The sequence below is a fragment of the Peribacillus huizhouensis genome (assembly GCF_014138605.1).
Taxonomy (GTDB): Bacteria; Bacillota; Bacilli; order Bacillales; family DSM-1321; genus Peribacillus; species Peribacillus huizhouensis.
Genome location: NZ_JACJHX010000011.1, coordinates 57,672 through 115,342 on the forward strand (window position 1 = coordinate 57,672; position 57,671 = coordinate 115,342).

44 protein-coding genes, 4 tRNA genes, 4 pseudogenes and 1 riboswitch (1 of these 53 only partly in view) are annotated in these 57,671 nt (G+C 36.0%); of the genes and pseudogenes, 14 read left to right on the forward strand and 38 right to left on the reverse strand.

Annotation, left to right across the window (positions count from 1 at the left end; all coding sequences use genetic code 11):
- Both pulA and HNP81_RS16020 read right to left on the reverse strand, forming a co-directional pair.
- Nucleotides 1-22, reverse strand: a pseudogene (gene pulA, locus HNP81_RS16015) (type I pullulanase) (its annotated part extends 2,186 nt beyond the left edge of the window); the annotation flags it as partial.
- 506 nt (nucleotides 23-528) lie between these two features.
- The gene (locus HNP81_RS16020) at nucleotides 529-1,914 is read right to left on the reverse strand and encodes an MATE family efflux transporter (protein ID WP_246399390.1); all 1,386 of its coding nucleotides are present in this window, start codon (nucleotides 1,912-1,914) and stop codon (nucleotides 529-531) included.
- A 459-nt stretch (nucleotides 1,915-2,373) separates the two neighbouring features.
- Between HNP81_RS16020 and HNP81_RS16025 the strand changes: the two genes are divergently transcribed.
- Entirely contained in the window at nucleotides 2,374-3,081 is a 708-nt protein-coding gene (locus HNP81_RS16025; protein WP_028393847.1) for a pseudouridine synthase, read from the forward strand.
- A 143-nt stretch (nucleotides 3,082-3,224) separates the two neighbouring features.
- Here the strand turns inward: HNP81_RS16025 and HNP81_RS16030 are convergent, their stop codons facing one another.
- The 3 genes from HNP81_RS16030 to sigV form a co-directional block, all read right to left on the reverse strand.
- Complete coding sequence (locus tag HNP81_RS16030; protein WP_182503268.1) at nucleotides 3,225-4,529, reverse strand: sensor histidine kinase; 1,305 nt, start codon at nucleotides 4,527-4,529, stop codon at nucleotides 3,225-3,227.
- 364 nt (nucleotides 4,530-4,893) lie between these two features.
- Nucleotides 4,894-5,763 carry an anti-sigma-V factor RsiV gene (rsiV, locus tag HNP81_RS16035; RefSeq protein ID WP_182503269.1) on the reverse strand — a complete coding sequence of 290 codons (870 nt, stop codon included), beginning with the start codon at nucleotides 5,761-5,763 and terminating at the stop codon, nucleotides 4,894-4,896.
- 23 nt (nucleotides 5,764-5,786) lie between these two features.
- On the reverse strand, nucleotides 5,787-6,266 hold the full coding sequence (sigV, locus tag HNP81_RS16040; RefSeq protein WP_028393844.1) for an RNA polymerase sigma factor SigV: 480 nt from the start codon (nucleotides 6,264-6,266) through the stop codon (nucleotides 5,787-5,789).
- A gap of 213 nt (nucleotides 6,267-6,479) precedes the next feature.
- On the opposite strand from sigV, the gene HNP81_RS16045 reads away from it, so the two are divergent.
- A complete protein-coding gene (locus HNP81_RS16045; RefSeq protein WP_034302560.1) occupies nucleotides 6,480-7,910 on the forward strand; it encodes a polysaccharide deacetylase family protein in 1,431 nt (476 codons plus the stop codon).
- Between the two features lie 320 nt (nucleotides 7,911-8,230).
- A complete protein-coding gene (locus HNP81_RS16050; RefSeq protein WP_182503270.1) occupies nucleotides 8,231-9,913 on the forward strand; it encodes an MFS transporter in 1,683 nt (560 codons plus the stop codon).
- Nucleotides 9,914-9,990: 77 nt separating this feature from the next.
- Here HNP81_RS16050 and HNP81_RS16055 read toward each other — a convergent pair whose 3' ends face one another.
- Nucleotides 9,991-11,403 (reverse strand): MFS transporter, encoded by a 1,413-nt coding sequence (locus tag HNP81_RS16055; RefSeq protein WP_182503271.1) that lies wholly within the window; start codon nucleotides 11,401-11,403, stop codon nucleotides 9,991-9,993.
- A 607-nt stretch (nucleotides 11,404-12,010) separates the two neighbouring features.
- The gene (locus HNP81_RS16060; RefSeq protein WP_182503272.1) at nucleotides 12,011-13,060 is read right to left on the reverse strand and encodes an NAD(P)/FAD-dependent oxidoreductase; all 1,050 of its coding nucleotides are present in this window, start codon (nucleotides 13,058-13,060) and stop codon (nucleotides 12,011-12,013) included.
- A 187-nt stretch (nucleotides 13,061-13,247) separates the two neighbouring features.
- Here HNP81_RS16060 and HNP81_RS16065 point away from each other — a divergent pair, with 187 nt between their 5' ends.
- The 4 genes from HNP81_RS16065 to HNP81_RS16080 all read left to right on the forward strand — a co-directional run bounded on the left by HNP81_RS16065 (nucleotide 13,248) and on the right by HNP81_RS16080 (nucleotide 17,079).
- Complete coding sequence (locus HNP81_RS16065) at nucleotides 13,248-14,093, forward strand: ABC transporter ATP-binding protein (protein WP_182503273.1); 846 nt, start codon at nucleotides 13,248-13,250, stop codon at nucleotides 14,091-14,093.
- Entirely contained in the window at nucleotides 14,044-14,970 is a 927-nt protein-coding gene (locus HNP81_RS16070; protein ID WP_182503274.1) for an iron-hydroxamate ABC transporter substrate-binding protein, read from the forward strand. Before HNP81_RS16065 ends, HNP81_RS16070 begins: the two co-directional genes overlap by 50 nt.
- 94 nt (nucleotides 14,971-15,064) lie before the next feature.
- Complete coding sequence (locus tag HNP81_RS16075) at nucleotides 15,065-16,075, forward strand: FecCD family ABC transporter permease (protein ID WP_182503275.1); 1,011 nt, start codon at nucleotides 15,065-15,067, stop codon at nucleotides 16,073-16,075.
- Nucleotides 16,072-17,079 carry a FecCD family ABC transporter permease gene (locus tag HNP81_RS16080; protein WP_182503276.1) on the forward strand — a complete coding sequence of 336 codons (1,008 nt, stop codon included), beginning with the start codon at nucleotides 16,072-16,074 and terminating at the stop codon, nucleotides 17,077-17,079. The genes HNP81_RS16075 and HNP81_RS16080 overlap by 4 nt, the downstream gene beginning before the upstream one ends.
- Before the next feature lie 287 nt (nucleotides 17,080-17,366).
- On the opposite strand, the gene phnX is transcribed toward HNP81_RS16080, so the two are convergent.
- Genes phnX through HNP81_RS16105 form a run of 5 tightly spaced genes read right to left on the reverse strand, consistent with a single transcriptional unit; the run spans nucleotide 17,367 to nucleotide 22,681 of the window.
- Nucleotides 17,367-18,182: a phosphonoacetaldehyde hydrolase gene (gene phnX, locus HNP81_RS16085; protein WP_182503277.1), complete on the reverse strand. Its 816-nt coding sequence runs from the start codon at nucleotides 18,180-18,182 to the stop codon at nucleotides 17,367-17,369.
- Nucleotides 18,179-19,273 (reverse strand): 2-aminoethylphosphonate--pyruvate transaminase, encoded by a 1,095-nt coding sequence (gene phnW, locus HNP81_RS16090; protein WP_182503278.1) that lies wholly within the window; start codon nucleotides 19,271-19,273, stop codon nucleotides 18,179-18,181. Before phnW ends, phnX begins: the two co-directional genes overlap by 4 nt.
- Nucleotides 19,274-19,294: 21 nt before the next feature.
- Nucleotides 19,295-20,287 carry an extracellular solute-binding protein gene (locus HNP81_RS16095; protein ID WP_182503279.1) on the reverse strand — a complete coding sequence of 331 codons (993 nt, stop codon included), beginning with the start codon at nucleotides 20,285-20,287 and terminating at the stop codon, nucleotides 19,295-19,297.
- A gap of 26 nt (nucleotides 20,288-20,313) precedes the next feature.
- Entirely contained in the window at nucleotides 20,314-21,936 is a 1,623-nt protein-coding gene (locus tag HNP81_RS16100) for an ABC transporter permease subunit (protein ID WP_182503280.1), read from the reverse strand.
- On the reverse strand, nucleotides 21,929-22,681 hold the full coding sequence (locus tag HNP81_RS16105) for an ABC transporter ATP-binding protein (RefSeq protein WP_182503281.1): 753 nt from the start codon (nucleotides 22,679-22,681) through the stop codon (nucleotides 21,929-21,931). Before HNP81_RS16105 ends, HNP81_RS16100 begins: the two co-directional genes overlap by 8 nt.
- A 249-nt stretch (nucleotides 22,682-22,930) precedes the next feature.
- Here HNP81_RS16105 and HNP81_RS16110 point away from each other — a divergent pair, with 249 nt between their 5' ends.
- Nucleotides 22,931-23,695: a DeoR/GlpR family DNA-binding transcription regulator gene (locus HNP81_RS16110; RefSeq protein ID WP_182503282.1), complete on the forward strand. Its 765-nt coding sequence runs from the start codon at nucleotides 22,931-22,933 to the stop codon at nucleotides 23,693-23,695.
- 419 nt (nucleotides 23,696-24,114) lie between these two features.
- Here HNP81_RS16110 and queF read toward each other — a convergent pair whose 3' ends face one another.
- Nucleotides 24,115-24,615 (reverse strand): preQ(1) synthase, encoded by a 501-nt coding sequence (gene queF / locus HNP81_RS16115; protein WP_028393829.1) that lies wholly within the window; start codon nucleotides 24,613-24,615, stop codon nucleotides 24,115-24,117.
- Between the two features lie 125 nt (nucleotides 24,616-24,740).
- Nucleotides 24,741-24,787, reverse strand: a riboswitch (PreQ1 riboswitch).
- 404 nt (nucleotides 24,788-25,191) lie between these two features.
- Between queF and HNP81_RS16120 the strand changes: the two genes are divergently transcribed.
- Nucleotides 25,192-26,595 (forward strand): purine-cytosine permease family protein, encoded by a 1,404-nt coding sequence (locus tag HNP81_RS16120; protein WP_182503283.1) that lies wholly within the window; start codon nucleotides 25,192-25,194, stop codon nucleotides 26,593-26,595.
- A gap of 497 nt (nucleotides 26,596-27,092) precedes the next feature.
- Here the strand turns inward: HNP81_RS16120 and HNP81_RS16125 are convergent, their stop codons facing one another.
- Entirely contained in the window at nucleotides 27,093-27,977 is an 885-nt protein-coding gene (locus HNP81_RS16125) for a LysR family transcriptional regulator (protein ID WP_028393827.1), read from the reverse strand.
- A 120-nt stretch (nucleotides 27,978-28,097) separates the two neighbouring features.
- Here HNP81_RS16125 and HNP81_RS16130 point away from each other — a divergent pair, with 120 nt between their 5' ends.
- Nucleotides 28,098-29,288 (forward strand): coenzyme F420-0:L-glutamate ligase, encoded by a 1,191-nt coding sequence (locus HNP81_RS16130; RefSeq protein ID WP_182503284.1) that lies wholly within the window; start codon nucleotides 28,098-28,100, stop codon nucleotides 29,286-29,288.
- A gap of 59 nt (nucleotides 29,289-29,347) precedes the next feature.
- Here the strand turns inward: HNP81_RS16130 and HNP81_RS16135 are convergent, their stop codons facing one another.
- The 7 genes and pseudogenes from HNP81_RS16135 to HNP81_RS16160 form a co-directional block, all read right to left on the reverse strand.
- Nucleotides 29,348-30,598, reverse strand: coding sequence for a nickel pincer cofactor-dependent isomerase, group 22 (locus tag HNP81_RS16135; protein ID WP_182503285.1), 1,251 nt, complete (start codon nucleotides 30,596-30,598; stop codon nucleotides 29,348-29,350).
- A 201-nt stretch (nucleotides 30,599-30,799) separates the two neighbouring features.
- A pseudogene (locus HNP81_RS24710) lies at nucleotides 30,800-31,144 on the reverse strand (4-hydroxythreonine-4-phosphate dehydrogenase PdxA); the annotation flags it as partial.
- Nucleotides 31,145-31,429: 285 nt separating this feature from the next.
- Nucleotides 31,430-33,202 (reverse strand): sigma-54-dependent Fis family transcriptional regulator, encoded by a 1,773-nt coding sequence (locus tag HNP81_RS16145; protein ID WP_028393823.1) that lies wholly within the window; start codon nucleotides 33,200-33,202, stop codon nucleotides 31,430-31,432.
- Between the two features lie 272 nt (nucleotides 33,203-33,474).
- Nucleotides 33,475-34,284, reverse strand: coding sequence for an ATP-dependent sacrificial sulfur transferase LarE (gene larE, locus HNP81_RS16150; RefSeq protein WP_028393822.1), 810 nt, complete (start codon nucleotides 34,282-34,284; stop codon nucleotides 33,475-33,477).
- A gap of 381 nt (nucleotides 34,285-34,665) precedes the next feature.
- Nucleotides 34,666-36,012, reverse strand: coding sequence for a gluconate:H+ symporter (locus HNP81_RS16155; protein ID WP_028393821.1), 1,347 nt, complete (start codon nucleotides 36,010-36,012; stop codon nucleotides 34,666-34,668).
- A gap of 247 nt (nucleotides 36,013-36,259) precedes the next feature.
- Nucleotides 36,260-36,369, reverse strand: a pseudogene (locus HNP81_RS24885) (4-hydroxythreonine-4-phosphate dehydrogenase PdxA); the annotation flags it as partial.
- Between the two features lie 624 nt (nucleotides 36,370-36,993).
- Nucleotides 36,994-37,956: a helix-turn-helix transcriptional regulator gene (locus tag HNP81_RS16160; protein ID WP_182503286.1), complete on the reverse strand. Its 963-nt coding sequence runs from the start codon at nucleotides 37,954-37,956 to the stop codon at nucleotides 36,994-36,996.
- A gap of 109 nt (nucleotides 37,957-38,065) precedes the next feature.
- Here HNP81_RS16160 and HNP81_RS16165 point away from each other — a divergent pair, with 109 nt between their 5' ends.
- The 3 genes from HNP81_RS16165 (at nucleotide 38,066) to HNP81_RS16175 (ending at nucleotide 40,562) form a co-directional block, all read left to right on the forward strand.
- On the forward strand, nucleotides 38,066-38,545 hold the full coding sequence (locus tag HNP81_RS16165) for a GyrI-like domain-containing protein (RefSeq protein ID WP_028393819.1): 480 nt from the start codon (nucleotides 38,066-38,068) through the stop codon (nucleotides 38,543-38,545).
- Nucleotides 38,546-38,567: 22 nt separating this feature from the next.
- The gene (locus HNP81_RS16170; RefSeq protein WP_182503287.1) at nucleotides 38,568-39,035 is read left to right on the forward strand and encodes a DUF8821 family protein; all 468 of its coding nucleotides are present in this window, start codon (nucleotides 38,568-38,570) and stop codon (nucleotides 39,033-39,035) included.
- Nucleotides 39,036-40,028: 993 nt separating this feature from the next.
- A complete protein-coding gene (locus HNP81_RS16175; protein ID WP_182503288.1) occupies nucleotides 40,029-40,562 on the forward strand; it encodes an ECF transporter S component in 534 nt (177 codons plus the stop codon).
- A gap of 281 nt (nucleotides 40,563-40,843) precedes the next feature.
- Here HNP81_RS16175 and HNP81_RS16180 read toward each other — a convergent pair whose 3' ends face one another.
- The 3 genes and pseudogenes from HNP81_RS16180 to HNP81_RS16190 all read right to left on the reverse strand — a co-directional run.
- Complete coding sequence (locus HNP81_RS16180) at nucleotides 40,844-41,263, reverse strand: MarR family winged helix-turn-helix transcriptional regulator (RefSeq protein WP_028393816.1); 420 nt, start codon at nucleotides 41,261-41,263, stop codon at nucleotides 40,844-40,846.
- Between the two features lie 76 nt (nucleotides 41,264-41,339).
- Nucleotides 41,340-42,074 carry an SDR family NAD(P)-dependent oxidoreductase gene (locus HNP81_RS16185; RefSeq protein ID WP_028393815.1) on the reverse strand — a complete coding sequence of 245 codons (735 nt, stop codon included), beginning with the start codon at nucleotides 42,072-42,074 and terminating at the stop codon, nucleotides 41,340-41,342.
- Nucleotides 42,075-42,087: 13 nt separating this feature from the next.
- Nucleotides 42,088-42,180 (reverse strand): annotated as a pseudogene (locus tag HNP81_RS16190) (SDR family oxidoreductase); the annotation flags it as partial.
- Nucleotides 42,181-42,930: 750 nt separating this feature from the next.
- Between HNP81_RS16190 and HNP81_RS16195 the strand changes: the two are divergent.
- Nucleotides 42,931-44,397: a S8 family serine peptidase gene (locus tag HNP81_RS16195; RefSeq protein WP_182503289.1), complete on the forward strand. Its 1,467-nt coding sequence runs from the start codon at nucleotides 42,931-42,933 to the stop codon at nucleotides 44,395-44,397.
- Nucleotides 44,398-44,933: 536 nt separating this feature from the next.
- Here HNP81_RS16195 and HNP81_RS16200 read toward each other — a convergent pair.
- The 14 genes from HNP81_RS16200 to HNP81_RS16265 form a co-directional block, all read right to left on the reverse strand.
- On the reverse strand, nucleotides 44,934-46,181 hold the full coding sequence (locus HNP81_RS16200) for a TerD family protein (protein ID WP_182503290.1): 1,248 nt from the start codon (nucleotides 46,179-46,181) through the stop codon (nucleotides 44,934-44,936).
- A 301-nt stretch (nucleotides 46,182-46,482) separates the two neighbouring features.
- Complete coding sequence (gene rlmH, locus HNP81_RS16205; RefSeq protein ID WP_028393812.1) at nucleotides 46,483-46,962, reverse strand: 23S rRNA (pseudouridine(1915)-N(3))-methyltransferase RlmH; 480 nt, start codon at nucleotides 46,960-46,962, stop codon at nucleotides 46,483-46,485.
- A gap of 92 nt (nucleotides 46,963-47,054) precedes the next feature.
- Entirely contained in the window at nucleotides 47,055-47,210 is a 156-nt protein-coding gene (locus tag HNP81_RS16210; RefSeq protein ID WP_182503291.1) for a CxxH/CxxC protein, read from the reverse strand.
- Nucleotides 47,211-47,545: 335 nt separating this feature from the next.
- Nucleotides 47,546-48,751: a S1C family serine protease gene (locus HNP81_RS16215; protein ID WP_281384517.1), complete on the reverse strand. Its 1,206-nt coding sequence runs from the start codon at nucleotides 48,749-48,751 to the stop codon at nucleotides 47,546-47,548.
- 204 nt (nucleotides 48,752-48,955) lie between these two features.
- Complete coding sequence (locus HNP81_RS16220; protein ID WP_028393810.1) at nucleotides 48,956-49,750, reverse strand: MBL fold metallo-hydrolase; 795 nt, start codon at nucleotides 49,748-49,750, stop codon at nucleotides 48,956-48,958.
- Nucleotides 49,751-49,755: 5 nt separating this feature from the next.
- Nucleotides 49,756-50,562, reverse strand: a complete 807-nt coding sequence (locus HNP81_RS16225; RefSeq protein WP_182503292.1) for a two-component system regulatory protein YycI — start codon at nucleotides 50,560-50,562, stop codon at nucleotides 49,756-49,758.
- Nucleotides 50,562-51,881 carry a YycH family regulatory protein gene (locus HNP81_RS16230; RefSeq protein WP_182503293.1) on the reverse strand — a complete coding sequence of 440 codons (1,320 nt, stop codon included), beginning with the start codon at nucleotides 51,879-51,881 and terminating at the stop codon, nucleotides 50,562-50,564. Before HNP81_RS16230 ends, HNP81_RS16225 begins: the two co-directional genes overlap by 1 nt.
- The gene (gene walK / locus HNP81_RS16235) at nucleotides 51,878-53,710 is read right to left on the reverse strand and encodes a cell wall metabolism sensor histidine kinase WalK (RefSeq protein ID WP_028393807.1); all 1,833 of its coding nucleotides are present in this window, start codon (nucleotides 53,708-53,710) and stop codon (nucleotides 51,878-51,880) included. Before walK ends, HNP81_RS16230 begins: the two co-directional genes overlap by 4 nt.
- 4 nt (nucleotides 53,711-53,714) lie before the next feature.
- Entirely contained in the window at nucleotides 53,715-54,422 is a 708-nt protein-coding gene (gene yycF, locus HNP81_RS16240) for a response regulator YycF (RefSeq protein ID WP_182503294.1), read from the reverse strand.
- A gap of 375 nt (nucleotides 54,423-54,797) precedes the next feature.
- A complete protein-coding gene (locus tag HNP81_RS16245) occupies nucleotides 54,798-56,084 on the reverse strand; it encodes a peptidoglycan DD-metalloendopeptidase family protein (RefSeq protein ID WP_182503295.1) in 1,287 nt (428 codons plus the stop codon).
- Between the two features lie 604 nt (nucleotides 56,085-56,688).
- Nucleotides 56,689-56,761: transfer RNA gene (locus HNP81_RS16250), tRNA-Phe, on the reverse strand.
- A gap of 213 nt (nucleotides 56,762-56,974) precedes the next feature.
- Nucleotides 56,975-57,050, reverse strand: a tRNA-Asp gene (locus HNP81_RS16255).
- Between the two features lie 73 nt (nucleotides 57,051-57,123).
- Nucleotides 57,124-57,195: transfer RNA gene (locus tag HNP81_RS16260), tRNA-Glu, on the reverse strand.
- 11 nt (nucleotides 57,196-57,206) lie between these two features.
- Nucleotides 57,207-57,282, reverse strand: a tRNA-Lys gene (locus tag HNP81_RS16265).
- Between the last annotated feature and the right edge of the window lie 389 nt (nucleotides 57,283-57,671).

Sequence of the window (57,671 nt, forward strand, 5' to 3'; positions counted from 1 at the left end):
TCCAAATTTCCTCCGGTCCTTCTACCTTTCATTTCGTAATAATGCATTCATTGAATTCCCTAAGTCAATCGTTACATTGACGAAATTCAATACCTTTCCAAATTCAAGTTCATCTTATCCATCAGCCTACCCAAAGATTCCGCTTTTTCTTGGTTTACAGTTTCTTGATTTTAGACCGTTGTGTTTTGGTAGCAAACGTTTGCACAGAATTGCTAGAAAAACCAAAGTGTAATCTGTCCATCGTTGACATTTGCACTTTTATTACCCTAATATTGCCCCTTTCCTATTTTTTAAATATTCTATATTTTAATTATAATCAAAATATTCAAATTTGCATATGGTGATTTTTAAATAACTAACTTTAGTAGTAGTACGTTTATAAGATCGTTGCTGCTCTAAAAATGGGCCAAAAAGCAAAGAGTCTGACTCCGCAACGACTAAATTCAGTATAAGATACGTGTAAGAACACGACATCCTGATTTAGAGTGCGAGGTCAGACCCTTATGAGACGCCCTCATTGCTTCATTCTCATGGAGAAACAACTGGTTCTACCTTTATGTCATCTTGCTTTACGAGCGCATGCTTCTCCCATTTCCGGCTCTTCCATCTGAAAAACATAATGCATGCTCGTGTCCACTCGTCAGCAGCAATGGCAAGCCAAATTCCTGGTAAACCAAGACCGAGGTGGAAGACAAAGAAATATCCTAGCGGAAGACTCATTCCAACCATTGAAAATGCGCCAATCAAGACGGGATATTTAGCATCCCCTGATGCACGTAATGAATTAATTAGAACAATGTTTATCGTACGACCCGTTTCAAGCAGGATACTTAAAAGCAAGACACTTGCACCCATTCGAATAATTTCAGGATCATCAGAGAATAGGCCCATCAATGGTTTTCGAAGTAGAATAACAAGCATAACCATAGATAAAGTAACGACTAATGCCCACTTCACGCTTTTCCACACCCGGAAGTACGCGTCATCTTTCCGATTTCCACCGACATAACGACCGACTATAATTGACGTTCCCATTCCAATAGCCATAGCAAACAAGTAAATGAACATAGAGATATTTGTAGCATATTGTCTTGCAGCTAGAGAACTAGCACCAAGATACGTTGCATAATATAAGAACACGATTTGACACGTTTGATACATGATCTGCTCAAAGGCAGATGGCAAACCGATTTGTAGTATTTTACGAATGTACTCCCACGATAAAGAGAAATAATACTTAAGTTTCACGCGAACTTCCATCACTTGATACAGAAGCCAAAAGAATACAAGCAACGCAAGGAATCGGCTAATGACTGAAGAAATAGCCGCACCTTGAACACCTAACTCAGGAAACCCAAACTTCCCGAAAATGAGTGCATAATTTCCTATTATATGAATCACGTTCATTCCAAGGGAAACAAACATTGCTTCCTTCGTAAAACCATGAACCCGAATTATGGCAGCTAATGAATTAATAATTGCTTGTAGGAAAATAGCTCCTCCAACAATCTTCAAATAACTATGAGCATAAAAGAGGATATCCCCCGATAAGTTCAAACCTTGCATCAATCTCTCACTATAAAAAACAAAAACAATACTTATCAAGATACCAACTATTAAATTAAGGACAACTGCAATTGCAGATATTTTAGCAGCTTCCAAAATTTTTCTTGAACCGATATACTGAGCAATAACGATGGCAGCACCATTACCAATCACTTCTAAAATAAGGATAGCGATATGGAGATATTGATTGGCAGCACCTACACCAGAAACTGCATCATCAGAAATTGCACTCAACATAAACGTATCGACAATCCCCATTAACATGAATAGAAATATCTCTAAAAAAATAGGCCATGTAAGCGAGAATAGATTAAGATCTTTCTGTATCTTCGATGATTGTTTTACCAAAAATTCACCTTCTTACTCTCTATACTTTATTAAACAAATAGTATCGTATCACAGTTGAATTGCAGTTACACGAACTTTTTGAAGTGTTAACAAAACATTATGATTATTATCAGGATAGAGGGTGTCCCCAAAGAAGGGGCAGACTCCGCAACGGCTAAATACAGTATAAGATAAATAGATGAAACACGATATACTGAATTAGAGTGCGAGGTCAGACCATTATGCCCACATCCTCAACCTTTATAATAATTTTTATGGTGATTTTTTCATACTAAAAAGTGAATTTTCAATCAGTGGGGTTACTGCCCCATTAATACGGGATAAACTAAGATCTTTCATCCTATATGTATAGATCGGAAATGGGAAGGAAATTGAAGATTATTACGTACTACCTTGTGCAAATACATGCATTTGCGTTATCTTAGAATCACAAATCTAAATATAAAGGTGTGCGTACTTTTGCGAATTAACAAGTATATTAGCGAGTCTGGGATTACATCAAGACGAGGTGCCGATAAGTGGATTGCTGAAGGCAAAGTAACAATTAATGGCGTCACCGCTGAGTTAGGCAGCCAGGCTCAGCCAGGAGACGATGTGCGAGTGGATGGAAAACCGGTTATTATCGAACAACAAGGAATATACCTTGTCCTCAATAAGCCAGTTGGTATTACAAGCACTACTGAAAAACATATCAAAGGAAATATTGTAGACTTCGTAAACCACCCATTGCGCATTTTTCATATAGGTCGACTTGATAAAGATTCCGAAGGATTAATCTTACTCACGAATGATGGCGATATCGTAAATGAAATTCTACGCTCTGAAAATAAACATGAGAAAGAATATATTGTACAAGTAGACAAACCAATTACAGACTCATTCTTAAGGAATATGGCTTCAGGCGTAGAAATCTTAGATACTAAGACACTTCCATGTAAGGTCACTCAACTTGGTAAAAACCGTTTCAAAATTATTCTAACACAAGGTTTAAATCGACAAATTCGTCGTATGTGTTCTGTACTCGATTATCAAGTAGTAAGTTTGCAGCGGATTCGAATCATGAATATTAAGCTAGGCGAACTTGCAGTTGGCCAGTGGCGTGATCTTACTAAGACTGAAAAAGAGCAATTATTCTCCGAGCTTAACTACACGCCTCGAAAACGATAATTCTATAAAAAGAAAGGTGTCCTCAAACAAAGGGTCTGGCTCCGCAACAAATACATACCGTATAAGGTATGTGTATGAAACAAGACATATTATATTGATTTAGAGCGCGAGGTCAAACCCTTATGAGACACCCTTTTTCACGATTATGACTTAGGTATATTACATGTAACAACTATTTCACGATCCAGTACATGAAACTTAATCTGTCCATCATATCTTTTAACAATTTCCTTTACGATAAATAACCCCTGTCCTCTTATCTTGCCCGCCTTTTCTTTTTTAGTTGAAAAGCCTCTTTCAAAAATATTGTCGATCACCTTTTCATCCACATCATGTCCGGTATTCGTTACTTCAAAAAAATATTGACTGTTACTTACTTTACAGGCTACTTTAATTCTCCGATCAGACTCTGGCAATTCTATTGTAGCTTCAATCGCATTATCGATTAAATTAGACATAATTTTTATCAAATCAGTTGATTTAATTTTTGAAAACGAATCATCGCAAATATCAAACGCAATTTCAATGGAATGGTTATTCGCAGTAATTCTTTTTGTTTCAATTAATACAGATAGTCCAGGGTTATTGACATTCAATTTAATATTCTCAATCGCATGTACTTCTTTAAAGAGATACGTTAAATACTCTAAAGCTTGTTCATGATTGCCCAGTTTCAACAAACCGTGGATGACTTGAATATGGTTTGAAAAATCATGACGTAAAGACTGCACAGAAGAGATTAAAGAACGGAACTCCGATTGATACGTTACTTCTGTCTCTCCCACTTCTTTTTTCAACTCTTTTTGATACCACTTTTCGATGATTAAAAAGGATAAGAGCAAGACAACTACGAATAGGCCATTAAAAATCAGCATATATGAATTGTTTTTTATTACATCATCACCGATATTATTGAGCACTTGTGTACTTATATCAATGCCTAGAAAGCCGATTATCTCATTTTGGTTATCAATAATTGGCACCCCGACGGAAAGATATTGTCCATATACCGGATCATTAATAACGCCCGTATAATACGTTTCCCCCTCATATGCTAGTGATACCTGCTTTTCTGGTACAGTACATTCTAAGCCTATTTCTATATTGTCTGACTTTAACATCCCTGGTACCATTACTCTCGAAACTTTAGGATTATCGACGGCTAGTGAATAGAGATGTAAAGCACCGATTTTTTCTTTCGCATCATTAAAGTATTCATTGATAGCATGATACTCTTTTCCTTTTACCGGATTTTCAAGAAACTTCTTGTACAGCTCTATATCCATGGAAGCTGCGATGCTCTTTGCTGTCTCAACATTGTGGACAGCAATCGATTCTTCTATTGTCTTTTTAATAGTAAGATAAGATGCAAGTATATTCACACCTGTGAAGAATATTACTAAAAATAGGGCCAATCCAAAAATCAATTTTATCTTTGTCTTTTTCATAAGAAAGTTTTTTCCAACCTTTATTATGGATTTCTTGAGCAGAGTGAAACATCAATCAGTTGGGGTTTTCTTCACCCCCACCTTCGTTTCTTCGAGTCCTCTTAGCCTTGAGGTGGGCGGTCTTACTGCCTGTTAATGCGGGATAAATTACCCTATATCAACTTAATGATATCGTACGTTTATTCTACTATACTTTAAAAGGGTTACATAACAAAAAAAGGATTATCTATAAAATCAAATTTTTTTCATTTTAATAAGATTACTAGCTTTTAAAGCCTTCTAATAATATGGAGAGTAATAAATTGAAAGGAATACAAAGAGGGGAAATGGAAGAATAGAATCTTCTATCCTTCCACTGAAATTATTACTTAATATACTCTTTTCCGACAAGAATATCCGAAATTTCATCTGTCGGAATGATAAATTCTACTGGTCCCATATAGCCTGGTGCTACCTCATATTGATCAAAGGCGATAACGAGCTTGTTCTGTTCATTAATGTAGAATTTTTGATTTCTATCAATTTTTTCAAATCTTACCGGATCATCTTCACTAACCCAATAGATTTTATTCGGATCACTTTTCATCTGCTCAGCTATCTGAGCTTTGATATTTTCACTTAATACATCTATATAGCTTTCATTTTTAAATAAACTCTTTAAGGTGAGTAAGACTTGATTTTTTTTATCTACCGTATCGAACTGCATTTCCGTAGAAGAAGATGCCTGGGTAATGACGTTATAGCGGCGAATTGAGAATATGGAATCATTGTCAGTCAGCACTTCATACCCACTAGTGACAGCCATATTTGCATTTTCTCCTTCTTTCAGTTCTGCCAACGTCTTTGTAAACTCTTGATACAATTGCTTACTTTCTGCAATATATTTTTCATTCAATGAAGCTTCCAGACCTGAATTGTCCAAACCAGAAATCGCAGGAACTTTAATATCCATACTTGCTTGGTTATCCTTCTCTTCTTTCCACTCCTGAAATGTGATTACATCAATGACCTTGCCTATAATCGGAATATTAGACATCGCATTAGCAGCCGAAGGACTCGAATTGACCGTTGCGATTAACAAAATAGCGGCAGCCACTGTACCTATTGACCATTTATACGCTACCTTCCTTTTTTTAGTGGAAGTTTGAAGCGCTCGGTTTACAACATCATCCAACTCCTTTGGAATAGGTATGTCCATATAATGATCTTTTAATTTTCCCAACTTTTTATCCATTTTCTATGGCCTCCTAGGATCAATTAATCCATTTTAATACGTAGTAATTCTAGTGCTTTATACAATCTCGTTTTAATGGTATTAATGTTTTCTCCTAAAATTATTGCAATTTCTTCTAGCTTAAGATCTTCAAAATAACGAAGGATGATGATCGATTTATATTTAACTGGTAAATCGTCAATCGCCTTTTGTAAGTCTATATTTTGATAGTCATCCTCATGGCCTTGACTGAAAAACTCTAAAGTATCCACATCTGCAAGTGTCACTTTCTTATGTTTACGCAAAAAATCCAATGCAGTATGAACAATAATCTTATAAAACCAGCTGTTAATCGACTGAGAATCATTAATCTTGTCGACCGAGATTAATGCCTTTTTAATGGACTCTTGAATAATATCAAGGGCATCATCTTTATTTTTTACATAACTATAAGCAAGCCGGTAGTAGTTTTCCTTTTTTTCAGTTATTGTTGTAATAAGTAATTGACGGATATCCTGAACCATTACATGAAAGAGCTCCTTTTTCTTGAAGTTGGTACGTACCATTTAGTGTTACATTGGATAGACGTGTGAAAATCTAAGAAAGTTTGTACCACCAACAAAAAAATATTGGCTAAATTTACATTTTAAAAAAGTAAGAAATTTGCAGTTTTTTGAAACAAATCTTTTCCTCTAAACGTCTATCTGATAGACTGATAGTATAAGGGGACTCGTATTATGAAAATAAAAATAGACCAATTAAAAAGAATTAAATTTAAACGTGTTTTTACATTATTAGTATGTATATTCGTACTAGTTTTATCCATAAGATATGTCATTTCTGAAAAAGCTCAGGCCACAATTAAAAAAGAACCAGAAATTAATTCAGACAGAAAATACCCTACGGTAGAGATACAAACATTGATTAAAGACCAAACCCATGGCGGATATTCCGTAAGTTATCCATCATTACATATAAAAAAAATTGATCAATCGTTAAAAACATATGTAAAAAAAGAGATTGCCAACTATCAGCAAACGCTTGCACAGAATGCTATCTCGAAAAACATCTCAACAGAATTAACAATTACATATGATATTACACATTATAGTGAGCAAACGGTAACCATTCTATTTAACAAGTATATATTTACAGGTGGTAAATGGGGAGAACCATCCATTCAAACATTTACCTTCGATCTTCCTTCAAAAAAGCAGATTTCACTACAAGATATTTTCTATGAAAATAGTGATTATTTGAACAGCTTATCAATGATTGCTTTTACTGAATTGAAGCAGAATAAAAATCTTACAGAATTAGAACAGTTAAAAGAAAAAACGAAACCATCGATTGAAAATTTCAGCGAATTTTCTTTGCTCGAAAATACGATCGTCTTATACTTCCAGCCATTTCTAAAGCCAACTGGCTATTCTGAACCACAATCAATCGCAATAAAAAAAGAAATATTCGATTCAATATTGCTAGATCAATATAAAAACACCGAAGCGAATAAAAACAAAATTAAAGAAACGCCTCCAAGCCATATCGTGACGGAAATTCCAAATTCAAGTGGGATTGATCCAACTAAAAAAGTCATTGCTCTTACCTTTGATGACGGTCCAAGTAAAGGACCAACAACTTTAATCCTGGATGCATTGAAAGAATCTGACAGTCACGCCACGTTCTTTGTACTTGGAAGTCGTGTTCAATATTATCCAGAAATCATTCAAAGAATGCTTGAGGAAGGCAATGAGGTTGGCAATCACTCTTGGGACCATCCCCAGCTGTCTCGCTTGACCGAAGAGCAGGTACAACACCAAATTTTAGACACTCAAGCGATCATTAAAAAAGTAAGCGGTCATGAACCTATTCATCTTCGTCCACCTTATGGCGCGATTAACGATAACGTTCGGCAGTACTTAGGGGGGGGATTGAGCGTTACTTTGTGGAATGTCGATACAGAAGATTGGAAATCACGAGATAAAGACCAGATTGTCCAGTCAGTGATGAGCAAAGTTGCAGACGGCAAGATTGTCCTTATGCATGATATTTATGCTACGAGTGCCGAAGCTGCCATCGAAATCATTAAACAGCTTAAAGCTCAAGACTATCAATTAGTGACAATTTCCGAGCTTGAAGAAGTGAAGAAACAGCGGCAAGAAGCTTAGCTATAACTAACAAAGGGTAAAAACACAGCATACTTTTTACGTTGAGCCTATCCCGTATTCCTGCCATACCATATAATAAATGCCTCGCCTAGATTTGTGGCGGGGCTTTCATTTTGCTAAAACTGATCAATCAGTGAGGGGTTCTTCATCCTACCGAATGTTAGTTCTATTCTCTATATGTACTCTATTGTAGTGTTGAAAACTGTACCTCCCCTTCATTCATATTTCAAGGCAATTCTATTGTAAGAATTTCTACGAATCTTTTGACTAGGTTATCCGTATTAATCATTAGGACAATAGATTTTGAAAGGAGTTACTTTATGGAAAACATCTTTCTATTTTCACTCATTATCGGGATAGTATCTTCACTTATCCTAGTACCCATTTACAAACGGGAAAAATCAAATGAAAATGAGGATAAACAGCTAAAATTAGGAGCCTTAATAGCCACTTTGATCCTGTTAGTACTAATTATGTTTTCATTCTATTATCTAAGTAATCTGGATAGGAATCTATCTTCTTTATGGTTGTTAACCATTATTATTACCGCTTTGGGCGCAGTACTTGCAACTGGTAAGGAAAGAATCATTAAAGCCGTTCTATTCGCTGGAAGTCTTATCCTCGCAGCCTTTTTCCTAACCGCAGGTCTGTTTAATGCCGATGAAAAGTATGACAAGGCAAAGATGGAAGAGAAAGTCGAAATCAAAACGTTTGATGAAAAGGAGACGCCTGCAAGTGTTCCACCACAATTTGCACGCAACAAAATGAGAAAGGCATTCGGCCAAGTTCCAAATACAAGCTATTTCGAACTCGGAAGACTACAAATTCAAAAAGTAAACGGGGATTATGTATATATTGCGCCGGTTGAATTTTCAGGATTTTTCAAATGGTGGAAAGGAGAACAAACACCTGGCTACTTTATTTTAAGCGCTACTGATTCTACAGCCAATCCTAAATTCATAAAGGAAGAGATGATGTACACTCCTTCCTCTTATTTCAATAAAAATATTGAGCGTCATATTCGAATGCAATATCCGAAACATATCTTTTATGGAGATGCACAATTAGAGATTGATGATGAGGGGAAACCTGTTTACGTACGTTCGTTTGGTGACTTTATTTCTGCTCGGAATGGATTTACTGTAAAAGGCCTAGTTGTTGTAAATCCTAAAACGGGGAAAACGACTGCATATAATTTAGCTGATGTCCCAGAGTTTATAGATGGCGCTGTTTCACCTGAAGTAGTCAGCTTACAAAATAGTTATTTCGGCAATTATGTACATGGTTTTTGGAATAGCAAATTTGGTAAATCGGATGTAAAACTTCCATCAGATGAAGGTACAGAAGCCAATGTAACACCGATTTTTAGTGAAGATGGAGAGATGTATTATTTCACTGATTTCACAAGTCCAAAAGAAGGCGTGGATTCCATGCTCGGCTACTCTCTTACAAACTCAAGAACTGGAAAAGCGACGTACTATACAGGAAATCTTGAAGAATCATACATGGATTCACAAGGAGCTTTGCAAATTATCGAAAAGAAATTTATTGAAAAGAAATGGCATGGAGAGATGTCAGTTCTTTATAATTTCTACGGCGAGGCAAGCTGGTTAACACCTGTACTTGATTCTAATGGTTTTCTACAAAATTACTTTATCGTATCTGCAGCTAATCCGGAAATTTCCACATATGGTATCACTCCAAACGAAGCATTAAAACAATATAAGACAGCCTTGCAAAGAGGTGGAGGTACTGTCGATGGAAGCTCAAAAGCAGAAGAAAAGCAGTTAAGTGGAACTGTCGTAAGAGTCTATAAAGAAAAGTCTGGGGACTTCACTGTTGTTTCTTTTTTATTAGACAACCACCAAAGCTATATGATTTCTTCTGAAAAAAATCCGAAGTCCATCTACTTAAAAGAAGGAGATAAGGTGAACATTACCTATTTAGCGACGGATGAAGATTTCTTGCCTGTGAAAAGTCTAATAATTGAAGGACTGGACTAATCTTATCCCTATAGAAATGCAAAACACGATGAAGCGATCAAAGCCTTCATCGTGTTTTTATTGATAATTTAGTTGATTTAATTTGAAGCTTTTCTTTTTTCAGCCAAATCAACAGCAAGTTGGATCGTACGTTTCTTACTCAACGGATATAAAAATGTTAAAATTAAGAACACAATTAGAAGGATGACCGCCGGCACTAAAGTAGCTAGTGCATGAATACCATCTAATGCGCCTTGTGTTTGCGCTTCACGAGTTGCATCATATCCAACAGCTGCAATCGCAAAACCACCAAGACCACCAGCAATGGCTTGCCCTACTTTACGAGCAAATGAATAGATCGAGTAAACGGTTCCATCTTCACGTAATCCTGTTAAATATTCATGATAATCAATTACGTCTGTTACGAATGCCCAAACTACTAAATTAAAGAATCCATATCCGAACATTGCAACACCTAATAGAGAAATAAATTGAGTCGCAGATAAGTTAGGTAAGAAGTATAAAAGAGCATATACAGCGGCTGCCAATAACACACCTGCTGCTGCTACTTCTTTTTTGCCAAACCTAGCAACTAATGGTTTCACCATTGGCATAGCAATAAATGTAGTAGCTGTTCCAACAAAACCTACGATACTTAATGCTGCAGCCGTACCAAAATAATCTTTAAATAAATACACGTTAACTGCGCCCGTAAGCATGAAACACACTAAAAATATTAGAGCCATAGCAAGAAGCCAAATTAACGGTTTGTTTTTCATAAGACCTTTTAATGTTTGACCTAAATTACCTTTTGGCTTTTCAGTTTCAGGTGCGACAATACGTTCAGTTGATAATTTATAACATGCCATATAACAAGAGATAGAAAGAATACCAAAGATAATGGCTCCCATTAGAAAACGGCCTGAATCTGCTTTATTATCTACAAATAAGATCAATGGACCAACTACATTAATAATTAGACCTGCCAACGCACCACCCAAAGCTCTGAAAGTAGATAAAGTTGTACGTTCAACTGGATCACTTGTGATGACAGATGCCATCGAACCATAAGGAATATTAACAGTACTATATAAAGTACCCCAAATGATATAAGAAGCAAAAGCATATGCCAGGTAAAAACCATCAGACATTCCTGGAATATGAACAAACATTAATATCCCTGAAATAACAAGCGGGAATGACATTCTGAAAATCCACGGTCTAAATTTACCGTTTTTACCCGCTTTCCTTGTGTCAATGAAACGTCCCCACGTAACATCCGCTATCGCATCCCATAAACGAGCAACTAAAAAGAGTGTACCAACTATTCCCGCATTAATATGGAAAACATCTGTATAATAAACCATTAAGAATGAAGAAACAAGAATAAAGAAGAAATCATTCCCGAAATCACCAAACAAATAACCAAGTTTATCTCTCATACCAAATTTTCTACTTACCCCATTTGTTGCCCCTGTTTCTTCAACTAATTTTCTGGCAGCCTGGCCCATTTTTACCCCTCCATTTAAAAGCATAATTCCCCAATCAATATAGGCAAATCCCCAATTTTCTATAAGTAGTTTGAAAATCTCTACTAAATCAGGAATTTACAACATATGGATCTCCATTTCCCTTTAAAGACTGTTCTAAATTAATAATTGGAAGCCTTTTCAAAAAGTATTAAAAAATTTTTATTACATCTCGAGATTCGCAGGTAATTAGTTTAATAAACTAATTAATTTCTGTATGAGTAGAATATCACCCTTCATTCACTTCCGTCAACATATTTTTGTAAGCGCTACAAAAATATTTTCTAGGACTATATTCCTATTCATAGAATATAATTGATCCTTTTGATTGGATCATTTAGATCAGGATATGTTAAAAACACACTGTTGCTTTTGGCATACCAGCTCCACAGAAAGCGAACGCCTAATCTGAAAAGCAGCAAGCGAGCTTCTGGTAGCTAAAAAAGTACCTTTGCATAATCTTAACCAGTAAAATATAGATGAGGAGACTATCTCATACATATGGTGTCTGACATATTGGCATTTAAGACGGCCTCCTCAATTTATCTTAACAATTATATATCTCGTTAAAAGATACTAAAACAATGATTTAATAAATCAATTGTTTAACTAAATCCCTATTCCGTTTTTTAAAAATTTCATTATGTGAAGAGACCATCGCACTTTTACTAGCGTCAGGTTGAATAAATCGCTTAGCCTTGTTAACGGCGTTTGCTGCATCTTGGAAAGCACCAGCAATTAAATGAACTTTTCCTTCATAATGAAGAATATCACCAGCGGCATATAATCCATCTATTGAGGATTCGCTCGTAGCATTACCTGCAATATAAAAATTCTCTACTAAATCAATATTTAATGGACTATTTCCAAGTAGTGCCGAATCACGTTCATAACCATGATTAATGATTACATCATCAATGGACAAATGTGAAACATTGCCTGTTTCGGAATTCGTCAATTCAACACGTTCTATTACTTCATGATTCTCACTAGCCATTAGCTTGGTAATAGATGTATTATAAAAACATTCTGTGGAACTTTGCATTAATTGTGTGACTTGTGCTTCGTGACCTGTAAATGTATCTTTCCTATATGTGATATACACTTTCTTTGCAATAGGCTCTAGCTCATTTGCCCAATCTATGGCAGAATTCCCTCCGCCTGAAATAATGACTGTCTTATCTTTGAATCGTTTCAAAGACTTTACTGTGTAATGCAAATTCGATATTTCAAATCGTTCCGCGCCTTCAATTTGTAACTTTTGAGGATTCAATATGCCACCCCCAACAGCCACAATGACTGTTTTTGAGAAATGCCTTTGACCAGAAGTAGCTTCCAAGACAAAAAAACCTTCTTCATTACGTGTGATTGACTCTACCTTTTCATTCAAGACAACTTCAGGGTTAAATGTTAATCCTTGCTTAACAAGTTGTTCGATCAATTTTTCTCCCGGTATGGGTGTCAGACCTCCAACATCCCAAATCATTTTCTCAGGATATACATGTATTTTCCCACCTAATTGTGGTTGGAATTCAATAATCTTCGTTTTCATTTCTCTAAGTCCACTATAAAAGGTTGAATAAAGCCCTGCTGGACCTCCTCCAATGACAGTCACATCAAATAATTCCGGTTGTTCCATCGTAATTCACTCCTCAGCATCTAATTATAACTGATTATCATTCTCATTTAAGGATACATCCTATTTATTATTTTTACAATAGAAATAATAGTTGACAGCATATATATATAGACTTATATTAGGGATGTGCTTTGAAAATGATAATCATTATCATATACACTTAGGTGTTCCAAAAGGAGGTTTCATCGTGGCACGTCTATATACAGATGACCTAAATATTGGTTATGGAGAACGGTTAATTGTTAAAAATCTCAATATAGTCATTCCCGATAAAAAAATTACTACCATTATTGGTTCCAATGGATGTGGAAAATCAACACTGCTGAAAGCCATTACTCGAATCATTTCACACCAGTCTGGAACGGTTGTATTAGATGGGGAAAATATCTCAAAGGAGAATACAAAAGTACTTGCGAGAAAAATGGCGATCTTGCCGCAAACACCAGAAAGTGCTAGCGGATTAACAGTTGGCGAGCTAGTATCTTATGGCCGTTTCCCTTATCAAAAGGGCTTTGGCCGCCTAACTAAAAAGGATTATGAAGTCATTGATTGGGCTCTTGAAGTGACAGGAACGAAAGACTTTAAATACCGTTCGGTAGATGCACTATCAGGAGGTCAGCGTCAACGCGTGTGGATTGCTATGGCTCTAGCACAAGAAACCGAAATGATTTTTCTAGATGAACCAACAACTTATTTAGATATGGCGCATCAGTTAGAAGTTTTGGAACTTTTGCAAAAACTAAATCAAGATCAAAAGCGCACAATTATTATGGTCCTACATGACTTAAACCAAGCTGCCCGATTTGCTGACTATATTATTGCTTTAAAAGATGGGGAAATCGTAAAAGCAGGAAGTTGTGAAGAAATTATCACCCATGATGTGTTAAGAAAAGTATTTCAAATCGATGCTGAAATCGGCAGAGACCCAAGAACTAATAAACCAATGTGTTTAACTTATAATTTATTAAAAGGAGATTCATATCATGAAGAAACTATACTTTCCGATTATCCTACTACTATTGCTAGTTATTAGTGCTTGTAGTAATAACACAACACAAGATGAGAGTAAAAAGGACGAGAATCAAGAAAAAAAGCCGGAAACCATTACATACGAATCTGAAAATGGACCGATTGAAGTCCCAGCTGATCCACAACGTGTAGTCGTGCTGTCAAGCTTTGCTGGAAATGTCATGTCATTAGGCGTTAACCTTGTAGGTGTTGATGAATGGTCTAAAATGAATCCAAATTTTGAAGAAAAACTTAAAGGCGTCGAAGTAGTAACAGATGAAAGCTTGGAAAAACTTATTGAATTACAACCAGATTTAATTATCGGTTTAGACAATGTTAAAAATATTGATAAACTACAAGAAATTGCCCCAACTGTTGTTTACACATACGGAAAAGTGGATTATTTAACACAGCATATTGAAATTGGTAAACTGTTAAATAAAGAAAAAGAAGCACAAGCTTGGGTGGATGATTTCAAACAACGGGCACAAGCTGCTGGAAAAGAAATTAAAGCTAAAATTGGTGACGACGCGACTGTTTCTGTCATTGAAAACTGGGATAAACAACTATATGTTTACGGCGATAATTGGGGGCGAGGAACTGAAATTTTATATCAAGAGATGAAATTAAGCATGCCAGAAAAAGTTAAGGAAACAGCCTTGAAAGATGGTTGGTATGCATTGTCCTTAGAAGTACTTCCAGAGTTCGCAGGTGATTACGTCATTTTAAGCAGAGACTCTGAAACAGACAATTCATTCCAAGAAACAGATACGTATAAAAACATTCCAGCTGTTAAAAACAATCGAGTATTTGAAGCAAATTCAAAAGAATTCTACTTTAATGACCCACTAACTTTAGAATTACAATTAGACTTCTTTAAAAAATCATTTCTAGGTAACTAATTTTTTTGAAAGAGGATATCCCATAAAGAAAGGGTCAAAGCCCTATTACTGGGACATCCTCTTTCATTTTAAAAAAAGGAAAGATGAGAGACTAATGAAGAAGGATAAACAACAATCTATTCAACTATTATTAAAGTTTTTAGCAGCATTCATTTTATTTGTTAGCATGTTTCTTGTTTCAATCATATTTGGTGCTGCCGACACTACTATGAAAGATATTTGGCTCACACTTACATCTAATGCCACTAGCAGTGCTATTTCGATTATCCGCGAAATTCGTTTACCGCGGGAAGTTGGAGCAATTTTTGTTGGAGCAGCATTAGCTGTCTCTGGTGCTATTATGCAAGGAATTACGAGAAATCCCCTTGCTGATCCAGGTTTGCTTGGTTTATCAGCAGGAGCGAATACAGCTTTAGCAATCACCATTGCCTTTATTCCTTCCGTAAATTACTTTGGTATAATGGTTGCTTGTTTTATTGGAGCAGCTGTAGGTTCCTTCTTGGTTTTTGGGATTTCCACCATGAAAAAAGGCGGCTTTTCTCCACTCCGAATTGTCCTAGCTGGTTCTGCTATTTCTGCTTTTCTATATGCAATCGGCGACGGGATTAGTATTTATTTTAAAGTGGCTAAAAATGTTTCTATGTGGACGTCTGGAGGATTGATCGGAACAACTTGGGGGCAACTTCAAGCTATTATTCCTGTCATTTTAATTGGTATTATTATTTCTATTGTTCTCTCAAGACAATTGACGATTCTTAGTTTAAATGAAGAAGTCGCTGTAGGATTAGGTCAAAAAACAACACAAATAAAAATTATTCTTTTTGTTGTTATTATCCTTCTTGCAGGTGCTTCTGTGGCGCTAGTCGGAAATATGGCCTTTATCGGCTTAATGATCCCACATATTGTTCGAGCAATAGTAGGGACAGATTATCGCTATATTATTCCTATGTCTGCCATTTTAGGCGCTTCTTTCATGCTTCTAGCTGATACACTCGGACGGACTCTGCATTCTCCTTATGAAACACCGGTGTTTGCCATCGTTTCACTAATAGGCTTACCTTTCTTCCTAATTATCGTTCATAAAGGGGGCAAGGCATTCTCATGATTCAGTCCGCATTAATTAGAAAACAAAGAATCATTTTATGCACTTTACTAGTACTCATTTTACTAACAATTATAATAGGTATGGGATTAGGCTACGCTTCACTTTCCTATGATCGCCTTCTTCCAACTCTGATTGGGCAAGGCACGTTTAAAGAGGAATTTGTTCTATTTTCTATTCGACTGCCCCGAATTTTAATTACAGTATTAGCAGGAATGGCGCTTGCCCTATCTGGTGCTATTTTACAAGGAGTCACTCGCAATGATCTAGCTGACCCCGGCATTATTGGCATTAACTCTGGGGCAGGTTTAGCAATCACGGTTTATTTTCTATTTTTCCCGATAGATGTTAGTTCATTTGTCTATATGCTACCATTAGTCGGGTTTTGCGGGGCATTAGTAACTTCCTTCTTCCTATACATCCTGTCCTATAATCGCAGGGAAGGTTTACTGCCGACAAGATTTGTATTAGTTGGAGTTGGTTTATCAATGGCTTTTTCCGGAGCCATGATTGTCCTGATATCATCTTCTGAACGGGAAAAAGTCGACTTTGTTACTAAATGGCTAGCCGGTAATATTTGGGGAACGGATTGGCCTTTCATTTTGGCTATGCTTCCATGGCTAGTCATTCTCATTCCATTTACTTTATACAAAGCAAATCGCTTAAATATTCTTGGCTTAAGTGAACCTGTCGCAATTGGTGTTGGTGTTTCCATCGAAAAGGAACGTATCAGTTTGCTTTTAACAGCCGTTGCTTTGGCTGCTTCAGCCGTCTCCGTTACAGGGGGAATTGCATTTATCGGTCTTATGGCTCCACATATTGCTAAAGCATTAGTCGGCCCGCGAAATCAATTATTCATTCCTGTCTCTCTTCTAATGGGAGGATGGTTATTATTACTCGCAGATACAATCGGCCGTAATTTAGTCGATCCTGACGGAATTCCTGCTGGCATTATGGTTTCATTAATTGGTGCTCCTTATTTTATTTATTTGCTATTTAAAAAATAGCTCACATATGGTGATGTTCAATACAAAACTTAAATGGCGTAATAAGTACTAAACCGTGTACTACGCTACACTCACCTAATCACAATGGCGGCGGTGCGGAGCCTGAATTTTGGATGATATCTTAATAAAAATAGTATACCTGATAAATATTTTAGGCATAGTAGTAAGTCGCTGAGCCCCGCCCCATGTCCTCATACAAAAAGGTAAGCCCCCATACTCTACTTTATAAGCAGATTATGGGGGCTCTGTATTGCATATAGCTTGCTTACTTTATTAATGTCTTATAATTATCCTACATTCGGTCGCTTACCTTCTGCAATAAGACCATTTATATGCTCAATTAAACTTGGAAGTTCACTCATTGTTTTAATCGTAAAATCAGCTCCATTTTCTTTGAAAACTTGTTCTGTTTTAGTCATGACAGCTTCCTTTTCAGCTTCAGATAACTGATTAAATTCAGTTAAGCTTAATCCCATTTCTGAGCTGCCAACGATCACACCGACTGACCAAACTCCCGCTTGGACTCCCTCTTTAATATCAGAAACTGTATCACCTACTTTAACGACCTTCCATGATGCTGTTAACTGAAGCTTCTCCATGTTTCGATAAATCATATAAGGATATGGTCTTCCAAAAGAGTTTGTTTCATCAGCAGTAATATAGCAATCTGGACTGTAGCCTTTTTTCAACGCATTCGGAACGACCACATCCATCATTGTATTCGTATATCCTGTTGTAGATCCAATTTTTAAACCTTGATTTCTCAAGATTTCAACCGTTTCAATCACCTCAGGAATTGGATCTGTATACTCTGCTAAAGAGGCCATAAGGGCTGGTTCAAATTCAGCAAATAAATCATTTACATCTTGGTCATTAAATGCTCGTCCGAATTTGTCTTCCCATAATGCAGATACTCTAGGGATGGTCAACATCGCACGAATATGGTCAATTTTCAACATTCCCATTGGAGCCCTTGCTTCCTCCATCGTAACATCAATACCTACATTCTTAAAAATATCTACAAATACATTTACAGGTGCAAAGCAACCAAAGTCAACTGTAGTTCCTGCCCAATCAAAAATTACACCTTCAATTTTATTCATTTTGTCACCACTCCCATATATTCTTCAATAATATTGCATAATTCATGGATATCTTCCTCGTAAATTTCACCGATATTGCCAATGCGGAATGTATCTACATCTGTTAACTTCCCTGGATAGATGACAAACCCTCTCTCTTTCACATATTGGTAAAATTCCACAAAGTTGAATTGTTCGTTCGGAAACATAAATGTAGTAATAATCGGTGATTGTTTTTCAGCTGAAATATAAGCATGAATCCCTACTTTTTCAAGTCTCTCTCTTAAAACCCGGTTATTCGTTTGATAACGAGTAAATCTAGCAGAAACACCACCTTCTTCTACCAATTCATCAATGGCTTTAGAAAATGCTGCTACTACATGTGTTGGCGAAGTATAGCGCCATTTTCCATCTTGGTCCATCTCTTTCCATTGATCAAATAAATCCAATGACAAACTTCTAGCATTTCCTTTACATGCTTTAAGTTTTTCTAAATTAGCAATGACAAACCCAAATCCCGGAACACCTTGAATACACTTATTTGCACTACTAATTAAATAATCAATCCCAAGTTTAGGCACATTAATTTCTATTCCACCAAAGCTACTCATAGCATCAATAATTAATGTTTTTCCATATTCCTTAGACAGACTCGCGATCATCTCGATCGGATTTAAAATACCAGTCGTTGTCTCACAATGTACCATGACAATATGGGTAATTTCCTGATCTTCTTCTAAAATCTCTCTAATTTCTGCTTCATTTGGATATTCATTATATGCGACACTATATTGGCTAAAATTTAGACCGATATATTGAGCCATTTTTATGACACGCTCACCATAGGCACCATTCGTTATGATTAACACCTTATCCTGATCCGATATAGTAGAGGTCATCACAGATTCAACAGCGAACGTGCCACTTCCTTGCATGAGTACAACCGTGTACTCTTCCTTCGTTGCAGATGCAAATTCAAGAAGCTGATCCCTAATTTTTTGAGTAATATCTTTATAGTCTTGATCCCAAGTGCATCGGTCAAAAAGCATTTCCTCTTTCACTGTCTTAGTCGTTGTTAATGGACCTGGTGTTAAAAGTTTATAGTTTTTCATATGCCCTTCACTCCCTTTTTACTATTTCGCTGAATTGAAGAATTCTTGGTGTTGTTTTAATAAATCAACAGTTAGTGGTTTTTCAAATTTCATAGAGTGTGACGGTTTGTGAGTATCAGAAACAGTTTCACCCTCATAAAGTGCTACTGGATAGTATTGCAATAAATCTTTTCTAGCATCTTTAATAATGACTTCAGCCATTTTCATTGCTAGCTTCGTTGTTTCGTCGTCTTTTTTCACAACTGCAATCGATTCTGTAAGAGAGAAATTGCCTTCAATCGGGTCAATATAATCAATTGGTGCACCTGATTCTTTCGCTACTACCGCTTGATGACGAAGACCAAAGCCAGCCGCTACTTCTCCAGCTTGTACTTTCTTAATCGGGCCTGAACCTGAACTTTCAAGATGTGGACCACTATTTGCAATTAAATCATGAAGAATTGTTTTCCCCTCAGCTTCACCGTACTTAGAGATAATCGCTTGAACTAACAACCAGCCTGTTGAAGAATCCATAATATTAGGAATGGATACTAAATCTTTATATTCTGGTTTTGTTAAATCTTTAATAGATGTTGGCATTGTTAAGCCTTTTTGTTTAATGACTTCTGTATTTACAAAAATTGAACCTGTGTTAGCTAAAACCGGCGTATAAAATGATGGGTATTTTTCTAATGCACCAGTTTCAAACGCTAAGTCTGCAAACATTGGATGTTGTTCCTGGGCACTTTCTAAAAAATAAGAACTCATCGTAACTAAATTGGCATCAATTTGATCACCTTCTGCCATGAGCTTTCCACCTAATTCGGAAGTACCTAATGATTGAAGAATATATTTCCCTTCATATCCAGCATTTTTCAATGCACTTTCCATGGCAGCAACAGCTTCTTCATCACCATTCGTTTGAATAACAACCTTTTTTGCACCAGCTTCTTTTTGACTATTACATGCTACTAATGTAAAGACTAAACATAAACTAAACAGAGTAATCATCATTTTTTTCATGTTTTTAAACATACAATTCCCTCACTTTGTCTTGTGCATTATGAATGATTTATTGATTGTCTTTTTTGGAAGTAATCACAAAGTATCTTAATCAGTAAATTTGTAAAAAAGATTAATAGCGATAATACAAAGATTTCATTAAATTTAGCAAAATGCTGCAACTGTTTAATTTCGGTAGCTACTAATGAAGTTTGAGCTGTAACTAAAAAGATAATCCCACTCACTGTAACCATTGAATTGATAAAATAATAGCTAATCATCTCAATCACGGTTGATGCTGAATTTGGTAGAATCACCCGATAGATGGTCTTCAGCCAACTATCTCCCAATAATTCTCCCGTTGTTTCCCAAGATGGATTCATTTTAGACAATGAATTTTTCGCCATTAAATATGGTGTCGTAAAGAAATGGACAATATTACATAGGATGATAATGATGAATGTCCCTTTTAAACTACTGCCATTAAAGAGCAGTAAATACGATAAACCTAACACCATGCCTGGGACTGTGTTCGTAATCATTGAAATACTATCAATCGTTGACTTCCCTCTCAAAGGTGTACGAGCGTTTAAAATGGCTGAGCCATAGGCAACGAGTGTACCTAATACAGCCGTTAATGCAGCTACTATCACTGAATTTTTATATACGTTTACTAAATCACTTGATTGGAAGATGTCCATCACATGCTTAAATGTGAAAGTAATATCATAAGGATAACTAGCTAAAAATGGTGCAATAAACATGATGGCAAAGACAGAAAGCATCGCTACGATAATTGCCGAGGAAATGATGCCAAAACTGATATCTCTTCCTTTATGCTGCATCAGCTCAATCGCACTAAACTTGTCATAATGGAAATTTAATTTTTCAAGATAATTTAGTAGTAAGACACCAAACACAGCTGGTAGTAACATCAAAATTGCAATGACTGCACCTTGGTTAAAATCTGGAATCGATCCGAGCATCACTTGGTAGAGTTGAGTTGCTACTACCGCATACGTTCCGCCTACCGAAGCTGGTATCCCGAAATCTGTAAAACTCAAAATGAATGAAAGAACAAAAGCTCCTCCTAAAGTTGCCCATAATGGCCGGACAATCGTGTTCATAAAGCTTCTTAACGAGCCGTCACCCATTAATTTGGAAACAATGATAAATTTTTTATCAATGTACTTGAAAGAGTTATTAATGAGCAGGAACGCTGCCGGTAATGTATAAATGACATAGCCAATTAACAAGCCATTAAGCCCATAAATGTCAAACAAACTTTGGCCAAAAATTTTCGTTAGTAAGCCTTGGTTTCCAAAAGAATACATAATGGCGAACCCATACGTAATCGTTGGAAGTAACATCGGGATAAGAATCCCTGTTTTTATAACTGTTTTGATTGGGCGATAGATTCTTGTACAATTGACGGCATAGGCAAGTGCAAATGCCAAAATCGTTGTGATTACCGCTGTTATACTAGAAACTTTTATACTGTTTCCAAATGCCTCAATTAAGTCCTTATGAGACAGAATAGAAAGGTAATTCGATATGCCAAGTCCTTGATTCGTTTCAAACGAGCGAACAAATAAAGTGCCAAGAGGAAATAATAGAAACACTGCAAATACTATTAGTATAGATAAGAAAATAATTCGCATTTCTGTTTTAGCTTTAGGCATGCTGTTCACCAAATAAGTTATATATATTTTGTCTCTTAATCTGTAATTGTTTCAGGATAAACTCTTCAACGAAATCATTTTTTGGTTGATTAATAATTTCCTGAGGTGTTCCAAATTGAGATATATTCCCCTGATTGATAATTAGAATTTTATCTGACAACGTTAATGCTTCTTCGGGATCATGCGTAACAATAATCATCGTAAGCTTATACTCTCTTGCAATAGATTGAATGCGCTGTTTAATGGATTCTTTGATGACTCCGTCTAGTGCGCTCAAAGGCTCATCTAGTAATAATATTTTTGGCTTCATAACTAATGTTCTTGCAAGAGCTACCCTCTGTTTCTGACCACCCGATAACTCGCCGATTTTCTTTGTTAAATGAGGTTTTAACTCTAAGAATTCGATGTATTCTTGAAGCTCTTTCTCTGACACTAATCCCTTCTTATTTCTTAAACCATATACAATATTTTCATAAGCACTTAAATGGGGAAAGAGCGCATAATCTTGGAATACAATATTGAATCCACGATTCTTCATCGATACATGACTCATATCCATATCATTAAAAATAATCTTTCCATGGTCCAATTGAGTTAAGCCTAAAATAATATTTAATAAAGTAGTTTTTCCACTCCCACTTGGACCTAATAGAGAAACAATTTCACCAGCTTTAATTTCAACATTTATGTCATCTAAAACTACTTTTCTATCGAATTGTTTGCTTACATTTTGTAATTTCAGCAAACTGTTCACCCCCCTTAAACACAACCTTAGTATAAAAACTATATGTAAATTGAAATAAAGATTAACGTAAACAATATGTAAATTTTGCATATTTTATAACTAAGTTAATACCAACTTATGAACAATTTATTCTTCATTTATGAGTAACTTATCTTATTATTTATGTAAATATATTGAATGTATAATAAGTAATCAGTACACTAGAATTAATGCTGCTTTAAAAAATGATAACTTTGAGTAGGTGAATTTATGTTTCCAGTTGAAAGACAACAGAAAATTATTGAATTGTTAATGATAAAAAAAGTGCTTAAGATATCTGAGCTAACTGAAGAATTAAAAGTCTCTGTTGATACTCTTCGTAGAGATCTAAACCTGCTTACAAGACAAGGGAAAATCGAAAAAATTTATGGTGGAGTTAAACTAGTTGAACCAAAATTTGGAGAATCTACAATTGACGAACGCATGGTCAGTCATTTAGATGAAAAAGAATCAATTGCACGAAAATGTAGCGAATTGATCTATGACGGTGATTGTATTTTTATTGATAGCGGCTCAACAACCTATCAAATTGCAAAATACATTAAAAATAAGAAGAAGCTAACTGTAGTGACGAATTCAATTCCTGTTGTATTAGAATTAATCAATAGCGATGTCGAGCTGATAATCATTGGAGGAAAGGTCAGACATAATGAACAATCTGTAGTAGCTTATGATTATTTATTTAATTTTAGTGAATTGAATATAGTAAAAGCGTTTATTTGTGCCAGTGGGATCACAATCGAAAAAGGAATTTCTGATTATAACTTAGAGGAAGCAATTACGAGGAAAAAAATAATTGAATTATCTAAGGAAATTTATGTTGCCGCTGACAGTACAAAATTCGGTAAGGATGTCACAATTGGGATTGCAACGCTTGATAAAATTCATTACATTATTACAGACCAAAATGTAAATAAAAATCTTATCGATACATTTAAGAAAACAAGCACCCATTTAATCCTTTCAGAAAAATAATCCTCATCCAAAACGAATATAGCGTTATAATGCCTTCAATTACCATGAAGGATTAATCCCGTAGCACGCTACACTCGCCTAATCATAATGGTGGCGGTGCGAAGCAGGTCTTTGCAATACTCTCTTAATAAAGTAAGTATATCTGCAAAGTAGATTGGCTGTATTAGTAAGTCGCGAAGCCCCGTCCCCATGTCCTTATACAAAAAAACGGAAATTCCACTCGTAATGAACAAATTGAGCAGAATTTCCGTCTTATTATTTTCATTTTATAATTTTATTATTATATGGAATACATTAATATTAGTTAAATATTTTACATGAAGTTCATGATTTTAGGAGAATGCAATATTCTTTTAGACAAAATCCTTCATCAAACCATCTTTTTCCATACCGCTATGTTTCCATGCTTGTTTCAACTATTAACGATTATCTATTTTTTCAGGATAAAGATCATGATTCATTAAACGGAAATTAGCCATCTCTTCGTATTTAGTACCTGGTTTCCCATAATTGCACCAAGGGTCGATGGAAATACCGCCACGTGGTGTAAATTTCCCCCAAACCTCAATATACCTTGGGTCAAGTAATTTAATTAGATCGTTCATAATGATGTTGACGCAATCTTCATGGAAATCACCATGATTACGAAAACTAAACAGATATAATTTTAGTGATTTACTCTCGACAATTTTTTTATCTGGAACGTAAGAAATGTACATCGTTGCAAAATCAGGCTGATGTGTCAGTGGACATAAACTAGTAAATTCCGGACAGTTAAATTTCACGAAATAATCACGATTTGAATGAAGACTATCTACAGCTTCCAATACCTCAGGTGCATAGTTGAATGAATATTGCGTATGTTGATTTCCTAATAGCGTTAAATCCTTTAAACCTTCTTCATGGCTTCGGCCAGACATAAAAAATCCCCCTTTAAATGGTTCCCCGACACTGTTTTAAAAGAGAGATCCGCTAATCATTCTTTTACAACTAACAGGATAAAATATAAAAAGCCCTGTCCAGTATGGACATGGCTTAATGTCATGTATCCATAGTTTTTTATAGAGGGTATCAGCTATGAACCTCTCCCGTTTTAGCTCGGGCATTCTCTTCTTTCATATCATAAAGAACACTTGGCAAAACGTCAAATGAAAATTTATTCCGCAATAACGATCAGTAAAACCCCACTGATTGAAGTTTCAATTTACTTCCCCCCAACTACTAATGCTGTTCTTAATTCATATATCAATTGGAAGGAATCATCAAACAGTCACCCATTTCACTGAATATACTACAAATCCTATGATATAAGGAGGAATTGATAGATGGAGTGGTCTTTTAGTAATCTAACCATCAAACAGCCGCAATAATGACGTTTGCCATGTCTTTATCTATATTGATATATTAAATATAGAATATTGTGGGATGACGAATCTGTGCTTAACAGGCGAAATGTAGATTGTGAAATTATACACAAAAAAGAGGAGTCGATACGTATGAGATCTGTCAAAGTAACAGATCACAAAGTGATAGAAGATGAAATGAAAGATGATTTTTCATTAGATAGAGTACCACGACAGCACAGGAATATGGGATGGCTAAGTATTACTAATATTACTTTCGGTATAGCAACAGCCATTTTCTATTTTCAAATGGGGAGCGTTATGGCGCTTCAATTCGGAGCCATTAATGCAATCATATCCTCCATATACGCGATTATCGTAGCTGGTGTATTAGGAACATTCATTGCTTATCTTTCAGCAAAATCCGGTATGAACGTCAATTTATTATCTAGAGGTGGTGGATTCGGCTATATAGGTGCATCATTAACCTCATTTATTTATGCAACGAACTTCATTATGTATTGTGCATTTGAAGGCTTGATTTTAGTTTACGCTGTTCATACCTTCTTCCCAGTTCTACCAAAATGGGTGCTTATCCTTTTCTTCGGAACCATTGTTATCCCGTTGAATTGGTTTGGTATAAAACAACTGGATAAATTACAAAAGTGGTCTTTACCGATTTTCGGTATTTTTTTAGTAACCGCAATCATTGTATCGATTAACACACCTTCCCTATACGAAGGGGAATTTTGGACATACATGCCTGAGGGCGTTCAAATAGGAGGCAAAGCTCTATTGTCCTGTATAGGAATGCACCATGGGATTATGGGTCTAACAGCCCTTCTTGGTTCAGACTATGCCCGTTTCCTTAAACCTAAAGACATTAAGGTAGGATCGGTTGCCATTGGCTTTATTCCGCAAATTTTTTGTTTTGGAGTTATGGGTGGTCTTGGTATATGGTTTGGCGTTCGTCTAGGTGAACCAAATCCAGGTGTATACATCGTGCTACTTCTTGGTATCGGTGGAGCGCTGTTCACAATGTTAACCCAACTAAGAATTAATGTGACAAATATATATAGTAGCTCCTTATCCCTTTCCAATTTCTTCGAAAATATTTTTAAATTTACACCAGGCAGACGTTTCTGGGTAGTTGTAACAGGGATATCCGCGATAGCTTTAATGCTCGGTGGGATAGTGAACCATCTGGATACAGCCATGACATTCCAGGGAGTCTTTTTATTAGCGTGGGCAGCCATATTAGTCAGTGACGCCATGATTGTCAAAAAGTTATTAAAAATTGGACCCGGTTATTATGAATCCAGACAGGAGTATCTATATAAATGGAATCCTGTAGGAGTCGTGTCATTACTAATTGCAAGCGGTTTAGGAACGATCGCAGCATTAGGATATATGGGGACGTTTTTACAAAGCACTGCCGCATTCTTTGCTGCAATTCTAGCAGCTATACTTACAGTAATATTAGCAATTTTTACAAAAGGTAAGTATTACAACAAAGGCGAACCAAATGACATTCACAAGGAAGATTATATAGCATAAGAATGTTTATTTGATTAATAAGTTACGTTTACAATCTCCTGATTTTTTACTATTATCCCCCCCGGTCCCCCTTCCGGATAGCCTTTTAATAGGCACTTGATTCGTTTTCTCGCTATCTTCCCTTTCACATATGAGAAATGCTTAAATATGTCGGTTAAAAGATGGGAATTGTATTTGAAGATTTTTCATTTGGCTCAGACTTTCTAATTTTTGATTTGGAAAAGTCCAAATGTTTTTACCTATAGCCTATTTGTTCTAAGGTATTGAACTTGATTCCCACGCCCATCTAAACCTGCAAGCTATTTTTCAATGTCCAATCCTTAACCACTGTACAAATTAATTTGAATTAGGAAAAAGAGTAGCCAGACTATTCTTTTTTCTCCTGTTTTATAAATTCGATTTGTCCTTAAAAAAAATAAGTAGTTATATTTTATTTCTCTCTCTGAGCTCAAGAGGTCGAATTTACAAATGATTCTTTAACAGAAAAACTTTTACATCTATTTATTTTCTATGATCTCAACAAATTTTGTTGAAGCTGGCGATAGAGGCACACTCTTTAAAAAGCAGACTCCAATGTTCCTCTTCGGTATTTCCTCCATTAATTGTACTTCATACAATAAGCCATTATTTAAATAATCATGAGAAAATTCTTTCGTCACACACGCAATTCCTAAATTTATCTTAGCAAACTCCAATAATAAATCATGAGAGCCTAATTCAAATTCTGGCGAAATCTTAATACCTTTAGATATCAGATAATCCTCGACATACTTTCTAGAAACCGATTTGGGCTCGAGTAATATTAAAGGCAGTTTTACTACTTCATTAAGGCTTATTGGCTTAGATAAGCTTTTCTTATATTTCTCTCCACAAACAAAAATATCTTGGACTTCAATACATGGTATAAGTTCTAAAGTAGAATCATCAAGGGGAAAATTACAAATTGCAATATCAACCTCTCCTGATTTTAATATAGAACAGATCTCTAATGTTGTACCATTAACAATCTTTAATTTGATATTGGGATACTTATTATGAAAAGCTTCTAAATAAGGAAGTAAATAATACCTAGATATCGTATCACCAACACCGATCTTTAATTCCCCTGTCGTTAAATTTTTAAACTCCAAAATCTTTTCTTCCCCAACATCAATTAAATTAAGTGCCGAATGAACATATTCAAATAGAAGACTACCCTCATTTGTTAATGATACTCCCTTTGGGGTTCTATTAAATAGACGGATATCTAATTCTCTCTCTAATTGCATGATCGCTTGACTGACAGCTGGTTGTGACATATAAAGGTCTTTTGCTGCCTTAGAAAAACTCTCGCTTTTTCCTACCTTATAAAATACTTTATATAAATCTAATTTACTTACCATATAAACACTCCTTATACCTACCATTCGATATATCCATTTTACTTATATCACTAAAACGATGTATAGTACAAGTAGGGACATACTATAAATTAACTTTACTAGTTATAAGGAGCGATTATTTTGGAAAGAGTTGTAGGAACTGTTGTAAGAGGTCTTCGTTGTCCAATCATCAATCAAGGGGATAACATTGAAGAAATCGTTGTCGATAGTGTGTTAAAAGCTGCAGAAGTTGAAAGTTTTAACATTAATGATAAAGATATCGTTACATTAACAGAATCAATCGTAGCTCGTGCTCAAGGGAATTACGCGACTATTGATCATATTGCTAAAGATGTTCAAGCAAAATTTGGAGAAGATACTGTTGGTGTTATTTTTCCTATCTTAAGTCGTAATCGTTTTTCAAACTTGCTACGTGGTATTGCAAAAGGAGCTAAAAAAATTGTTTTAATGCTTAGCTACCCATCTGATGAAGTTGGAAATCACTTAGTTGATATAGACGTTCTTGATGAAAAGGGAGTTAACCCTTGGACAGATGTTTTAACAGAAAAACAATTCCGTGATCATTTTGGCTATAATAAACATCCTTTTACTGGTGTTGATTATATTGAATATTATAAATCTTTAGTTGAAGAATACGGCGTTGAATGTGAAGTAATCTTCTCGAACAATGCAAAGACGATCTTAGATTACACGAAGAATGTCCTTACTTGCGATATTCATACGAGATTTAGAACAAAGAGAATCTTAAAAGCAAACGGCGGCGAAAAAATTTATAGCCTCGATAATATTTTATCGGAGTCTATTGATGGCAGCGGATGTAATGAAGCATACGGGTTGCTTGGATCTAATAAAGCAACTGAAGATAGTATTAAACTTTTCCCACGTAATTGCCAACCTATCGTTGATAAAATTCAGCAAATGCTTAAAGAGAAAACTGGCAAAAATGTTGAAGTTATGGTTTATGGCGATGGAGCGTTTAAAGACCCGGTAGGTAAAATATGGGAATTAGCTGATCCAGTCGTATCACCAGCTTACACATCAGGACTTGATGGCACACCTAATGAAGTAAAATTAAAATATCTTGCTGATAATAACTTTGCTGATTTAAGAGGTGAAGAACTGAAACAAGCGATCTCTCAATACATTAACAATAAAGATGCGGATCTTGTAGGTGCTATGGAAGCACAAGGGACTACTCCTCGAAAACTTACCGATCTGATCGGTTCTTTATCAGATTTAACTTCAGGAAGCGGTGACAAAGGTACACCTATTGTCTTCATCCAAGGTTATTTCGATAATTACACTAAATAAGATTCGTTCATAATATAAAAAACGGCTTCCTTTTGGAAAGCCGTTTTTTATGTTTGTAATTACATCTGCAAGAAATAGCCGTCTTCATCAAACTGCATTTCATGTAGATCCTCTAATACTTCGATGTTTTCTTTATCTTTTAGTTCATTAAATATAACCTCAGATACGTATAGCTCACCAATATGAAGAGTATTTGGGATACGTACAATTCTTGCCTCAACAGACGCAACGCCCCAGTTAGCACGTAGCGCTGCTTTTAATGCTTCCTGATCATTGTCAAGAACGATTGGAATTTTTGCTCGATCTAAAAATGTACTCGTTACAACATTTTCATTCATTGCTTGATAATCAATTTTTTCAAATAAACGCTTCGTCGTTAAATCTGATAAACCGATACCTAAGGCATTACCATGACTCGCTTCACTTATATTCGAAGCAATGACATATTTAATACTTGGATTTTTCGGTTCTTCTACTCCTAGTACACGAATTCGGCCAATAATATTTGTATCCATTCCTGTACCACTAAAGTTTTTACCGATTTCATCTACTACTAATATATCCATTTCTTCTACTGGTAAGCTTGGCATCATCGCGAATGCTTTCACCAATAATTCTCTTTCACGTTCTTCAATTTTGTCTGGCTCGATCGCTTCGATAATTGCTGTTTCCTCATGGGCATTTTCAACAATAGCGATTCCAAACAAAGTATTGGAATTTTTAATGCACACTTTCCCAACTTCAGGCATCATATCGCGAATTCCCTTAATGCCATATGTGTGTAATGCTAGCGCCTGTTTATGCTTCCCAATACCAATCGATGCCATTTTCAAGACACCGCTCTCGATGTCCTTCTTAAAGTCTGTATGCGGCTTAACGCGCCCCATAATGATAATGCCATCGGCTTGAGAAGCATGTTTATCAAGATATACGGGAACACCATCTGAAGTAACACCAACTTCAACTACTTCCATAGAAGAACGAATTTCACAACCCGTTGACTCTTCGGTAACCCCTAGTCCTTCTAGTACCTCAACTTGGCCTTCAGCAGTTGCACCACCATGACTGCCCATAGCAGGAATGATAAATGGCGTAGCACCTAATTTTTTAATCTCATCTGCAACACTTTTGACGATTAATGGGATATTTGCAATACCACGACTTCCGACTGTTATTGCAATTTCCATTCCAGACTTAATTTTCTCGTCTGCCTTCACTTGTTTAAATTGTTCCGTAATCGTTACAGGGATGTTATCTACACTTTCGAATTCGAATTTTTGTCTTATTTTCGCTACTTTTGGAAAAGACATTATTCTACACTCCTTTCAAACTAAACAGCTTTTTAAACAAAGGGGAGCAAGAGATCTATAAAAAATCCCTTGCTTTACTACCATTATTATTAATTGTTTTTCATGAGCTAATTCAATCGCCATCCGAATCGCTTCTTCGCTTCTTTTAACGATAACTCGTCCGCAATTTTTCCCTAGCGATATATTGCGCAGCAACCATGCAAAGTCACCACGTTTTACCCTAAAGAATAATGTATCTGCTAGAAGTGGTCCCTGTACATTACTACCAGAGCTTTTTCTAGGCTGGAATAACTCTTTCTTCCTCACCATTTCCAAAAAGTCCATTTTCCAACATGTGAATGAATTATTAGCACAAACTGCGATCAGAGGAGATTTAATTTCTGCTTTTGTAATATTTCGTGTGCAAGTTTAATAACTGAATATTTAACGCTCTACGTTAACTTTATTGTTTGCATCAATAAACCCAATATGAGTTGTCACATGAATAACTCTTAAGCTAGGAGCAGATAACATCATTGCGGAATCTTTCGTATTTGTTAATTCTGCACGCAATAATAGTTTGTATTGATTGCGTCTTTTTAATACGGATCATATCGTCTAGTCATTATTGCATGATACGTTTTCTATTTGTCTCTCATTCAATATCTGCAACACATAACTTAAACCGCTCCATACATGGTTTATTTTCAAACACTAAAACCGCTTACAGCAGTAATGATAAATCAAAACGTTGCATTAAGCAATTTTTTTTATTATTTTTCTATAAATAATTATTACGTTGCTATTTGCATTAACTTATACTTCATTTTGTGCACAAAAAAACGCAAGCTGTTATTTTAGCTTGCGCCACAATGTAGATCGATTAATCCCTAAACGTTTTGCTGCTTTTGATTGATTTAACCCTTCCTCTTCAAGGACTTTAGTTATCACTTGTTTTTCTATTTCTTCTAGTGTGCCACTTATATCGATATGTCTTAACGTTTCATTGTTCTTCTCTTGCTGCTCTAATCGTTTAAAAACTGTTTCAACTTCTTCCTTCTCGATATAGTAGGAATGTGATTGTAAAAATAATTGTTCAATTACTTGTTTAAGTTGTTCTACATTTCCTGGCCAATCATAATTCATAATTTTCTCCAAAGCGTCCAGTCGAATTCCAACTACTCCATTTCCATATTTCGGATGTAATTCAGAAATAAATACATGAACTAAATCCTCAATATCTTTTCTACGTTCTCGAAGTGGAGGTATATGAATTTTTAATTGAGCCAATATACTATACAAATCACTATGAAACGTGCCATTTTTAACTTTTTCTTCAATATTATCCTCAGAAGAAACTAGCCATTGTAGCTTTTTATCATTTTCATTCTTGAGTATCTGATATAACTCCTTTTGCATATAAGAGTTCAATTTATCAATGTTTTGTAAGTAAATAACTCCATTGGCATATGTTCGAAAAAAATCACCGTTCATTAGATCTTTTAGTTGTTCTGCACTTAATAAGTCACAACGCAATGTGATAAATGGTTCATTCCTTGTTTTCCTTTTTAAATAAATGGAGTGGGCAACCAATTCTTTTCCATTTCCCTTTTCTCCTGAAATCCACACTGGTTCTTCACTTTTACTATATTGATCTATTTGCTTTAATACCTTCTGAATCAGTTCGCTTTTTCCTGAAATAGGGATATAAGAAGCCGATGTATGAAATTCTATCGCATTCAAGATCGCGTCCTGCCCCTGTAGAATAGCTTGATTAGGAAGATTTTTTTCAAAGTTCAATACGATAGCATCTTTTTTAGGATATGAAGTTACTTTCCAAAATGAATGATTGATGTGAACTATTTTTGTTTGCTTTTCACGTCTTAAGGCAGTTTCTTGTATCAACTTTTTTACATCTGTCGAATTCTCTAATTTCATCCAATGAAATTCTTTATTGAAGCGTTCATTCCCATAAATAATTTTTTCTTCCTTATTAATAACTCCGATTGCCTGTTCGTTACTATCAAGTATAGATTGAAATAAAGTAACATCCTGTTGAAGTCGCGAGAATAAGCGATATGACCTTCTCGTTTCTTCTAATGCATCAGTAATAGCTTCTTTTCCGGAAGTGATTAGAACGCCTGTCAGACCTAATTGCTTAGCAGTTTGAACCGTAACCACATCTCCAATTACCACTTCATAGCCTAGTTTTTTTAAATTCGCTAACTTTTCTTTAACATCGATATCATTTGTAATCGTTAATATTTTTATGTCTAAATCAAGAAGCTTACATATTGTCGCAGCTCCCTGTGTAATATTCGAGAATCCAACGATAGCAGCTTTTCCTGAAAATCCTTTTACAAGTGTTAATATGCGTAATACATCATAGCCAGACACTTGAATATCAATCACTGGTATAGATACAGCCTCCTGAATCATTGAAGCTGTACCACCACGACTGATAATGACATGATAGCCATTATTTTCAGCACCCTTTGCAATAGCAACTCCTTCATATAAATTACCTAATTCGATTTGTAATTGAATATCATCGACTTCTTGAGCGATCTCTTTCATCATTTCAAACAATCCCTCATAAGGGACAATTACCAATGCTTTAATCATTTTCCCCATCACCTTCTGTTGCAAAAAATCAACATAAATATTTCCTAGAAAAAATATATATAAAAAAACCCCTGTCAGGCTTAAGATAGAGAATTTCCCTATAGCTATTTACCTCAAAGGGATTTTATTATTTAGCTCTATTTTTGATCTACTCTTGTAGCAAGCACGCGATTTATGCTATAAAGCCAATCTAATCAACATGATTTGTTCTACACTCTTCCTATAAACCGTGTACAACCTCAGAGAACCTTGTCCGATTTTGTCTTTAACCTTTAGTCAAGACTTGTTGTTAGCACTTTGTTCATGCTGCCGCTTACATAGCCTTGAAGATCAAGGGTAACATATTTATATCCGAATCGTTGAAGGTTTTCCATGATATCTTTATGGTTTGTTAAAACTACCTGCATATCTTGAGGTTCAACTTCAATCCTAGCAATCTCTTGATGAGTTCGAACGCGCACTTGTCTAATCCCTAATCCTTTTATATAAGCTTCAGATTTTTCAACCTTTGTTAATTTTTCTTGCGTAATTTTTTCTCCATATGCAATTCGTGAAGATAGACATGCGAACGATGGTTTTTCCCAAGTAGGCAAATCTAATTGTTTTGAAAGTTCACGAATTTCTTCTTTATAAAGATTCGCCTCTTGCAGCGGGCCACGGACACCATGTTCTTTGGCTGCACGCACTCCAGGACGATGCTCACTCATATCATCAGCAATTAAACCGTATACAACGTTCTTAAATCCTTTTTCATGCATGATCGGAACGACTTGTTCGAACAATCCATTTTTACAGAAATAACAACGGTTCCGGTCATTTTCTGTGTAGCCCGGTATATTTAGTTCAGAGGTTTCAATAACTTGGTGTGTTGCACCAATCATTTTGGCTAGCTTCTTAGCTTCTTCTAATTCACTTGAAGGATACGTTTCGGAATCAGCCGTAACAGCCAAGACTTTTTCAACTCCTAAAACATCAACTGCAACTTTTAATAGCAACGTACTATCGACACCACCAGAAAAAGCCACAACAACATTTTCCATCTCTTTTAAGATTTCTTTCAGTCGTTCATACTTCTCATTCATCCTAACTCCACCTATTTCTATATTATTTAAACTATTTTTAATGTATGATTTGGTAAATTTATTGTTGCAAAATCAACCCTTTTTTATAAAGATTTGTTGTCAATCTGAAAAGGAATTTTGTACATTTTGCAACACTATTTGATTATAAGCGTTTTTTTTAACAAAGTAAAAGGAATTGTTAAAGCGATTTCAAGAGTTCAAATAGCAAAATCCCACAAGAAACAAAATAAAAAAATTGGCTTCATTTACTATACTACGGTACTAAAACTTTTCAGATTATCAAAAAAGGAGGCGGAATGAAATCATCCCCCCCCCTTTATCAATCGGCTAAGCCACGGTAACAGCATTGCCTAATTACTTCAATTTAAATTGTCTTTTCGTTTAAATAAATATATCTAAAATTAAAGTACATGCCAAACCAGATAAAGCAACGATGGTAGAAAGTACAGTATAAGTACCGAATGCTTCTTTCAATGTCATCCCTAATGACTCTTTTACCATCCAGAAACCAGCATCATTAACATGTGACGCAATCGCACTACCAGCCCCAGTTGCAAGTGCAACTAGTTCCAAGTTAACATCAGGAACTGTAGCAAGAGATGGAAGAACTAATCCAGCAGTTGTTAAAGTAGCAACCGTTCCAGATCCTAAGCAGATTCGTAAGATTGCTGCAACAGTCCATGCAAAGAATACAGGTGACATAGCAGAACCTTCGAATAATTTAGCGACATAGTCACCTACGCCACCATCCATCAGTACTTGTTTTAAAGCACCGCCACCACCAATGATTAGAAGTAGCATCCCTAAAGAGTTAATTGCTGAAGTACAAGAATTCATCAACGTCTTAATTGACACATTTCTACGTAATCCCATTGTGTAAAGTGCAAACAATAATGAAAGCAGCATAGCAGTTGAAGAGTTACCAATAAAACGAATAACTTTTACAAAGAAGTTATCTCCAAATCCCATAGCCGGTTGAATCATATCAATAGCAGCACCTAAAGCCATTAAAATAACAGGAAATAATGCTGTAAACACACTAATACCGAATCCTGGTGTATCTTCTAATTTGAATGTTTTTTGAATCCCAAATGACTCACTGCCTTCTCTAGTAAACGCAGTCGGTACAATTTTTTTAGCAAGCTTAGGATACAAAATACCAGCTAAAATAACAGTTGGGATTGCAACAATGATTCCGTAAATTAATACTAATCCAATATTTGCACCATATTCTGCAGATACCGCTGTTGGACCTGGGTGCGGCGGTAAGAAAGCATGTGTACATAATGCTGCCGTGACCATCGGAAGACCTAGTTTAACAATTGAAACTTTCAATTCTTTTGCAATTGAGAAGATAATTGGAACTAGTAATACGATTGTTACTTCAAGAAATAGTGCAATACCTACAATAAATGAAGCAAATAAAACAGCCCATTGAATATTTTTTTCCCCAAATTTGTCAATTAACGTTGTAGCAATACGGTTAGCTCCACCTGCATCTGCAATTAACCTACCAAGCATTGCGCCCATTCCAAAGATTAATGCAATATGACCAAGTGTTCCTCCTAAACCGCTTTCAATAGATTTCATAACATCCGCCATAGGCATGCCCAGTGCTAATGCTACGATAACTGAAACAATGATTAATGAAACAAATGTGTTTAATTTAAAGCCCATAATTAAAATAAGTAATAAAAGTACCCCTATTGCTATAATTACTAATGGCATAATATCCTCCTGGTGTAAATTTTGTTAGTTTTTATTGATAAAAATGCTGCAATATTGTTTCTTTTACACATGATGATAAAGATATGTTCCGCTTAAAACGTTTCTGTACTTCTCCCAAATGACTAAAATAGTTCCTCTTTTATATTAACTCCCTTACCACACTTGCAAGTGCTTACAATAAAAGGTAGAAATATAAAGAATTAAGACGAAAAATTCTTTTCTCAACTATTCTTAGTTTGTACAAAAATAATCCATTTATTATGGACATTTTCTATGGAATTCTGACTTCTTCTTAGCGAAAGCATGTCCTTGATCATGGTAAAGGGATAATAATGCATCATATTTTACATTTAATGATTAGAAACATACAGAATCTGCTGAAACTGTTGGTTATCGCATCACCTTGTGAACGTAAATATTTTATACTCTTAGAATAATCTTGTCAAGTGGACAAATCGGCTTGTAATCGTTTATTTTTTCAACTATTATCATAAATTCATTACCAATCATGTGTTGTATTTTATTTCACTTCATTTTTACGATAGGAATGGTGCTTGGCTCTATTTTTCTTTTTCTATTCCATTTTGATTAATTTTTAGGCATTCTATACATTTAATATAGTAGTTGTACAATTAGAAACATATTCATATAAAGTGAAACACTTAGGTGGACAACACTCTTGACCCAACATGGATGATACTAATATGTTTGATTTAGCAGCAAAATAGGCGAAAAACAAATAGAATAAAGTGCCCCAAAAACCTCATTTAGATACGGTTCACCCTAACGCATCTAAATGAGGTTTAACATATTATTATTAAAATGAATTTACTAGAAATTCAATACAGAACAATACTGATAAAAATGCTATTACCCTTTAAAGGTATTTCCAACATTCAGAAACCTTTATCTTTTCTGGGTATGCGAAAATAAGAGGGAACTGGCCAAACTCAAAATTATTTAGGTTTTAACTGGCACTGCTCATGGGAAGAATAAGCATAATCTCTCTTGTAAACCTTCTAAGACTTCTTCTGGCACTTCCCTGACCTTGATATCCCCACCTAGGAAGAGTAGCCAATTTGTTATTTCGGTCAATTCTTCGGGATTATTAACATTGATAAAAGTCTTTAGAATGGCTGTGGTTTGGTAAGGATTCGTATAGGAAATTGAAACTTTTAAAGGATGGTATTTTTTGAACTGGGCAATCGCCTTTGGACCAAGTTCAAGGACAAGGTTAATTACTTCTTCCTGCTTACTTAGTTTTTCTAAAATCTGTTTCTTATTTAATCTTTTTTTCGTAGGGTATGGTTTGACATTGGTGAGATTATCGACAGGGAAAATCTGCCTCTTTTCATCCTTTAAGACAAAGCCTTCAATTAGCCAAAGGCCTTTTTCATGATAAAGGTGCAAGAGATAAATTGAATAAGACCTTATTACCTTCTCTTCTTTGATGGTAATCAATAAATAGCTATCCAAAAGAAGGATTTGGATGAGTTTTTCTAACATAGGATGGGGTAGGTCTGATAAATCAAGTAGGTCGGGATTATTGGGGTTGGTACCTTCAAAAAGCAAGATTTGATTTAAAAGAACAAGGTCATCTTGCTGGTTTTCTGAATTAAGGCCAAGTAATTTTTCAGCTAAAGACTGACGACTCTTTAGATAAGGGAGTTGTTTATTTCTTGTGGCCATGAAAGCAATAAAAAGAGCTTTAATCTCATTATCGGTAAAGCGAACAGTAGGTAGGACAGAATTGCTCATGACAAAATAACCCCCATCCCTTCCAACTTCAGCGACAAGTGGCATACCCATGGCTTCAATTTCTCTGATATCTCTAATTGCTGTCGAACGAGAGATGTTAAATTCTCGCATGATTTCGGAAATAGTAAAGTGGGCGCGGTTGTTGATATACCGCATGATGATATTAATCCGTTCAACTTTTTTCATCGGGACCTCCTAAACAGTATCATTTTTTGACACGATTTAAGGCTATTATAAACTCATCAAGTGAAAAGACAAACCATTTGATTAATTTAAAAAGAGGAAGGTTTTGAATATGGCAGATTATATTCTAGAAGAAAAAGACAGCTTTACCGTTTTAGGTATTGGAACTGAGCTTAAGAGTGATTACACAGACTTTGCTGGCATAACCAAGGAAAAGGCAGACTTTTGGCAAGCCATCAGTCAAGATGGAAGGCTTGATACTTTAAAAGACCTAGCCACCAATGACTACATTTTTGCTGTGAACGAAGCGGTGAATAACAAGATGATGCATTATGCTGGAGTCATGACAGAGGAATCGATACCAGAAGCAACGAGAATGATCCAATTTCCTAAAGGGGAATACCTAGTAATTAAAGGGGAAGGAAAGACAGCTGATGAGTTGAGTAATAAGCTTGCCGGCATTGCTTTTGGACAAGTCTTGCCAGAAGCAAAGAATTTTGCCTATGTTGGTGGGCCCAATGCAGCGGTTGAGATGGAGCAGCGAAACGGCTTAGTATTTGGTGAAATGTGGATTCCTGTTGTTAGGAAATAAAGAGAAAAAAGGAGGAGTGAAATTGTCCTATATCGTTGATTTTAAAAATGTGTCTACGGTTGGTTTAGAGTCTTCACCTGTTGCAGAAGCGCTTGCTGGTTTACGTGCTAATGAGGCCCGTTACTTTATGAACAAATACAAGCATGAATTTACGGTTGTACCAGCTAACGAAAGTGGGGAGACCCTTAACTATGTGAACCGAATTTTGAAAGAAGAACGTGATATTGAATTTGCGGCCAAACCTTTAGAAACGTCACGTTTTCAAGTGGAAAATATCAAATTTGCCTACGTTTTTTATGAGGATGGTCTTGCAATCAACGTCATGTATACGGTTGATGACCCTAAGCCAAAGCGGGCCGTTGGTTTTAAGCTTTCTGAGGGGATGGAGGTACCAAAAGAATTAGAAGGGAAGTTTAAGTTTGCTAGGCAGAAGTCTAAACTAGCTGGAACAATTCGGGGCTCGTTTTTTGTAATTAAAGGAGAATATTAAAGTAAGCAAAAATGACAAGTGGAGGAATTCAGTCATTTTCTGTATATGATCATTCTTTTTCTTCATTTGGATAAGAAAATCCTGATTAAGCAAAAACAACCATCCATTCAACAAATGTTCATCTAGGCATTCAAATAACAAAACAGCACCTCTCCATCAAAAAGAGGGTGCTGTTACTTTTTTCGTAAAAATATCATTTACTTATGATACGGTTCACCGTGATATAGCTAAATGCATTTTTTATTTGATTGATTTTGAAGAAACTCCTTAAAAGGATACAACTCTACATATCACTTTTTAAGGTCCTTTTTGTTGCATCATGTGTCTAAATCATTTCATTGATTTAACATTTAATTTTTTATTTTTTCTATCCAGTGAAACTTCATTTAGTAGTGATTATCTTCATCCCCCACTGATTGTTCATCCCGTTCTACTATCGATAAAGCAACACTACGAACTAAGGTTCAATGAATCACAGACTAAGTACGCCACTCCCTTTAGTCTTTCGTCTGTGTGACCAACATCTTGTGAGCGCAAACTTTACCTATGCGTAACTCTCGGTAAGTTCCACTGTATTTCACCAATCGAGCTTTTAGGGCCGTTCCCCCCACCTACGCTATTTCTGTTCCTCTAAGCCTTGAGGTGGGGGCGTTATGTCAGTTAATGCGGATTAAACTGACACCTTAGTTTTAGGCTAAATTGACACTTTTAAATATACCAATCCTTTGCTAAGGTTATCAGTAAATGCGAATACAGCCGCTTGTACAGGTTTGGAGCGAGTTCGCTGATCATTTCCTAGCGCTCGATAATGGTTTCTATGGTGAAGGATTCATATGATTTATCAGAATGTTCTTTCTATAGTAGAAACCCATTTGTACTATCATAAAGGTACTCCTGTTGAAGATGTATGCGATTTAGGTTTCAAAGGAAACGACAACCTGACGCTACTATTCCTTGATACCTATATAGAAAAAATAAGGAAGGTTTATGAACATGCAAAAAACAACAAGTTATTCAAACACACGAACTTTTGATTTAATTCTAACATCCATGTTAATTGCACTCGTATTCGTTGCCACAGTCTTGTTAAATATCAAACTACCGATCACGGCAAATGGAGGTTTAGTTCATCTTGGAACAGCTATGCTATTTATCGCATCCATCTTATTTGGGCCTAAAAAAGGCGCCATCGCTGGTGCGGTGGGGATGGGGCTATTTGACTTAATCTCCGGATGGACATTGTGGGCACCGTTCACCATTTTAACTCGAGGGTTACAAGGGTATCTAGTTGGGAAAATTGCCTGGTCGAATGGACGCAACGGAAGAAGTATTGGTTTCAATCTATTCGCTACTATCCTTTCGGTTCCATTTATGTTAGCGGGTTATTATATTTGTGAAAGAGTGATTTTTGGTAGTTGGATTGTACCAGCAGCCTCAATTCCCGGAAACATCATTCAAAATGTTGTAGGGATCTGTGTAGCCATTCCAGTTTGTGCTGTACTGAAAAAAATTCCACTTTTTAAATAGCTTTTAAAAAGATGCGTATAAACACATATAGTTTCTTATTAACATTATTTTATATTACATGAAAAAGGGAGAACGCTTTGTCTATCAAGCATTCTCCTTTTTTTGTTTTCATTAAACCTCAGATTTATATGCCCCCATATATTTACTTATGATACGCCGTGATGAATCTAAATGAGTTTTTTATATTTGGATTTCCATATATTCTTACTATTATCCAAAGTCAGATTTCAATATCTGTTTATTCAAGGAAAAAATCAGCAATAATGCACCAGTTTATTCATTTATATAAAATTATTTAGTTTCTCATAAATGCTTAATAAATGTTGTCTTTCCTCCTCTGTTAACTTTTCGAATAGATTTCTACGCAGTGTATTTCCTTCTTCGTGAGCTTTATTGATCATATCGATTCCCTTGTCAGTAATCGCTAAGTATATAATTCTACGATCGTCATCATCAATAAGTCGAACAGCTAATTTTTTTTGTACGAGTTTTTCAGATAAGTGAGTTAGAGAAGGAGGGGTCAAGCCTAAAGCTCTTGCGATATCTGATGGGCGACTTTTTCCGTTCCTCTTTAAGTGGCTGAGAACAAGAATATGAGAGATACCTAGGCTTTCTTTGAACATTTTATTCCACTGAATAATTAAATTGTTCGTGACCTGGTCCATGGAATGAATTAGTTCAAAAATTGTTTGCTCTTTCATGTATTTATATCCCTGCTTTCTATAATAGTAAGTGCCCCCTAAAGACAATAGGGGGCCCTCACAGTATATTAATATTCTATTGAGCAGAAAATCCTCCGTCAATAACTAATTCTGAACCAGTGATGTAAGATGATTCATCTGATGCTAAGAACAATGCAGCATTTGCAATATCTTCAGGTTTACCTAAACGTTGCAGAGGAGTTGCTTGAATTAAACTCCCAAGAAGCTCTTTTGATGTGCTTAGAGATTGAGTCATCGGTGTTTCAATAATACCAGGGAAAAGAGTATTTACACGTACTCCCTGACGGCCAAAGGTCGTTGCGGCTGCTTTAGATAGCGCACGAACTGCCCCTTTTGATGCAGAATAATGATTAAAGCCTTGGCCGATCTGAGCAGTATAAGAAGAAATATTAATAATTGAACCTTCCTTTTGAGCTGCCATATATGGAGCAACATATTTAATACCAGCAAATGGACCATAACCATTAATAGATAACATCTTTTGCCAATCATCCAAATCAATATCTTGGTATGGTTTTTCTGATGAAATCCCAGCGTTGTTTACAAGAATATCAATTTTCCCGAAGCGATCGCTCACTTCCTTGGCTAATACTTCCCAATCCTCATCTAAAGCAACATTTAATTTCATTCCATATACATTTTCTTTTTGGCTTACATGTTCGAATGCTGCCTCGTTAATATCTGCAGCGATAACGATAGCACCTTCTTGACTGAAAAGATCAACCATACGTTCACCTATACCTGAAGCTCCACCAGTAATAATTGCAACCTTATTATCTAAGCGTCCCATTGTGTTTTCCTCCCTAACGTAATTTATTTGTTCCACCATCAACCATAATTGTTTGACCAGTAATATAATCCGAATCACTGCTTGCTATGAAGACAGCTGTTCTACCTTTACCAGAAGCACTACCTGTTACAATCCTAACGTTCCCTTGTAATCTCATTTACATTACCTTTTTCGTATATATTTAGACATCTAAATATTTAACATCTAAATAATAACATGCCGATTTATCGGATGCAACAAAAGTTAATTTTGAGTACACACATGATATGTCCCTTTAAAAGTAAGTGAAATAGAGACAATTGGTAAACCGGCCAGCACATCCATCTTCATTGGAGTTGTCTTCTAACTCCTATTAAATTCTGTTCCTTAATCAAAATTCTTCCCCTTGTCGCTCATTACCGTTCCTCCCTATAGGTATTTATTATGTAAAAACCTTACATTATTTCGTACCCAAGTAAGAGTTAGAGCAAACGAGATTTCGCAGACATTTCCTAAGTACTGCCCACATCCCTAAATTGTTTATCATTATTAAAAAAAGAATAGTGACCATAAATCGGTCACTATTCATTATATAAATTACTTTTTCTACGATTCCGTTTTAACTTTTTAAACCTCATTTAGATTAGTTACGGTTCACCGTAACTAATCTAAATGAGGTTTTTTTATTTAACAAATTCATAGTCTGTTAGTAGTAGGTAAAAGCGCCTCCATAATTACTATGAAATTGAATGATGAAAAACTATAGTTAGGTATTCCATCTTATTATTTGGAATTTTCAGATAAACATTCCAAATAATAGATTTAATAGCTTATAATTATATTGTTTATATTTTACATATCATAAGGGGGAAATTAAATGAAGAAGAAACTAGCAATTCTATCTATTTGTTCGGCTCTATCATTTTCTTTACTCGTTGGGTTCCCAACAAATAAAACAAAGGCTGCACCTGAAAAGGAGCATTATGTATTAGCATATAAAGGGAAGATACCTGGTAATTTCTCAGAAACAATCTCTAAGGCGGGAGGGGCTGTTGAAAGAGTTATACCTGAAATCGGGATTATTGAGGTTGCATCAGTAGACCCAACCTTCCTTTCAAAGGTGAAACAAGATACAAACATTCAATCAGCTGGAAGAGAACTTGAAGCATACTTAGAAACTGATCCGGATGACGCAGTGAATTTTACTCCTGGTACCCCAAATGGGCAGAAAGTCACTTTGGATTCAAACGTAGCAAGCTATTGGGATAAACAATGGGACATGCAGCGTATAACACATGAAGGTGATTCTTATAAGTTAAATAAAGGGAATCATGATACGGTTGTAGCAGTTATTGATACAGGAATTGACTTTAGCCATCCGGATTTGAAGGAAAATGTTGATTTCGCTGGTTCGAAAACCTTCGTACCAGGCACAAAAGATGCTTGGGACCAAAATGGCCACGGTACACATGTCGCTGGATCCATTGCAGCTAATGGGAAGGTTAAAGGTGTAGGTCCAGATTTATCGGTCAGAGCATACCGTGTTTTTGGAGCAACCGGAGGAGCACAACAATCATGGATTACCGATGCCATTGTATCAGCAGCAAACGATGGAGTAGCAGTGATAAATATGTCAATTGGGGGCTGGAGTTGGATGGCTCAAAACTTAGATGAGAAAGGTGATTCTGCTTCAATGGTAGCCTATCACCGTGCCGTTCAGTATGCAATCCAAAAAGGAGTTACTGTTGTAGTGTCTGCTGGTAATGACTCAAAAAACCTAAGTGATTTACATGATATGCAGGCATATTGGAAACAAACTTACGGTATAGACATTAAAGGTCCATCTCGTGTCGTTCCAGCCCAAATTCCAGGGGTGATTACTGTATCTTCCTCAAATGAATGGGCCAATAAGAGCATTGCCTTCTACTCTAATTACGGAAATGTCATCGACGTGGCTGGTCCTGGTGGGGATAATGGTCCATTATATGATAGTTTATACCGTCAGAACCCAGCCGGAAACCATTTAGATAAACGTGATTACACTTATCGAACATTGTCTACTTACCCTACTTATCCGGTCGCAGGTGGGAATGCAACTACACAATTCAGTGACGGTCAATGGCATGGCTATTCCTATTTACATGGAACTTCCATGGCAGCACCGAAAGTCGCTGGTATAGCTGGAGTCATTAAAGCCGCCCACCCTGAGTATAATCCTTCCCAAGTGGCAGCCGCTATCAGACAAAGTTCCATTGATTTTGGCAAAGTCGGGAAAGATCCACTATACGGGGCAGGCGAATCCAACATTTATAACTTCTTATCAAAGGATAAATCTAAAAAATAATAGTAAGGCCGCTGAGTATAAACTCAGCGGTTTTATTAATGAGTTAGACTATGAATACTTCCTATTTATTGTCTTATCCATTATGAAGTCAATTCTCATAACTTTACTAAAATTATCACTTTACTATAAAACCTCATTTACTTATGATACGGTTCACCGCAGTGTATCTATATGAGGTTTTTATTAAACTGGTTATTATCCCAGTAGAAACCTACTCCTATTAATAAGTTCTGGATATTTTTCGTTAATTCTAACGCAAAATAAACAGATGTGAGTATGAGTTTTTTAAAGCTTTATTAAATAGTTTTTTCAATTTAGGAGCTGTATACCCAGTACTAATCCTTATTCTGATTATTGATGTAATTAATACTTTCAAGAGAAAAAAAAGAATAAGCCTAATCTATAGCTGATAAAATCGATAATTTTACTTCCACTTGGGTCAAGTATTCCCAGATAAAAAAAGGAAACTAGACATGACATATAACGATCAAAGGTCTATCTGTCGACTTTCTTTTCAAATTTTATATAATTCTAGTCTACTTGTAATCATTTATTGGTCCTTTATCCATTATAACTTCTACCATATTTGAAGACCCCATCCTAAGTTTAGGTCTACGCTCTGAGTCCGGTGCACTATAAAGCTCTAATGGACTTATAATAATTCCATCGTGCGTATTATGAAGGATTCCGGGCACACAGGAATAAATTCTATCATTATTATTTGCATTCTTGGCGACTATGGTAACGGAGGTTCCATTATGATTATCTATACTCATGGACACCTTGTATCTGTAGAAGGAGCCCGTTCCATTTGACTGAGCAGAATAAACCACAGGAACAACTGCAAGAATGTCATTATTTAATCTTAATTTGATTACTTCTGTCTTAGTTGATCGACTATTTCCCCTAATATCCCCCATATGTTCCACTGCCCCGTTGCCAAAACCTCTGAGGGGAGGTGTTCCTTTCGCCCCAAACATAGCTACATCTATCTGTTTTCCATCCTTTGTATAGACTAAGGCATATATATCATAATCTGTCCCAGTCTCCCAAGATACCGTAGCAGTAATTTCTGGTGTTTTATCAATGATAACTGGCTTTTGACCTTTGTCGAGACTTATCTTCCCCTTTACCTTTTCAAGGCTTATCGATGACAACGTGTTTTGTTTATATTTATTTTCAGAAACAGTTAGAGTCTTATCAGGTTCTATTGGCGTTTGTTTTTGAATAGTTTTAGGTTCAGAAGGCCTGTTTTGCTCATCATTTTCAACCTCAACTCCGTAATTTTTACATAACCCTTCAAGCCCAGAATCAAATCCACGCCAGATTGATCTTGCCTTTGTCTGACCATTCCTTAGATATAATTCTAATACTACGATTCCATTTTCATTTGTGAAACTAGATGGGGTTAACTGGATAATTGTATTATCGGTACTTATCTCGGCCATTAAATTCTTTACATTTGAAAATCCCGTGCTATTATCCTCTGTAAGAGTGATCGCTATTTTAGTAATACCATCTGGGACTTTACTCATATCAAAATTAATTTTATGTACTATTGTATTACCTACTTGCTCAGATGGTATAAGTGTAGCTACACCAGAAGAGCTCTTTGGTTGATTATAAAATATAATCCCGCTATCTCCTTGTACCTTGTCTGAATCAGTCAAAAGGAAAGCTGTTAAGGAAATATCTATCGAATTAGAAATTTCGTAGCTAACAGTAACATTACCTTTTGGGGAACTTAAAACTGCATTTGCTCCCATCTGAAGAAATTGATTCATTTAAACCACTCCCTACTCCTCTATCCATTTACCACCTAACAATTTTTTATAAATCACTACAAAATCCTCTTATAGCCTTTTGCTAACCTTCTGCAAATCAAGATTATCTTGTTCTTCATATTTGATACATATTTTTTCACGTTCTACTTCTAAACTTAATTCTTCAATACTTATAATATCAAGGTCCATTAGTATATCCCCCTCAAAAAACATTACATTTATTAATAGTATATTTTAGAAAAAATAAACAGTCTAATCTTTTTAAAATTAGACTGTTCTTAAATTCCTATTTAAACCTCATTTACTTATGATACGGTTCCCCCCGATTGATCCGATAAGCCCGATAAACTTGCTCGACCAAGATTAATCTCATTAATTGGTGCGGGAAGGTCATTTTTGAAAAAGAAAGGGCTTCGTCAGCACGTTGCATCACTTCTTTGCTTAGACCTAACGATCCGCCAATTATAAAAGTAATTTTACTTTTTCCATAAGTAGCAAGCTTATCTAGTGTCTCCGCGAGTTCCTCAGAAGTTTTCATTTTCCCTTCGATTGCAAGGGCAATGACATGTGCATCGGGATTGACTTTAGCTAGAATTCTTTGTCCTTCTTTTTCTTTAATTTGCAGCATTTCAATCTCACTTAATGTTTCTGGCGCTTTTTCATCTGGAAGTTCAATAATTTCCATTTTGGCATAGGCAGACATTCTCTTCATATATTCATCAATGCCTTGTTTCAGATATTTTTCTTTTAGCTTCCCTACAGTTATAATTGATATATTCATGTTATCCTCACTTTACAAACAGCTTACAAACACGTTATCCACATAAGTTATCCACATATCCACATTTACTATCCACATCTTGTATAGGAATATTAGTTCCCTACCATATATACTGCCTCGTTTCGACAATATTCACAGATTGTTGATAACTTTTCACTAGGTACCACATCTAGGGTCGGATACGTTTCTTTCTCTACTACCACTGTATCCAGTGCCATATCAACATGATCATTACAGCAATAAATCATTTTTTTCACTCCTTTAAATCGACAAAATACATGCTTATCTTCCTCGTTAGCTTATATATAAATAGTTATCCACAAATCTAATCATGGCATTCATCTTATCGCTTCTTTTCCGCTTATCCACATGCTATCTTAACAAAAAACTGAGAAAACGCAACAAAAACGAGGGTGTCCCAAAAACAAAGTGTCAGAGCCCGCAACAACTAAATACGTATAGAATGAGTGTAGAAACACTATATACCTGATTTAGAATGCGAGGTCAAACCCTTATGAGGTCCCCTCGTTTTTTATCCTGCATGAATGGGCAGTAAGCCCCCACCGATTGAAGTTTCTCTTTATTACATTTGCTGTTCTACTGACAAATCCATCGTTGTTTTTAATTGTTTACCGTTACGATAATAGGTTACTTCCAACTTGTCGCCAATTTTCTTTTCACTATATAAATATTTACGTAAATCAACGACATCGGCAACTTCCTTCCCATCCAATGCAACAATAACGTCAAATTCCTCTAAACCAGCTTTTGTTGCTGGTGAATTAGATTGAACTCCGGTAATAGCTACACCACTTGTTACGTTTGGAGGCAGCTTCAAAGTATTTTGTTGATGATATTGTGAAATTTCTTCGACTGAAGCTAGGCTTACTCCCATAAATGGTCGCTTTACCTCACCAAACTGTTCAAGGTCTTGAATGATTGGGATTGCTGAATCAATCGGAATAGAAAGACCAATCCCCTCTACTGCACTCTCTGCAATTTTCATTGAGTTAATTCCAATAACTTGTCCTTGCATATTAATGAGAGCACCGCCGCTATTTCCAGGGTTAATGGCTGCATCGGTTTGGATAACCTCTGCATTCCAATCAACCTGACCATCTTCATTAATATCCACTTCAATCGTACGCTCTAGTCCTGAAATAATTCCTTGTGTTACAGACCCTGAAAACTGCAGACCCAATGGATTTCCAATCGCAACGACTGGTTCACCTGGTTTTAAAGAAGATGAAGTCCCAAAGGTAGCAACCGTCGGAACGTTCGTATCATCGACTTCTACGACAGCTAAATCCATCCATGGGTCGCTTCCTTTCAACATTGCTGGAAGTTTTGTTCCATCCACTAACGTTACCTCTAGTTCCGTTGCATTTTCAATAACATGATTATTCGTTACTATGTATGCTTTTCCATTTTCTTTTTTGTACACAACACCTGATCCCGTTCCTGCTTCACGATTTTCTTGATTTCCCCAAAATTTTGATTGCTGGATATTTGTAATTCCTACAACCGCTGCACCAACCTTTTCAACCACACCTGTCACAGCTGAAGTGACATTAACTGATACTTGCTGCTGAATTTGTTCAGATTGCCCTAGTCCATTCATTTTTCCATTTTGATTCTGTACATTAGAATTTTGAAAACCTTGTAACACGAAGAAAACAAGTAATGCTCCGACAATTACACCTGCGAGCGCTGATAAAAAATATCCCCCTGAACGCCCCTTCCTTTTTTGGTTTCTGTTTTCAGACATATGATCATCATAGTATCCCAAATTGTTCAATCCTCTCTTCCTTTAGAGATTAGATAAATGCATACATTAGTCTTTGTTTATACCCTCCATTATACTCATTTAAGACTAAAGGTAAAAAATATTTTCCTTCATTACCATATTGCTTTCATTTTCAACATTTCTTGTACAGCTTATACGATAGTTTTTAATCAAAAAAAGGAATGAAAGGAGTTTCCCATTTCATTCCTAAACAAGTACTAATTCAGTTGGCTTTTTTGGATCCGTATCATAGAGAGAAAATTGTTCTCCTACAACAATTCCTTTTGTTTGCAAGGTTTGCTCAACAGACATACGTGCGAGATCTTTCATATTGTTATCGAGGCTTAAATGCGCGAGATAAATTCGTTTCGTCCGATTTCCCGCTACATCACTCATGGCAAGTGCAGCATCCTCGTTTGATACATGTCCAAAATCGCTCAAAATTCGCCGCTTAATACTCCAAGGATATTTACCCATTCTAAGCATTGATACATCATGATTGCTTTCAAACACGTACATATCGGCATTTTCGATGATGCCTTTCATTCTATCACTCACATAGCCTGTATCAGTAATGATGACAAGCTTCTTCTCACCTTGATGGAACACATAAAACATTGGTTCAGCAGCATCATGGGATACACCAAATGATTCAATATTTAAATTCCCGAATGTTTTAATCTGTTCCATTTCGAATGTAAACTTTTGCTCAACCGGTACTTCACCGATTATTCTTTCCATCGCATTCCAAGTATTCATATTCGCATAAATGGGTAATTTATATTTACGTGCTAACACCCCAAGGCCTTTAACATGGTCGCTATGTTCATGCGTAACAAGAATACCAGACAGCTTAGACATATCGCGGTCGATTTCACTGAATAATGCTTCCATCGCCTTGCCGCTCAAACCGGCATCAACAAGAAAGGAGTGCTCCTCTGTCTCGACGAAAATAGCATTTCCCGTACTCCCGCTTGCGAGAACACTAAAATGCATACTCATACCTCTCACTCCATTAATATTTTGTCCTCCGTATTCATTTCAATTACTTCCCCATCAAATGCGTTTACGAACAAATCCTTTTTGTCATCTACAACGATGCGCCAAGTAGGTACTAGCAAAAACGACGAAGAGGAAGAGTTGGATTGTAATGAATTATAATATCCGTGTTTCGCGGTTATTTTACTATCAGGCGGAATGTCTCCTTTTAAATAGAGAGCTTCAATGGCCTTTATCGGAGGAATCATTTCTTTCGGTTCATTAAATTCTTCTATATCTTCTAAATACGTTTGCTCGTAAGAAGTGATTTCCTTATTTTCATTTAAAAATAGAGTAACCTTACCCTTACTATTATTATAAAATAGTTTACTATTAAATGCTTGATAATAAATAATTGAATTGCTCGTTTTATCGTGTGTCCAGTAGCGATAATCTTCTCCATGATAGATATTTTCTTTCACGAAAAGATCAATTTCACTTGATTGCAGCTTTTCACTAATTTTGGTTTTCGTTTTAAATGTGCCTACTACTTTCGTTCGATCTACATCTACAATCGTGATTTCTTGATCTTTCAAAGACTTCAGATCGTCCTTTTTAAAAACTTTCGTTTTAGCCACTAAATAGTTCTCTTTCTGCTTTTGTTTCGTCATGGGAGTATATTCTATATTTTCTTCCTTTAGGAGCTCATCGATAGAGGCTTGAGCCATGTAATCATACTTATTATCACTTTTCTTCCCCATAAATTGGTCTAAAAGAAAAATATCAAGAATGAGAAATACCATGATAAATATGGTTTTCGTTCGATTCCAGTCCATTATCGATCCTCCCCTTCATGCTCAAAAGGCAAGATGATCCATGTCCCTGCATATCGGTAATACCAAGTAGGCACCAAATTGACAGATTTCGAATTAATTGTGGTCATTCGATAACCAATTTCAAGATCTTCAATCGCTTCAGGGTTGAGATTCTTGACATTTTTCAAAGCCTCTATTACTTCTTCACCAGAAGGCAGCAATTTAGATTTTGAAGGATATGGATAAGCAAATTCCAAATAAAAATACGGACGCTGATATTGGTAGATTTCCTCATTGCCCCAAACCAGTTCAATTTCAGCCATCCCTTCTTCATTAAATACCGGAAGTCCATTGACAAATAAACGGAAGATTACTCTTTGCTCTTCTTGTGATATCCCAGAAAGTCGAAATGGACTTTCACCGCCTGTCCTTTTATCCCAACCTGCATGGTCATTTACAGAGTTAATGCTTTGCTGCAATAAATCACTTGTACTACTAAATGCTTCTTTCTTTTGTGAAGGGTTGATGAAATTAATCATCGCCGAATCACGATCAACAGACAATAGTCTGGTCCCATCGGTAAATTCTTCAACATCGGAGTCATACTCATGACGCACAGATGTCGGATCACTAAATAAGGCATTCTTGAAGGTATTAATATTCATATATCCAAGTTGATAACTAAACTGATCCATAGAAGGAGGATCTTTTAAAAGATAGATATCCTTTCTCTTATTGACCTGATACTTTACATATTCGGGATACTCATCAGCATTTTTATAATACATTCCATAGAATCTACGAATACTTTCTCCATTGACGATCGTTTGAATAATTGTCCTATTCTCTGTTGATATAAAGTACATCTTCGCTTCTTCCAAATTACTGTTTGAGGAATTAAATATGATTTTATCAAAAGAAAACTCAGGTATTTCATTCATTTCAACATTAAATACAGACTTATAAAGCTTGAATGGTATTTGATCAGTAAAGTTAATTTCTGTATTCGATTTTGAATGGATAAATGTCAGAAATTCTACTTCATTCACTTGACGGGAAATATCTTCCAAGCTGTATATCGACCATTTTGAGAATGCTTGCTGGATATTATTCATTTCCGTTTCACCATTCAATTGATAATGCCGCTCTCCCACATGTAAAAGCACACTCTTTGGTTTCACAACATCTGCGATAGTTTTAATATCACTTGCTACTTTAAAATACTCACTCTGATCTGAATTTTCATAGGTTGGTTGATAGGTCCAAATTTGCCAAGTTAAATAACCACTCGTAAGAACTAATATCATTAGAACAATACTTTTTATTCTCTCAAAACTCATGACCAATCATCCTCTTGCTCCAGCTCGTAAGGAAGAGTGAAATAGACAGTTGTCCCTTTTCCTTCCACACTCTCAGCCCAGATTTTCCCGCCATGTGCGACAATCATTTCCTTTGCAATCGCCAAGCCAAGTCCAGTTCCACCAAGATTCCTGGATCTAGCTTTATCTACTCGATAAAACCGCTCAAAAATCTTTTCTAAATTATTCTTCGGAATCCCGACACCTTCATCGCTAATACTAATGATAATGGACTTTTCTTCTCCTTTAACCCTAAATGTAATCTGTCCACCTTCAGGAGAGTACTTGGTCGCGTTTGAAATAATATTATAAAGAACTTGGGTTATTTTATCTTCATCAATATCAACAAAGAATGATTCTTTAGGAATATATCGTTTAAATGTAATCGTCTCTTTTTTCGACATTTCAAGTCGATCAATCAGGTGATTAAAGAAATCATTAAAATTTACCCAGCCACTTTTTAATTTATAATCCCGGCTGTCCATTTTCGATAACTGTAATAGGTCATTTACTAGCCTAATCATACGCTCTGTTTCATTTTGTGTTACATTCAGAAAGGAAGGAGCGATAGCTTCATCTTTCCATGCCCCTTCTGCTAATGCTTCCAAATAACTGCGCATCGTCGTCAACGGTGTTCGCAATTCATGGGAAACGTTTGCCACGAATTCACGACGTTCTTCCTCAATCTTTTCCTGCTCAGTAATGTCATGAAGCACTGTAATAAGACCATTGACAAAACCTGTTTCTTTTTGAATAACAGAAAAATTAGCCCGGAGAACGTAAGGCTGTTTTGGCTTACTATAGTCTAAAATGACAGAATCTCGCTCTTCTAATAAGTCCTCAAATGTGTAGTCTTCTCCAAGATCTAATAATTCAATGATGGGTTGATTTAATACTGTTTCACGTGAAACATCCAATAACTTTGCAGCAGGTTCATTAATCAAAATGACTCGCCCGCGGCGATCCGTCGATATGACACCATCTGTCATATAGGAAAGAATGGAAGATAATTTTCTCCGTTCACCTTCCGTACTTGATTGGGATTCCTGTAGCCTTTTCGTTAAATTATTAAATGTAACAGCCAACTGGCCAATTTCATCATCGCCATATACTTTAACTTTTCTTGAAAAATTCCCTTTTGACATAGCAATAGCTTGTTTACGCATATCAGTCATCGGTCTCGTAATTGTTTTTGCTAACCAAACACCTAATAATGCGGTGATGCTTAATGCAATAGCTGTCCCGGTGATGAAAATATGATTGATTTCATCTAATTGATCAAAAACATTCTCCATATCAGCAATAACAAAAACTGCACCAATAACCTTTTCATTATAGTCTACTGGTACAGCTAAAACCCAGACACGCCTATTTGTTTTCTGATCAACACGTACCTCCTGATCCACTGCTCCTAAGACAAGCGTCCGTTTAATGATGTCCTCTGTTGTTTTCTTGCCAACAATGGTCTGATTTCCAGGATCAGATGACCCAAGCACACGTCGACTACGGAGATCTATAACTTGAACTTCAGTTATATTATTTGAGGATTTGTCGCGATCTTTTAAGATTGTGTTAATTGCATCTTTAAGTGTCGGGTCATCACCGTCTCTTTCCTTAACCATTTCCTCACTTATACTATACGTTAGAAGATTCACATGCCCACGGATAGATTTCTGAAAATTATTCACAAGATTATCTTCTAATTTTCCAATAAAATAAACACCAATAATTTGCATAGCAACAAAAATGAGTAGCAGATAAATCACTACAAATTTCACATGAATCGAACGGAGTAAACCAACCTTTTTCATGATCTTACTCCTGTTCAGGGTTACGAAGGTAATAGCCTACCCCTCTTCTTGTTACAATCCAACCTGGGTGGCTTGGGTTATCTTCAATTTTTTCACGAAGACGTCTAACCGTAACATCGACAGTACGCACATCGCCAAAATAATCATATCCCCATACCGTCTGTAACAAATGCTCACGCGTCATCACTTGACCAATATGTTTTGCTAAGTAATGTAGCAATTCAAATTCACGATGTGTTAATTCAATCGTATCACCGCGTTTGGAAACTACATAAGCATCTGGGTGAATAATAAGTGTACCAACCGAAATCTCTTTCGATTGTTCTTCAGGATTTGAAACCGGAGTTGATTGCTGGCGTCTTAAATTTGCCTTCACTCGGGCAATAATCTCCCGTGTACTAAAGGGCTTCGTCACATAGTCATCTGCCCCTAACTCCAGCCCTAATACTTTATCGATTTCCGAGTCCTTTGCTGTAAGCATGATGATGGGTGTTTCATATTTCTTACGTACTTCTCGGCAAACTTCCATGCCATCTCGCTGAGGTAGCATAATATCTAATAAGATTAAATCAGGCTGAAGATCTTCTACCATTGTAAGAGCTTCATTACCGTCATATGCACAATAAACTTCAAATCCCTCTTTTTTTAGGTTAAATTGAAGAATGTCTGCAATTGGTTTTTCATCATCCACAACAAGAATTTTCTTTTCCATAAACATATCCCCTTTATCTACAAATCATCACGCACAATATTTACATGTATCTTTAATAAACAATTAATTTAAATTCATTCCATTTTGAAGGAATCTATTAAATTTCTCTCTACTCTACTTTATCATTTTGTGATGCTGAAATCATCCTATTCCTACTATCACCCCTTATTTACCAGACATTAGCATTCTTTTCTACATAAAAAATCTTCGAACCTAATCCGAAGACTTGTAAAAAGTGAAAGTATTGATTTACTGTTTAATAAAGCACTTCTTTAAGACTGACAGCCCTTCACTTATCAATCAGCAGGGTTTTCTTCATCCTCGGCTGATGGTTCGTCTCGTTCTAGTGTCACTAATACCTCTGCTTTCTGCCTGTTAATGCGAGATAAATTCTAACGGGTTCACAAGACGACCATTTTTCCAAATCTCAAAATGTAGATGTTCACCATTTGATTGGCCTGTCGAACCCATAATACCAATTTCTGAGCCTCCGTAAACGATATCACCAATCTTCACATCAATTGATTCAAGATGGGCATAAATTGTTTCGTACCCATTATTATGATCTATTCTAATTTTATTACCATAACCACCTGATATCCCAGCTTCAACCACAGTCCCTTGATCAGCTGCATAGATCGTTCTTGTAGTTGATTGGGCAATATCAACACCTTTATGCATTTTCCCCCAACGGCGGCCTTGTTCACTAGAAATATAACCGCCATCTGCAGGCCAGATAAAAGAACCTGTACCCTGGGATGGGACTTCGTTTGTTCTTTTATTAATCTGCTCATTCACAGCATTTTTTGTTATGTTTCCAGATTTTATTTCTTGGTACTCAACTTCACTGCCAATTCTACCATCTTGTTCCAATTGTGTTCTACTTGTAAACAAGGTTTCATTTTCTTTAACCTTAGTCTCGAATGGGATATCAAATTTCTGAGGAAGTTCTCTCTCAACTGCTACTTGAATATAAGGTATAATCTTAGAAATGACCACGACATCTCCCTTTTTCAGCACATCATCTGTTGATAAATGAGAGTTTAATTGTAGCATTTCTTCAATTGTTAGATGATTCGTATCAGCTATCTCCTGCAAATTTTTCTCATTTTCAACCATATAATCTGTTAAGATTAATTTTCCTTCTTTAATGAATGTTAAAGTTTCTTCAACTGAGTGTAATTGATCTGGATGAACGGAATTATATTCATACGTAATAGGCTCAGATAACTGAACATTCATGATTTTGCCCTTTTCTAAAAAACCCTTGGGGCCATAAAACTCCTCTTCTGACATATACTGAAGCATGATATTCTTCGTTACTTCCTCAGCCTCTTTTTTTGAAGACAAATACGCAATCACTTCTCCACCGATAACATATGCATACGCTTCCTCTTTGCCTTCGAATTGATTGTTTATTCCCCATATGACCTCATCGCTTACCTTGTCGGTACTAACTATTTGCTCCTCTATTAATTGATTCTTGTATAAGAAATTTTCCATACTACTGCCGACTTCATTATGCCTATATTCTTGATTAATCAGGAATGTCTCATCCGCATCTATAGCAGCTACTGAACCTTTTGGAATAATGGTCATCACAATAAGAATGATATTAGCCATTAATAATAAAGCGGAACATACATCTTTCCTACTTAACATACCCTTTATCCTCCCTATTGCCACGCAACTTAATTCATTAAAAATTAGCTCAGTTAAACTTGCCTGTTGATTGCAACGAAAGGCGTTCGCTTACCGCTCCAATCAACATAGTGCCAAAATCAACAACAAGGTTTTAACATAGCCAAAAATTTAAGAGATAAATCTAGATAAAGTGAAACTTCCCTCAGCGGGGGTTTGTTTATCTCCACTGAGGGTTAGTTGCACCAATCGGGGATTTACAGGCTGTTTATCCCTCACCTATCTATTTCGTGATTCTCTCAAAAAATTGAGGTAAGGGTATTATGGCCTGCTAAACCGGGAAAAATTGGACTAGATTCATTTTCAATTACTCTACCATAATAAAAAAAGAAACATGACATAGACGCAGTAATGTAATACAAATGTATAATTTCTGACATAGTGTTACAAAAGGATAAAATGAGTTGATACAAGTTCATAAAGTAGAACTTGTATCAGCAGGTTTTTTCACCCACGCCACCTATTCTCTTCAGATTCTCTAAACAATAATTGAGTTGAAGGGATACAGCCCATTAAACGATAAAAAAAAGACGCAAAAAAACACTCCATAAGGAGTGTTATGAAGTGGCTCAGGACGGAATCGAACCGCCGACACAAGGATTTTCAGTCCTTTGCTCTACCGACTGAGCTACTGAGCCATATAAAATTTACTTCCTAAATAAGAGACCGCTTGTCCTTTGTCCCCAACTCAGAAGGTTCAATCAAGATGCAACTCGTTGGTTACAACTCGGAGTCAATTCAACGATGATTATGCTCGTTGCTCTACCGACTGAGCTACTGAGCCATACTAGATTCAATGTCTAAACTCTATGTATATCTCCATTTCTTATTTTCAAAAAAAGCAAATGAAGTGGCGGTCCCGACGGGAATCGAACCCGCGATCTCCTGCGTGACAGGCAGGCATGTTAACCGCTACACCACGGGACCATATTAAATATTAAGCGTACTTTTTTAAGACTTACAAATGTGTCAGCATTGTAATTTACTTCAATGTTGCTGATGACCCCTACGGGATTCGAACCCGTGTTACCGCCGTGAAAGGGCGGTGTCTTAACCGCTTGACCAAGGGGCCATATTTATAAATGGTGAGCCATGCAGGATTCGAACCTGCGACCCTCTGATTAAAAGTCAGATGCTCTACCAACTGAGCTAATGGCTCGTAAAATTTAACTCATTTATGACGACGCTTTTGATATTATCATAGTTACACTAGTTAACGCAATAGTATTTTAAAATAAAACGTTTATTTTTTAAAAAAAGGCCCTTAACGTATTACATATCATAATTAAAACATTAGTATCAAGCTGATTAAACAAAAGGCTATATTAAAGCTCATTGTTGATTGTGGCACTATGTTGATTGAGCAGAAGGCGTGTGACTCCTGCGGGAAGCGAGCGCCGTACGTTTCAATCAACAGGCAAGTTTAACAGAGCCAAACAAATAAAGGATTGTCCAAAGGATCCGCCTCGCACTCTATACACAGTTAAATATAAACGATGTAAAGAATATGTGAGAACTGACCCTTTTGTTATGGAACAACCCCTTTAG

Bases quoted from the DNA above. Each gene is read 5' to 3' on its own strand.
- HNP81_RS16050 (WP_182503270.1), top strand. From the start codon at position 8,231: ATGGAAAACATCTTTCTATTTTCACTCATTATCGGGATAGTATCTTCA.
- HNP81_RS16155 (WP_028393821.1), bottom strand. From the start codon at position 36,012: ATGCCATTAGTAATTATAGCAATAGGGGTACTTTTATTACTTATTTTA.
- rsiV (WP_182503269.1), bottom strand. From the start codon at position 5,763: ATGGATAAAAAGTTGGGAAAATTAAAAGATCATTATATGGACATACCT.
- HNP81_RS16165 (WP_028393819.1), top strand. From the start codon at position 38,066: ATGGCAGATTATATTCTAGAAGAAAAAGACAGCTTTACCGTTTTAGGT.
- walK (WP_028393807.1), bottom strand. From the start codon at position 53,710: ATGAAAAAGGTTGGTTTACTCCGTTCGATTCATGTGAAATTTGTAGTG.
- phnW (WP_182503278.1), bottom strand. From the start codon at position 19,273: ATGAAAAACTATAAACTTTTAACACCAGGTCCATTAACAACGACTAAG.
- phnX (WP_182503277.1), bottom strand. From the start codon at position 18,182: ATGAATAAAATTGAAGGTGTAATTTTTGATTGGGCAGGAACTACAGTT.
- HNP81_RS16245 (WP_182503295.1), bottom strand. From the start codon at position 56,084: ATGTTAAGTAGGAAAGATGTATGTTCCGCTTTATTATTAATGGCTAAT.
- HNP81_RS16145 (WP_028393823.1), bottom strand. From the start codon at position 33,202: ATGATTAAAGCATTGGTAATTGTCCCTTATGAGGGATTGTTTGAAATG.
- HNP81_RS16200 (WP_182503290.1), bottom strand. From the start codon at position 46,181: ATGAATCAATTTCTTCAGATGGGAGCAAATGCAGTTTTAAGTTCCCCA.
- HNP81_RS16135 (WP_182503285.1), bottom strand. From the start codon at position 30,598: ATGTCTTTTCCAAAAGTAGCGAAAATAAGACAAAAATTCGAATTCGAA.
- HNP81_RS16225 (WP_182503292.1), bottom strand. From the start codon at position 50,562: ATGGACTGGAATCGAACGAAAACCATATTTATCATGGTATTTCTCATT.
- HNP81_RS16045 (WP_034302560.1), top strand. From the start codon at position 6,480: ATGAAAATAAAAATAGACCAATTAAAAAGAATTAAATTTAAACGTGTT.
- HNP81_RS16030 (WP_182503268.1), bottom strand. From the start codon at position 4,529: ATGAAAAAGACAAAGATAAAATTGATTTTTGGATTGGCCCTATTTTTA.
- HNP81_RS16120 (WP_182503283.1), top strand. From the start codon at position 25,192: ATGAGATCTGTCAAAGTAACAGATCACAAAGTGATAGAAGATGAAATG.
- HNP81_RS16230 (WP_182503293.1), bottom strand. From the start codon at position 51,881: ATGAGTTTTGAGAGAATAAAAAGTATTGTTCTAATGATATTAGTTCTT.
- queF (WP_028393829.1), bottom strand. From the start codon at position 24,615: ATGTCTGGCCGAAGCCATGAAGAAGGTTTAAAGGATTTAACGCTATTA.
- HNP81_RS16210 (WP_182503291.1), bottom strand. From the start codon at position 47,210: ATGATTTATTGCTGTAATGATCATGTTGATATGGCACTGGATACAGTG.
- HNP81_RS16110 (WP_182503282.1), top strand. From the start codon at position 22,931: ATGTTTCCAGTTGAAAGACAACAGAAAATTATTGAATTGTTAATGATA.
- larE (WP_028393822.1), bottom strand. From the start codon at position 34,284: ATGAATGAGAAGTATGAACGACTGAAAGAAATCTTAAAAGAGATGGAA.
- HNP81_RS16185 (WP_028393815.1), bottom strand. From the start codon at position 42,074: ATGGGACGCTTAGATAATAAGGTTGCAATTATTACTGGTGGAGCTTCA.
- HNP81_RS16075 (WP_182503275.1), top strand. From the start codon at position 15,065: ATGAAGAAGGATAAACAACAATCTATTCAACTATTATTAAAGTTTTTA.
- HNP81_RS16220 (WP_028393810.1), bottom strand. From the start codon at position 49,750: ATGAGTATGCATTTTAGTGTTCTCGCAAGCGGGAGTACGGGAAATGCT.
- HNP81_RS16060 (WP_182503272.1), bottom strand. From the start codon at position 13,060: ATGGAACAACCGGAATTATTTGATGTGACTGTCATTGGAGGAGGTCCA.
- HNP81_RS16180 (WP_028393816.1), bottom strand. From the start codon at position 41,263: ATGAAAGAGCAAACAATTTTTGAACTAATTCATTCCATGGACCAGGTC.
- yycF (WP_182503294.1), bottom strand. From the start codon at position 54,422: ATGGAAAAGAAAATTCTTGTTGTGGATGATGAAAAACCAATTGCAGAC.
- HNP81_RS16100 (WP_182503280.1), bottom strand. From the start codon at position 21,936: ATGCCTAAAGCTAAAACAGAAATGCGAATTATTTTCTTATCTATACTA.
- HNP81_RS16095 (WP_182503279.1), bottom strand. From the start codon at position 20,287: ATGTTTAAAAACATGAAAAAAATGATGATTACTCTGTTTAGTTTATGT.
- rlmH (WP_028393812.1), bottom strand. From the start codon at position 46,962: ATGAATATATCAATTATAACTGTAGGGAAGCTAAAAGAAAAATATCTG.
- HNP81_RS16055 (WP_182503271.1), bottom strand. From the start codon at position 11,403: ATGGGCCAGGCTGCCAGAAAATTAGTTGAAGAAACAGGGGCAACAAAT.
- HNP81_RS16125 (WP_028393827.1), bottom strand. From the start codon at position 27,977: ATGGTAAGTAAATTAGATTTATATAAAGTATTTTATAAGGTAGGAAAA.
- sigV (WP_028393844.1), bottom strand. From the start codon at position 6,266: ATGGTTCAGGATATCCGTCAATTACTTATTACAACAATAACTGAAAAA.
- HNP81_RS16070 (WP_182503274.1), top strand. From the start codon at position 14,044: ATGAAGAAACTATACTTTCCGATTATCCTACTACTATTGCTAGTTATT.
- HNP81_RS16160 (WP_182503286.1), bottom strand. From the start codon at position 37,956: ATGAAAAAAGTTGAACGGATTAATATCATCATGCGGTATATCAACAAC.
- HNP81_RS16195 (WP_182503289.1), top strand. From the start codon at position 42,931: ATGAAGAAGAAACTAGCAATTCTATCTATTTGTTCGGCTCTATCATTT.
- HNP81_RS16080 (WP_182503276.1), top strand. From the start codon at position 16,072: ATGATTCAGTCCGCATTAATTAGAAAACAAAGAATCATTTTATGCACT.
- HNP81_RS16175 (WP_182503288.1), top strand. From the start codon at position 40,029: ATGCAAAAAACAACAAGTTATTCAAACACACGAACTTTTGATTTAATT.